The following is a 57,310-nucleotide window of genomic DNA, read 5'->3' as shown; positions in this document are numbered from 1 at the left end:
AAAGCCTTTTAGATTCTAACTTCAAAGATGGTCAATTTATTGATGCTGAAGGAAAAGACGTTATTGTTATTGGAGGCGGAGACACGGGAGCTGACTGTGTAGCTAGTGCTCTTCGTCAAAAATGCCGCAGCGTTGTTCAGTTTGGTAAACATCCTCAGCTTCCTGCTGAGCGTACGGCAGATAATATGTGGCCTGAATATCCACATGTATTTAATCTTGAATATGCTTATGAAGAAGCACAGGCGAAATTTGGGGACGATCCACGTGAATATTCAATTCAAACGAAAAAAATCGTGGCAGATGAGCAAGGTAATCTAAAAGAACTTCATACGGTTCAAATGGAAAAAGTAAAAGGTGAAAATGGACAGTACATCTTTACCGAAATTCCAGGAACAGAAAAAGTATGGCCAGCTCAGCTTGTCTTTATTGCGATTGGGTTTGAAGGTCCAGAGCATCCGGTTCTATCAGCGTTTGGTGTTGAAACGAAAAATCGTCGCGTAGATGCAGCGTATGGAAATTACAAAACAAATGTTGAAGGTGTTTTTGCTGCTGGTGATGCTCGTCGTGGGCAAAGTTTAATCGTATGGGCTATTCATGAAGGTCGTGAAGTAGCTAAACAAGTTGATAGCCATCTAATGGGAGCAACTGTATTACCATAACAAAAAACCGTCACAATTGTGGCGGTTTTTTGTTTATCTAGGATTTGGCACTTCATTTCCTCTACGTAAATTTTCAAATGAAACGGTTAAAATCGTGTTAGTAATTCGAACTTGTGAAACAGGGGAAACGCTGTATAAGTTAAAAAGTTCAAATGTCCAGGGATCACGTTTTTTCAGCTGTCGCGCGGCTTTTTCGACGCGTTCGTTAATAGATCCGCTGTAATTGTTATAGTTATCATCAACAAATCTTACAATGGAACGAAATAAGTATTCTGTTAGTTTGCTATCCATCCCACCTCGTTGAGCATCTCTGTAGATGGACTGATACTGGCGTTTTAAAATTTTCATCACTCTGTCTACATCGCGTGTAGATCTAACTTCTTCTTCTTCATGCAGGATATAAGAAAATAAGTCTTCATTGTATCTATAAGGTTCTAAATAATTTTCATTCGTAGTAGGAACCACTGGATGGTAGTAGCGCGGCATATAGGGGTAAACCCATTGACTGTACATGAGACATTCACACCTTCCTCGTTCATTTTCCATTAGTTTATGCACTAGCGTGCTAGCTGCTGCATGTTTGTTTTAAATAAAATTTAGGGGTTTGATAATAGGACCACCCTCTAAATTCTTGATAAGTCGATACAAAATAAATGTAAATCGGTGTATTTAGCAAGTCTGGATAATGTTGAAAAAACGCTTGGTCTCCGTAAAATATTGCTTCTAAAGCAAGCGGAAGCTCCCGGCGGAAAATGTGATAACGAAGCTGTGCTTGCTCGCGGCTGAACTCACCTCCGCTAACAAAAACTTCGCCTTGAATAACTGCTTGTCGATCTGTTACGTGAAGAGCAGCTAGTACTTCATCACGCATATTTTTATCTATCGCCTTGTTGTTATATGAGCATCCGATGCTTAAAAAAAGCTGACCGGTTGTATCAGAATGAGTAAGAGTATATTTTCTTCCAGAAACCGGATAGGAGGAAGTAGCAGGGGGAATGAGAGTCGTAGAGAGTTTTGAAGAATTAAACGAACTCATAGTCATTTACACTCCTTTTTTTGAATAAATTTCAATATTATACGGCGCTATGGGCTCAGATGTGATAAATGTCTACTTTCTTTCTGCAACAAAGGCGTTTTGATGTACTTTTTGAGAAATGAATGGTAATATTTAACTAAAATTATGCGTGTACAGTCCCCGAAGATTGTCTTCAAAAGCAAATGTGAATGGAGGTTATCACTTGAATATCACAACGTTTGACGGTAAGTATGGAAACTGGTTAACGACTAAAAACCCTCTTCAATTTCAAGCAGCGACTGCCTATGGGAACATTGGGCTGGCTCCTATCTATTGGGGAACAAAAGAAGAAAAAAATGGATGGTATTACATGTATCAGCCTGAAGAAATAACGGGCGTTCAAGTAGAAAGTGAAGTTGATGGTGGTAAATTTCTCATTCGAATTCCTGATGACTGGAATGGAAAGTTAGTTATGTCGGGAGTTCCAGCTACCAGAGATGAGAAATCAACGGATTTACTGTTCAGCGACTATGTGTTGGCAAAAGGGTTTGCGTTTGCTGCTTCTGATAAAGGGACACAGGGAGAAGAAGTGAGAGATGATCCATTTGCTAAAGCAAAAAACGCTCTAGTCAAAGAAGAAGACTCCATTAGAAAATGGCATATTCAATACCGAGAAGTGACAAAAATTGCTCAGAGATTTTTGTTTGAAAATTATCGTCACAAACTCCAGAAAGAAGTGACAGAATATTTTGATATAAAAACGTATGCTTTAGGTATTTCTAATGGGGGTTATGTTGTTCGCTATGCTTTAGAAAACGATGGGAAAAATGGAGAGCCTCAGCTTTTTAATGGAGGGGTTGAATGGGAAGGGGTTATGTGGCGAGCTGATCACGATAACTTGATCACTTCCCTAACACCTGTTGTAAATCATGCCGAAGAAGCACTGTATACGGTAGGTGAATCGCAAAAAGAAGCTTTGCACCGGTTGTATCAAGCAGGGTTGCCAAAAGGATCTGAGTTTTTATGGCCATATCATGACCAGTATTATTGGTTTTTAACGCTTAATATATATAGAGATGAGTTTGACAGTCAAGCACCTGGAAGCATTCCGTGGCAAAAATACTTGACGCTTTTTGAAAACGGAGTTAGAGATCGTTCGTTAGATTCTATTTTTAAAAAGTATGATTATCAAGAAAGACCACAAGATGTTAAGCAAAAAGTTCGTGAAATTGAAAATACAGGTGATATTTCCGTTCCGTTGATAAGCATTACAGGGTCGTTAGATGCTCTTATTTTTCCGGATATTCATGCTTATCCTTATGAACAACTGGTAAAAGATTCTGGTAAGCAGCACCTTCATCGTCACTACGTAATTGAAAATGGAAACCATATTGATAGCTTAGTATGGAATCATCAAATTGATCCAGATCGAAAGCTTCAGCCTCTCCTTCCTTATGTGTATCAAGGATTTGAACTGCTATGTGATTGGGTGGAGAATTTTGAAGAACCTCCGAAAAATAAGAAAATAAGTGTGCCTCTCAAGGAAATGCATGTAAAGGATCTAAAAACAGAGGAAGACGTGCTGCCGTTGACTACAAAGAAAAGCATATCAACAAAAAAATAAATCGTCGAAAACCGTGCCGAAGGCGCGGTTTTTAATTTAGAAAAGCAACATTTGAATAAAAACAGCTTCTATGAATACAAAATATTATAGTGCGATAAGAATGGAATATACGTTATTTGTTATTTATTTTTATCTATTTAAAATAAAAATAATAAAAACATTGAACAAAACCGAACTTTTGTGTTAGATTAATAACTATAATTCGTACATTTATTAAATGGCTACAGTTGAAAGGAGCAAAAAACATCATGACAGCGAAAGTAATTAAAGGAAAAGAAGTAGCGCAAGAACTGCGCGCCGCATTAAAAGAAGAGGTAGCTCAATTAAAAACAAAAGGTATCGTTCCTGGTTTAACCGTAATTTTAGTAGGAGAAAATCCTGCTTCCCAATCATATGTAAAAGCAAAAGCAAAGGCTTGTGAAGAAATCGGTGTTGCGTCTGAAATTATCAAACGTGACGTAACGATTACGGAAGAAGAGCTTTTAAACGAAATCCATCACTTGAATGGAAATCCATCTGTTCATGGTATTCTTATTCAACTTCCATTACCAAAACATATTGATGAAAAAGCAGTATTAAATGCTGTATCTCCTAAAAAAGATGTAGATGGCTTCCACCCAGTAAGCGTAGGGAATATGGTCATTGGCGATGAGTGCTATTTACCATGTACACCACACGGTATCGTTGAGTTAATTAAACGTTCAGGTGAAGAAATTTCAGGTAAACATGCGGTAGTAATTGGACGAAGCAATATTGTTGGTAAACCAGTATCCATGCTGTTACTTCAAGAAAGTGCAACGGTAACAATTGCTCACTCTCGCACAAAAGATTTATCTGCTTTAACAAAACAAGCTGATATTCTTGTGTCAGCTGTAGGACAACCTAGACTTATCAAAGCAGATGATATTAAGCCGGGTGCCATTGTAATTGATGTAGGTAACACAATGGAAAATGGTAAACTCGTTGGTGATGTTGATTACGAAGCGGCTTTAGAAGTTGCAGGTTATATCACACCAGTACCAGGAGGCGTTGGTCCGATGACCATCACAATGCTATTAAAAAATACGGTAGACGCTGCTAAAACAATTAACAACGTAAAATAATAGAAAGTTAAAAATCCCGTGCGTATATGCACGGGATTTTTTTGCTTCAGTAATGGAATGAAAGCTAAAAGAATAGAATGTAACATTCTGTATAGAAAGAGGAGGAAGCGATGGTTACGTTACCTGCAACGGTATATTCTCAACAAATAGTGAAGAAAAAGTTAAACGTTTACTATCCAGCTGTTCATTTGACTAATCCAGCTGTTCAGCACAGCATTAACAGTAAGATCTTGCAGCGTACGAATGAATTAATTCGTCAGCAGGGATATGAAGAAAATCCGGATACAGAAGAAACGGGTTATTATGAGTTGAAAACAAACGAGCGAAATGTGCTCAGCTTAACGCTTGTCAATTTTGCTTATTCCGGGGGAGCGCACGGATTGACCGTGGTAGTTCCGTTAACGTTTAATGTGCTGACTGGAAAAACGTATCAACTAAAAGATTTGTTTAAAAAAGACAGTAATTACGTAAGTGTTCTTTCTAAAATAGTAGGAGCGCAAATAAAAGAGCGCGATATTATGGTTCTTGGAGAATATAAAGGAATTAAACCAGATCAGGATTTTTATATCGCCGATAAATCACTTGTACTATTTTATCAGCTGTATGACCTGGCTCCTTACGCATATGGAATTCCTTACTTTCCAATTTCTATCTATGCTATTCAAGATATTATTGCAGATGAAAGTCCACTTGGACAAATGTTTGGATAAAGTTATAAAAAATTGCGGTGCGGCCGTACGTATCTTTTTAATTCGGCCGCTAACTGCTGACGAAGCGAACGAACGCCAATCGCTTCAGCAATATCTTTTGCTACAGGAAACACTCCGATTTTAGTGATATGAACGCGAAGATAACCCTCGTACAAGCATCCTCGCTCCGCATGCTTGATTTTGGTGCGTACAACAGCTTCTATTTTATCGTTTTCATTTTGCAAAGGGTAAGAATCTGTAATATGAAAACGAAAAGAATATTCCTCCATCACCATCATCCTTTTTTCTATGATATGTACTAGCATACTATACAAATAGTGAATCAGAAAAAATAAATGTGTCAAAAGAACAAAGCGCAAAGTAATCAAGGAAGCAGTTTCTTGCATGTAATGATCATTATTTGTGAACGATAACAGAAAAAGACAAAAAGCTGGAGTTGCGATGATAAAAATAGCATTCAAAGGATTACTTATTATTTTATCTTTATATATTCTGTATGTGGTTATAACGGCGGTGGTTCTCTTTTATGTACCTTTAAAAATAGGAGAGGAAACGACCTCAATTAAACCGGCTAGCTTTTTTGGTCACAGTGAGTCTACGGACCGAGTGAGACTTCTTGAAGATGGTTATGAGGCAGGAAGAGTTCGTATTCAAATGATTCAACAAGCTGAGAAATCGATTGATATTGCTTATTACTCAATAGGAAAAGGAGAGTCAACTGATTTAATTATGGCCGCTCTTTTTAAAGCAGCTGATCGAGGCGTCCATACTCGCGTTCTTTTGGATGGGATAGCTAACGGCTTACGGGGAAACCGAAGGGGCGTGCTCTATGCATTAGCTTCACATCCTAATATTGAAGTGAAGTATTACGAACCGTTTCAATTGTTTAAACCTTGGGCGTGGCAAAATCGTATGCATGACAAAATAATGGTTGTAGACGGACAGCTAGGCATAATAGGGGGACGGAATATAGGGGACAAATATTTGGCTAAAAAGCCTCCTCCACACTTCGTCTATGATCGTGATGTCTTTATTACAAACAGTAAACATAAACAAGATAGCGTCATCACTCAAATGCAAAATTATATAAATGAATTATGGGCTCATCCCTACACTAAAAAAGCTTTTCATCATCTCACACAGTACCAGGTTGATCAGGGGAAGAGGATGAAAGCTTTGCTGCTGCAGCAATATGATAAAGCTAAGCAAGTAGGAGAAACGTTTGCGACCCCCAAGATTAATTGGAATGCTTCCACCGTTTCTACAAAGCGTGTTTCTTTTATTCATAATCCAATTGAACGCTTTAATAAACGACCTTTTATGTGGAAAACGTTTATTAACCTAGCAGAAGAAGCTAACCGCTCTGTTCTTATTCAAAGTCCTTATGTGGTGCCCACCAATGCGATGAGAAAGTATACAGCCATGAAAAAGAAGCCAGACGTTCAATGGACGCTACTCACAAATTCAGTTACATCTACGCCCAATGTGTTGGCTTTTTCCGGATATATTAGTATGCGTGATACGATTATGAAGACAGGTGTAAAGCTTTACGAATACCAAGGACCTTATTCGATCCATGCAAAGTCTGTGATTTATGATCAAAGACTTAGCGCCGTAGGCTCTTTTAATTTAGATTCCCGTTCTACATTTTTGAATAACGAATCAATGGTCATTATCGATAGTCAAAAATTTGCAAAAGAGTTGACGATGGCGATGGAAAACAAAATGGATAAAAGTATTCTTATTGCCAATCACAAGCGCTGGGTTAAACCTCCTGAAATCCAAAAGAAAGAAGAGCCTGTTATGAAGCGTACCTTACTGTATACCCTTGCAAAAGTAACGAGGTTTTTTAAGGAGTTTATTTAAACAACCGGCAGTAGAAAAAAAGTACTCAATGAACATTCATTGAGTACTTTTTGTTACATACTTTATAAATAAGCTCATACAACGATCACATCACGTAAATTATCCTCTTTTATTTATTGGGAGAATTAGGTAGTATAAACATAATAAACAAAAAGGAGGAAGGTACGTGGAAGCCGCTGTTTTAATTAAACCAGATGCAGCTTATAAAAAGGCTTATATGAGCTTTTATCATGAATGGAAAGCAAGCGGAGAAAAAATGATTCCGTGGGTCATTGCTAAAGATCCTGCTTACTTTGAAAAAATGGTTCAAGAGTTATTAGATGCAGAAAAAGGGATCGGATTAAAAAAAGGATTTGTACCCGATTCCACCTACTGGCTAATGCATCACGAAAGAGTAATAGGCGTAGTTAATATCCGCCATGAGCTAAGTGAAATACTTCGAAACAGCGGAGGACATATAGGGTATGGTATTCGGCCAAGTGAAAGACAAAAAGGATATGCCAAGCTGCTACTGAGGTTATCTCTTCAAGAGATTAAAAAGCTGGGAGTTCAACGGGCATTAGTTGTGTGTGATGATTGGAACACTGCTTCTCGTCGAACTATTCTGGCAAACGGTGGTATACAAGACGAGGATTATATAGAAGAGGACGGGGCTATTGTTCAACGCTTTTGGATTCATACGGATAAAATGGCATAAAAAAGAGATGAATTTTTTAATTCACCTCTTTTCTGCTTAGTCATATTGTTTTAAAGCTAACTTCAGCCGCATATAGGTATACATAGCGTATGCCTGTCTTCCTTTTAAACTGTAAGGATTTGCTTTGGAGCAAAGACACTCAAGAAATTGCTCATCACATGAGCGGCATGATCCGTAATCTTCATAGCATAAATCATGGTATTTACAGCAGCAGTCTACATCATTTACAGGACATCCCGGACCACTGCATCCGGGGCCACACCATTTATAGCCGGGGAAGAGGCAGGGCGTGGCTTTCCGTTTATTCGGAACAGACATAATCATACATCCTTTTCAATAGTCTCTTTACATTAAATGCAAAAAAGAGAAAAGAGAAAGGGACAAACACCTTGCAGCAGTAGCCTAATTTTCATGAATTTCTATTTAATCGATAAATGCGTCATTCATCCGCATTAATAGTTTGCCAAATAGCTCCTTTTCTTCACTTGACCATTTTTTTAACATACTATGATAGCGTTCAAGGCGCATTTGCTTATCAGTTTGCAGCATTTGTTTCCCGTGTGTTGTGATGTCAAATAGGCTGACTCGTCCATCCGAAGGATCAGAGGAGCGAGAAATAAGCTTTTTATTTTCTAAAGCAGCAGCCTGTCTAGAAAGAGTTGAAATGTCGAGTTTAAATGCTTCTGCCAGTTCTTTTACACGAGCTGGTCCAAATTCATCTAATTGCCGCAGCAATAAATAAGCTGATCTTTCTAGGTTTCCTATTTTATTTTCGGAATTATCAAGATAGACCGCTCGTCTAATAAAGGTAGTAAGTTCATATTCAATCAATTCAATTGAATTCTTTTCTTGCATTATAATCGCCCCTTACAAAATCATTCATTGACAAAGAAATATATACTTGTATAATACAAATGTATATATAGTTGTATAGTACAAGTAAAAGTAGGTAAAGTAAAGGTGTTTATATAGTTAAATGTTAGACAACATGACAAAATAAAGAGAGGAGGGCAGCTGTTCTTTATTTATAGGACAGTGACCTATAATGAAAGTGATACGAATCATTTTACAAATTGCGATTCTTTATGCTTTTTCTATGATCGGCGAAGCTGTTCACCATATGCTTCATCTACCTATTCCAGGCAGTATTATAGGCTTAATTTTAATGCTCATTTGCTTAACGTGCAAAGTTGTTCCCATCAAAATAATTGAAGACGGAGCAAGTTTCTTGTTATCTTTTTTACCGCTATTATTCATACCAGCTATGGCAGGTGTGATGAATTATCCTTCGCTTCTTTCAAGCAGCGGAGCGGTTTTATTTTTAATTATTGTGCTTAGTACGATTGTTACGATGGCCGCTGCAGGGACTGCCAGCCAACTTTTGGAAAAGAAAGCGAACAAACGAAAGGAGAAACAACAGTGCAAGAATTCTTTATCGCGGTCTTTATAATCGTAGCTACAGTTGCTTTGTATCTAGTCATGGCAAAAGTATACGTGCGGTTCTCCTATCCGATTCTTATTCCTGTTTTAACTACAACCATATTCGTTATTCTTCTTTTGCTTGCTTTTCATGTTTCCTATGATGAGTATATGATTGGAGGCAAATGGATTAATTCACTTCTAGGACCAGCGGTTGTTGCATTAGCGTATCCACTCTATAAACAGCGTGAGATGCTAGTAAAATACAGCGTTCCTATTATTGGAGGGGTATTTGTAGGGTTATTCGCAGGCATGATCAGCGGACTTGTGTTTGCTGAAGTATTTGGCGTTGATCGAAGCCTGATTTTATCCATTATTCCTAAGTCTATTACTACTCCTGTAGCGATTCAGATCGCCACAGGGCTAGGGGGCGTTCCATCGATGACCGTGGTATTTGTTATGATCGCAGGTTTTTCTGGAGTAATCCTTGGACCGCTACTTTTAAAATGGATTCGGATCAAGAGTTCTTTAGGAAAAGGAATTGCATTAGGCAGTGCTTCTCATGCGCTAGGAACTTCTAAAGCATTTGAATACGGTGAGCTAACGGTATCGATGAGTTCAGTATCAATGACGTTAAGCGCTGTATTAGGATCCGTTTTTGGGCCAATTGTTGTCTGGCTATTCCAAGTGTAAGGCGAGATAAAAGAAAGTGAATATAAAAAACGAGGCTGAGACAAAAGTATGTTAGTTAAAGTTGAACACGAACGATCTATTGAAAGGTGATGGATAGTTCGTGTTTTTTTATGCTCATCGTAAACGTAGATTTAATGTATGTACTGGCTTCTAACTGTTGATTTCGTTATGCCCCCATCTCGCTTTTTATATAAAAGCATAAATTTTTTCCGAAGCAAATTTTAAGTTGTGCGGCTCTTACTCTGGTACTATAATAAAAAGAAAGAAAATTCATAAAATAACCGCTTTTTTGTTATTTTTAGGAAGGCTAGTCAATTTTCGGATGGATAAGTAGGCTTAGTCAAGGTTGTATACGCAGTAAAAATAGCAGAAAAGAGGAGCTGAACGTATTTTATGAAAGAGGAGCTCGTGTATATAGGAAAAAAGATTCTTGAACATAAATATAGCTTGTCAGAAAAATTAGCCGAACGTTTAGATGCTACACATACACTAAGTCTAGAGGAATTGAAAGAAAAGAAAATTCTGAAGTGGCGAGTGTCAATTATGGAATACTTTGGGAGATCTCTATTTGAAGAACAGGAGGCTGTACTTAAACTTGTTAAAGAATGGGCACTTGATACGGGTAAATATGCAGTGGAAAAAAATATTCCTTTAGAAAAAGCACTAGGTATCCTTCCAATCTATCGCAGCGTTATTTGGGATGTATTTACAAGAGAACTAGAGGAGCATCAGTTTGCGGCAATTACCATGCTGCATGTCAGTGAACGAATTGATCCACTTTTAGATACGGTAACATGTGTTTTTGGTCAAATTTATGACGAGCATAATCGATATATGATGAATTTAGCTTATACGTCACTAGAAGAACTTTCAGTTCCACTCGTACCTGTCACAAAAGGGATTGCTATTATGCCGATTATTGGAGAAATTGATACCCACCGCTCACAAGTTATTATGGAAACCTGCTTGAAAAAAGGGACAAGCCTTCAATTATCTTATCTTATTTTAGATATTTCAGGTGTCGTGATTATTGATACAATGGTAGCAGACAATCTTTTTAAAATTCATCGATCGCTTAAATTGGTGGGAGTGGAAGCTATTATAACGGGGATACGACCGGAAATTGCCCAAACGGTAGTGAAACTAGGAATTGATTTTAATCAAATTAAAACAGAAGCAAATTTAGAAGCGGCGCTTTTAAAAATTGGGTTTACACGTCCTGAAGAGCATAGCCGCACGCATGTGTCATCGCGGCGCATAAAATGACCGGCCATAAATATGGATTTCAGCATGTAGAAAGTAAGTGCATAGTAAAAAAGCGGATGTTAATCAACATCCGCTTTTTTACTTAATAAATGCGATATGCCATGGCAGCACAAAAGCATAAACGAGGAAGTATACCGCTATTGAATAGATAAAAAACCAGCCGTTTAAATAAAACAAGGGCAAGAATAAATAAGCATAAACTAACGGTAATCGGAAACCACAAACCGTGTGCAGATAAGTCTAAATGCTGAATTGCTTGCTCCAACATTGTTCACCTCAAAAGGAAGAGTTAGTGTTCAAGTTAGCCTGTGTTATGGAAAGTATTCTATACATTTTCTACGCGTTACGCGTGTATTCTTCTCGCAAGATTGAATATAACTTTAAGTCTTGATGAGCTCCTTTAATAAACATGGCTTTTCGAATTGTTCCTTCATAAGACATACCGATTTTTTTCATCACTTTCTCAGAAGCGGCATTTTCAACAAAGCACCTCGCCTGAATGCGCACTAAATCCATTTCTTCAAATCCAAACGCAATTACTTTTTCAGCTGCTTCCGTAACAAATCCCTTATTCCAATATGCTTCAGAAATCGCATAGCCAATTTCCGCAATGCGATGAGTAGGGTTCCAAGTGACAAAGTCAATGGTGCCAATACATTTTTTCAGGGCTTTGATTTCCATAGCCCAAGGAGAAATGGATTGGTTGCTGTACTGCTTTAAAACGAAGGAAACAAACTCTTTTGTATCTTGAAGCTTTCGGTGCTTTTCCCAATTTACATATCTGCTTACCTTTTCATTTGAGGCATATTCAAACATGTCACGCACATCTTTTTTGGTAACTTTCCGCAAGCGGAGTCTTTCTGTTTCTAGTGTGGGTAAATTTCCGTATATATCTTTTACTTGAATCATAAAGTTGTCTCCTTTCTCAGCAAGAAGTGGATGAAGTGTTGATAAGAATGTTTCATAGAAGCTGCAGCATCCAAGAAAGACCCTTTTCATTTCATGTACTTGATTCTTTAATTGTAAAATATTTCATTGCTGAGCGTAAGAGGTCAAATAGCTTTTTAAAAAATAAAAACATTATTTTCACTGTTCATAATCAGTTCACATAAGCTTGTTAGACTAAAGTCAGAAATTACGAAGGAGTGAAATGAAACACATGAACAGTGAAGTGAAAGAAGAACGGACTTCAAACAAAAAAAGAATAGACTTATTTTTAGTTCCAATTGTTTTAATTGCAGCGTTTTTGAACTTATTTAAAATTTGGACAGATGAATACGCCAACGCTTATTACACGGCAGCTGTCAAAAGTATGCTTCAAAGTTTTCATAATTTCTTTTACGCATCTTTTGATCCAGGAGGCTATGTAACCATTGATAAGCCGCCGGTTGTGTTTTGGATTCAGACAATTAGCGCCAAAATATTTGGATTTCACGGGTGGAGCGTCATTTTACCGCAAGCATTAGCAGGCATCGGTTCAGTTCTTTTACTATACGTACTCGTGAAACGTACGTTTGGCGTATGGGCTGGGAGGTTTGCTGCTCTTGCGATGGCTCTGACGCCGATTGTGCCCGCGGTAAGCCGAACAAATAATATTGATAGTATGCTTGTGTTTACATTATTAGTAGCAACGTGGATGTTGTTTCGTGCTGTGCGTACAGCTAAATTTGGCTGGGTGTTAGCGGCTTTTGCGATGATTGGTGTTGCATTTAACATGAAAATGCTTCAAGCATACATGGTTTTACCAGCATTCTATGTTTTCTATGTAGTGGCAACCAAAATTACGTGGAAAAAGAAAATTGCTTTTTTAACAACAGCAACTGCACTGATGCTTGCTGTTTCTGTCTCATGGGCAGTTGTAGTAGATTCAACTTCGGCTGATAAGCGTCCTTATATGGGAAGCAGTCAAACAAATTCAGTTCTAGAGCTTGCTTTTGGATATAACGGTATCAATCGTTTAACTGGAAATACAAGCGTGACGGGAAGCAGTCATAAACAGCCTGCTCAAGCTCAGCAGCAAACAGCAAGCAGTGAAACAAAACAAACGAGTAATTCAAATGCTGAGTCTTCACAAAGCTCAAATCAAAGCAAGAGCAGCTCTTCTCAAAAGATGCAGGCTCCAGATGGAGGAAATCAAAACGGAATGTTCAACACGGGGAACCCTGGTCCATTCCGACTGTTCCAAAAAGGGTTATCAGATCAAATCAGCTGGTTATTGCCATTTGTAATCTTTTCAATCGTGGGTCTATTTGCTGGAGTGAAATTTAAAGGACCTTACACGGCAAAACAAAAAGAAAGTTTATTTTGGTTAGCTTGGCTGCTGCCGGTAGCTGTTTTCTTTAGTATCGCAGGATTTTTCCATCAGTATTATTTAATTATGCTGGCACCTCCAATCGCAGCATTTGCAGGAGCGGGAGCAGTAGCTTTATGGAGTATGTACAAACAGCATAATGGCTGGAAATCATGGCTGCTGCCGAGTGGTATTTTAACAACAGCAGCGCTTCAAGTATATATCATGTCTCCTTATGTCAGCTCAATCGGCGTAGCGCCAATTGCAGGTGTAGGGGCACTGGGCGTCATTCTAGCTCTTGTTTTAGCTATTCGTAAAGAGCGTAAAAATTCTGTAACGAATTATTTAGGAGTAGCAGCAATGGTTGTCTTGCTTGCAATGCCGGCGTACTGGGCGATGACACCAATTATTTATGGTGGAAATAGCATGCTTCCAGCAGCAGGTCCTGATTCTTCAAGCGGTATGGGAGGACCTCCAAGCACAGCTACAAATAGCAAACAGTCTGGCTTTAACGGCATGCAGCCTCCAGGAAGCTCTGACAGCAATTCATCTTCAAACAATCAAATGCAGCCGCCAAGCGGTTCATCGAACGGCGGTCAAATGCAAATGCCGGGCGGTTCGTCCAATAATGGTCAAATGCAGCCGCCAAGCGGATCGTCAAACAGCGGTCAAATGCCAGGAGGCTCGTCCAAAAATAATGGTCAAATGCAAATGCCAAGTAGCTCTTCAAGCAAATTATCATCTTCAAAACGAAAAAGTGGAGGGATGAACGCAGAAGTAAACACAAAGCTACTAAACTATTTAACAAAAAATAATACAGGCGAAAAATATTTATTTGCCACAACGGATTCAACTTCAGCTGCGCCTTACATTATCAAAACGGGCAAGCCAGTCATGGCAATGGGAGGATTTAGCGGTTCAGATCCAATTCTAACGGTGAGTAAATTAAAATCTATGATTAAAAAAGGTGAAGTGAAATATTTCTACCTGTCTGGAATGGGTAAGGGAGGCCAATCTGACGTTATCACGTGGATTAAAGAAAATAGTAAGGAGATCCCTTCTTCCAAATGGCAGTCTACTTCATCAAGTTCTCAGCAAGGACCATCTGGAAACGGAACATTATACGAAATAACGCTTAAATAAGGAGGACATGAACATGAGTTCAATTATTAAATATTCTATTGTTGTTCCTGTCTACAACGAAGAAGAAGTGATTCATGAAACCTATCGCCGTCTAACAGAAGTGATGCGTTCAACGAAAGAAGCTTACGAGCTTCTTTTCGTGAACGACGGCAGTAGAGACCGAACGGCAGAAATTATTAAAGAGTACAGTGAGCAAGACCCAGCGGTTGTTTTATTAGATTTTGCCCGTAACTTTGGTCATCAAATTGCTATTACAGCTGGTATGGATTATGCACGAGGAGAGGCGGTCGTTGTGATTGATGCTGATTTGCAAGACCCGCCCGAATTAATTTTAGAGATGATTGAAAAATGGAAGCAAGGATTTGACGTTGTATACGCTAAGCGTACAAAGCGAAAAGGAGAAACATATTTTAAAAAGCAAACAGCGGCTATGTTTTATCGTTTCTTACGTGCGATGACCGATATTGATATTCCGCTCGATACAGGGGATTTTCGTTTGCTAGATCGTAAAGTGTGCAATCAAATGAATAGCATTCAAGAAAAAAATCGCTTTGTTCGCGGATTAGTAAGCTGGGTTGGCTTTAAGCAAATAGCAGTAGAATATGAGCGAGACGAGCGTTTGGCCGGGGAGTCAAAATATCCTTTGAAAAAGATGCTGAAGCTTTCAATGGATGGCATTACGTCTTTCTCCTATAAACCGCTGAAGCTAGCTAGCTATGCTGGTGTAACGCTATCAGGTGTTGGTTTTATTTATCTTTTAGTGGTGCTGTATTTGAAGTTATTTACAGACAGCACCATCACAGGGTGGTCGTCATTAATTGTCATTCAGCTATTCTTTAGCGGCATCATTTTAATCATTCTTGGTATGATCGGAGAATATATTGGCCGCATCTACGATGAAACAAAAAATCGTCCACTCTATATCGTCCGTGAAAAGTATCAGCTTGAAACACGCAAGGAAGTATCACTTCGTGACTAACAAATGGATACCCTTGATTAAATTTGCGTTAGTAGGAGTGGTAAATACACTGATTGATTTTGCAGTATACGCACTTTTAACAACAATCGGTGTGAACTACATACTAGCGCAGTGGATTTCATACAGTGCGGGCATTTTAAACAGTTATGTCATGAATCGTAAATGGACGTTTGAGAAAAAAGAAAAAAGCAGTAAGCGTGAAGTGATTTCATTCGTGATCGTGAATTTAATCACTTTATCCCTAACATCTTTTCTGTTGACTGTTCTATATAATAAATGGGGTATACCACTGCTAATCAGTAAACTTTTAATTACAATCGTAAGTGTCGGTATCAATTTTATTGGCACCAAATTATTTGTATTTACTACTAAAAAAGAAAGAGGGATTCATATATGACGATAAAAAAAGCAGTTATTCCAGTAGGCGGTTTAGGAACTCGATTTTTGCCAGCGACAAAAGCGCAGCCCAAAGAAATGCTGCCAATTGTCGATAAGCCTGCTGTACAATACATTGTAGAAGAAGCTGTGAAATCAGGTATTGAAAGTATTATTTTTATTACAGGTCGAAATAAAAAATCAATTGAAGACCATTTTGATAAATCAATTGAACTAGAGCAAATGCTTGAAGAAAAGCACAAGTTCGAAATGTTAAAAGAAGTACAAACGATTTCATCAATGGCCAGTATTCACTATATTCGTCAAAAAGAGCCGTTAGGACTTGGTCATGCTATTCTTTGTGCTGAGCAATTTATTGGAGATGAGCCGTTTGCCGTTCTTCTTGGAGACGATATTATGACTTCTGAAGAACCTGCGCTCAAACAGATGATTCAAGCGTATGAAACGACTAATCAATCAGTTATTGGAGTTCAAAAAGTGGATGTGGAAGAAGTATCAAAATACGGCATTATTCAGCCGAGAAATAAATCTGGCAGCATTCATGAAGTGAATGACTTGATTGAAAAACCATCAATAGAACAAGCTCCGTCAACGATTGCCGTTATGGGCCGCTACATTTTAAACCCTTCTATTTTTTCTTATCTAAAAACGATTGAAAGAGGGGTAGGAAATGAATTACAATTAACAGATGCACTGCGCGTCGTATGTGAAAAAGAGCGATTGTTTGCTCTTGAACTTGAAGGGCAGCGCTTTGACATTGGAGATAAGGTAGGCTATATGAAAGCAATGGTAGAAGTGGGGTTAAAGCGTAAAGATTTACGTCAAACGTTTTTATCGTATTTGGAAGGAATTGTAGAAAAAGAACGAGCAAACAACTTCAGCTAATAAGAGTTAATCAGTTTGTTCATATTCAGTTCATATTTGAAGTATAAAATCATTGTATGATCTTATGTGGCTCTCTGTTTGGTATAAACAGAGAGCTTACTGTGCGTAAAAGCTGGACAAACTTAGGAATAGGGAGAGACATGTATGATTCAAATATTAGTTGCAGATGATGATCAACACATTCGAGAGCTGATATCATTATATTTAGAAAATCAAGGATTTAAAATTATAAAAGCAGCAGATGGTGAAGAAGCGTGGGCGAAAATGGAAGAGTTTCGAATTGATCTAGCGGTCGTTGATATCATGATGCCATTTAAAGACGGATGGGAACTAACAAAGGAAATTAAGGAGTATTTTGATATACCGGTTTTGATGGTAACAGCTAGAGGCGAATCGCATGATAAACTAAAAGGATTTGATATTGGAACAGACGACTATGTCGTGAAGCCTTTTGATCCTCAGGAAATGGTTGCTCGTGTAAAGGCCCTTTTACGCAGGTACCGAGTAGAAGCTAACAATGTAATTTATATGGGGAATATAAAATTGGACCGTACCAAATTAGAGATGAGTGCAGGAGAAACAAGCGAACAGCTGCCGTTAAAAGAGTTTGAATTACTGTTCACATTAGTTAGTTCTCCAGGAAAGATTTTTACTCGTGATCAGCTTATTCAATTAATTTGGGGATATGATTATGAAGGTGATGAGCGCACGGTAGACGTTCACATAAAACGTCTGCGAGAGAGGCTTAATCATATGAAAAACGTCGGTATGGAAATCAAAACAATTCGCGGACTAGGCTATAGAGCAGAAGGGTGTTAACGTGAAATCAATTTATGTAAAGCTGGTTCTATCGTTCATCATTACAATTTTATTGAGCGTTGTGATTACCGTTGTTGTCACGACATTTCTTAGCAAGCAGAAGCTCGAAATGCGATTAGGTCAGGATATGGTGAAGATGGGAGAAGATTTTATCGATTTGTACGGAGCAGAAGACTCCGATAAAGCTGCAAGGTTTTTATCTAATTCATCATTCATTCATTTTTCGTTTATTATTATTGATGATCAGCATAAAGAGAAAGTATTAGGACAGCCGGGGCCGCCTATTCCAATTACACCGAAAGAAGTAGATCAAGTATTAGGTGGGAAGCGTTATTCTAATTTAAACGAGGAAAAAGGTGATCGTCCACAGCCAAACGTAGTGGGTCTCCCTTTTAAAGAAAATGGACGGTCGTATGCTCTATTTATTCAGTCTCATCCACAGCGGCAATTTTCAGTTATTCAAGATGTTCAAAATATCCAGCTTATTACGATTTTATTAGTAGGTATTGTATTGTTTGCATATGTTTCAACGATTATTATTAAACCGATTAAGCGTCTCAGTACAGCGATGAAAGTTGTCGGACAAGGCGAATACAATGTGCAAGTCGAGCACGCAGCGAATGATGAAATTGGTCTGTTAACTAAAAACTTTAATCAAATGACTAAAGAATTAAACAAAATAGAAACGATGAGGCAAGAGTTTATTGCTAGCGTTTCCCATGAAATTCAATCACCGCTGACCTCTATTCGCGGTTTTTCAGCGGCACTTAAAGATGATATCGTCAGTGAAGATAAAAAGATACAATATTTAACGATTATCGAAAAAGAAAGTACAAGACTATCTCAGCTTAGTTCCAATTTGTTAAAGCTTGCTTCTCTTGACTCTGAACATCAAACGCTAATGCTGCAGCAATACCGGTTAGATGAACAAATCAGGCATGTGGTCATGGCTTTAGAACCTCAGTGGATAAAAAAGAATATAGAAATTGACCTTGATTTATCCAATGTTCAAATAGAAGCAGATAAAGATTTGTTAGAGCAAGTTTGGCTAAATTTAGTAACAAATGCTGTTAAATATACGCCTGAAAATGGATTTGTGAAAATATCCATTCATCAAAAAAACGAAGAAATAGACGTGAAAATAAAGGATAATGGAATTGGTATTATCGAAGAAGATCAAAAATATATTTTTGAAAGCTTTTATAAAGTAGATAAATCCAGAACGTTAAAAGGAAGCGGCCTCGGTCTAGCTATTACAAAAAAAATTGTGCGACTGCATGAGGGCGCAATACGTGTTGAAAGCAAAAAAGAACAAGGAAGCATCTTTACGGTAACTTTGCCTATCCAAAAAAATAGGAATAAAAAAGACTCGTCTGTGTAAGTTCATGCAGATGAGTCTTTTTTATTAGGTCAAAGATATAAAAAAAATTAATAATATCTATTTATTTTTTTAATCCCTACTTGACATATAGGTAAAGTGTAAATAATATAGATAGTATAAATCTTTTGAAAAAATTGGGATGCTAAAGAAGCTGATCGGTCAACCGAAGGCTCATACTTGTTCGCTACTGGTGTGGGCCTTTTCTGTACATTGGTTGTGGTCATTAAAATCTCAATCTTCAACTGAACATATGGGGAGGATTACGATGTATTTATCTTCTGCACATTATACAAGTACTTATAGATGTTGTTCGCTTTGTTTATTCAACTGCAACTAAAATATAAATTTATCTATGGATAGGAGAATGATAAAATGGCTTCAATTACACAAGAAAAATTAGATTATATTGTTAAATTACTAACTGAAATCAACTATGGGTCTGTACTAATTACTCTTCACGACGGACAAATTACTCAAGTGGACAGCACGGAAAAAAACCGCTTTTTAGCTAAAAGCAAAGTAGCAAGCCACAAATAAGCCTATTTCAATACGTATTTAGAGAAACTGAAGGGCCTGTCTAGATAGCGAACGCTTGACGGCGGGGCAAGCAAGTACTGTATTAAATATAGAAAACGTGCGCATTCGAAGAAGAATTGACTTTCTTTTCGGTTGAAGATTTAGAATTTTTCGAATTAAAATTGAGTTATAGGTTGTATGAGTATGACGATGAAAAGTGTAAAGCTGCTAAAGCAGCAGCTTTATACGTTTTAAAATTATGAAGATCTGACAGTTTCATTCCTGTGCTGATCGGATTACCGAAGGCTTCTGACCTGTGTTAGGAGTCTTTTTTTTATTCTTAAATTAATATAATAGGAGGAGAAAAGATGGAAAATTTATTACGAGCAGCGGTGCGCCAAAGAAAACAATACCTCATTGAAGAGTTACTGAAAAAAGGGATTTATAAAAAAGAAAATCATCATCTTTTTGAACTCACACTCTCTGACTTAGAAAAAGAGTATCAGGCACGCAGTAAGTAAGGAAAATACGTAAAAAGAACTAAAATAAGTGTAAAAAAGATTCAAAACCTAGTTGACTAATGGGTAAAGTGTGTTTATTATAAAAACAAGAATAAATTGTCTTTTCAGAAAGTATCTTCTTTTTATTCTTACGAATAAATTTAATAAGAATAATTTAAGAGCATATACGCTGATCAGACTAACTGAAGGCTGCTTCTCTTTTTTAAGAGATAGCGGCCTTTTTGTATTTTTTTATAAAAAGGGGAGTAAAACATGAAGAAAAAAGCAGTTCAGTTTTTAATGGTGCTGACAGCACTGCTCGTGGTGCTAGCAGGTTGCGGCAATGGAAAATCTACTGAAACAGCAGGGAAAGATAGTTCTGCGAGTAAAAACGATTCAAAAAAACCAGTAGAACTTTTAAACGTTTCATATGATCCTACACGTGAGCTTTATCAGGAGTTCAATAAGAGCTTTGCGTCTTATTGGAAAGATAAAACAGGGCAAGACGTCACTATTCAGCAATCACACGGTGGCTCTGGTAAGCAAGGCCGAGCAGTTATTGACGGTTTAGAAGCGGATGTAGTAACGCTGGCGCTTGCTTACGATATTGATGAAATCGCTCAAACTCGTCAATTATTAAACAAAGACTGGGAGAAAGAATTGGCTCATAATTCTACACCATACACATCAACGATTGTTTTTTTAGTTCGTAAAGGAAATCCAAAAGGAATTAAAGATTGGGATGATTTAACGAAAAAAGGTACATCTGTTATTACGCCAAATCCAAAAACTTCTGGAGGCGCGCGCTGGAATTATTTAGCTGCATGGGCATATGCGAAGGATAAATATAACGGCGATAACAAAAAGATTGAAGACTTCATGAGTAAGCTTTATGGAAATGTCGAAGTGTTAGACTCAGGCGCACGCGGAGCTACCACTACCTTTGTAGAGCGAGGCATTGGAGACGTGTTAATTGCATGGGAAAACGAAGCTTACTTATCGTTAAATGAGCTAGGAAAAGATAAATTTGAAATTGTAACACCGTCATTAAGTATTTTAGCAGAGCCACCTGTTGCTGTAGTAGATAAAGTAGCTAAAAAGAAAGGCACGACAAAGGTAGCAAAAGCATACTTAAAATACCTATATACAGAAAAAGGTCAGGAAATCGCAGCGGAAAACTACTATCGTCCTCGAAATAAAAAAGTATTAGAGAAACACAAAGATCAATTCCCTTCGCTTAACCTAGTCACTATTAAAGATTTTGGCGGCTGGAAAAAAGCTCAAGAAACGCATTTTAATGATGGGGGAACATTCGATCAGATTTATCAGCCAAAGTAATATGATTCATTAAAAAAGTAGAACGAGGAAGATACGAATGGTGATTCGTATCTTCTGTGTACATGTATCTTGAAAGCAGAGAGAGGTGTAAGACGTGAGCGTGTTACAACGACAGAAAAAAAAGAAAAGCATCTTACCTGGATTTGGGCTTTCTTTAGGTTTTACGATGTTTTATGCAAGTATCCTTGTGCTTTTTCCGTTAGCTATGATTTTTTTAAATACGGCATCTATGGGATGGAGCGACTTTATTAAAACTGTTACAGAACCTAGAGTAGTAGCGTCGTATAAATTAAGTTTTGGAGCAGCATTTGCAGCCGGCATCATTAATGTTATTTTTGGAACCATTATTGCGTGGGTATTAGTGAGGTATCATTTTCCTGGAAAGAGGTTTATTGACGGACTTGTGGATTTGCCGTTTGCCTTGCCAACGGCTGTTGCCGGCATTGCCTTGACCACTCTTTACGTTCCGAAAGGATGGATTGGTCAATTATTTACGTTTAAAATCGCATTTACGCCTATCGGAATTATTATCGCTCTTACGTTTATTGGTCTGCCGTTTGTTGTCCGAATGGTGCAGCCAGTATTGCAAAACTTTAATGCAGAGATTGAAGAAGCATCTGCTAGTTTAGGAGCCAGCCGAATGCAAACGTTCAGAAAAGTTATTTTTCCAGAGCTGGTGCCCGCTATTTTAACAGGTTTTTCTCTTTCGTTCGCAAGAGCGCTTGGAGAATACGGGTCCGTTGTTTTTATTGCTGGAAATATGCCGATGAAAACTGAAATTACGCCGCTTATTATTATGACAAAACTCGAGCAGTACGATTATGCGGGAGCTACTGCTATTGCATCAGTCATGCTCGTTGTATCATTTTTTCTGTTATTACTTATTAATATTATTCAATGGTGGACAAATCGTAAATTTATACATAGTTAAGGAGGGATGACATTGGCAGGACATGTTCCAATGCAGCACGCAAAAACGACTGTTGAAATCACTCATTCTAGTTTAAAAGAGCCCAAAGTCGTCCGATGGCTGCTTACATTTATTGCACTGGCTTTTTTAGCTCTATTCTTAGTGCTTCCGCTTATCACGATTTTTATAACAGCCTTTCAAAAAGGGTGGGAAACATATCTCGCTGCGATTACAAATCCAGATGCCCTGGCTGCTATTAAACTAACGTTAATCGTCGTGCTGATTACCGTTCCGTTAAATGCCGTTTTTGGCGTGGTAGCTGCATGGTTAATTACGAAGTTTGATTTTAAAGGAAAGAATATTTTAATTACGCTTATTGATTTACCATTTGCCGTTTCGCCTGTTATTGCTGGATTGATTTTTATTTTATTATTTGGTGCACAAGGGTTGTTCGGAGAATGGCTGTTTAATCACGACATCAAAATTGTCTTTGCTATTCCCGGTATTATATTAGCTACCCTTTTTGTAACGCTTCCGTTTGTTGCCAAAGAATTGATTCCACTCATGCAAGCTCAAGGGTCAGCCGAAGAAGAGGCATCGTTAACGTTAGGAGCCAGCGGTTTCAAAACTTTTTTTCTAGTGACATTACCTAATATTAAATGGGGCTTATTATATGGAATCATTTTATGTAATGCGAGGGCGATTGGAGAGTTTGGAGCTGTTTCCGTTGTGTCGGGGCACATTCGAGGAATGACAAATACGATGCCTCTTCATATTGAAATTCTCTACAATGAATATCAATTTGCAGCAGCGTTTGCGGTAGCATCTTTAATGTCAGTTTTAGCTATATTTACATTAATTATAAAAAACATTATTGAGTGGAAAGCCAAACATATTTAAAAAGGAAGGAGCTTATGAGATGAGTATCCATATTAAGCACGTATCAAAGAACTTTGGTGATTTTAAAGCGCTGGATTCTATTAACATTGATATTCAAACGGGTGAATTAGTAGCTTTGCTCGGTCCGTCCGGTTCTGGAAAAACATCTTTGCTTCGCATCATTGCCGGTCTTGAACATCTTGACCAAGGAGCTATTTTATTTGATGGAAAGGAAATTACGCACGTAAATCCAAAAGAGCGGAATGTAGGGTTTGTTTTTCAACACTATGCTTTGTTCAGGCATATGACTGTGTTTGATAACGTTGCGTATGGTTTAAAAGTACGACCTAAAAAAACAAGACCTTCTAAAATGGACATTAACAAGAAAGTAACCGAGCTGCTGCAGCTTGTGAAACTAGAGCCGCTTGCAAATCGCTATCCTTCTCAATTATCGGGAGGGCAGCGCCAGCGAGTAGCGCTTGCTCGAGCGTTAGCAGTGGAACCGAAAGTACTGCTATTAGATGAACCTTTTGGCGCTTTGGATGCGAAAGTTCGTAAAGATTTACGCAGATGGCTGCGTAAATTGCATAATGACTTTCATATTACGAGTATATTCGTTACGCATGATCAAGAAGAAGCTTTAGATGTAGCTGATCGTATTGTTGTAATGAACAACGGGAAAATTGAGCAGATTGGAAGTCCTGAGGAAGTATATGATCATCCTAACAGTCCATTTGTGTACGATTTTTTAGGAAACGTCAATTTATTTAAGGGTCGCATTCATAAAGGCAGGCTAAAACAAGGAAGCTTTGAAATGGATGTTCCAGAATTTAGCGGAAGAAATGAAGAAGCAGCTGTTGGATATGTGCGACCTCATGATATTCACCTTGAAAAAGTAAAAACAAGCGCAGATGCCGTTTCTGCAACCGTTAGCCATATTCATGTGATAGGACCTATCGTGCAAATTGAATTAAAAAGAGAAGATGCAGAAGAATTTTTAGAAGCTGAATTAAGCAAAGAGCATTATAAAACACTCAGCCTTCAAGTAGGAGAGCAGGTGTATGTAAAGCCTAAGCAGCTAAAAGTATTTATTCCAGAAGATTATTCTATTTGATAAAAAGCGTGAAGGGTATACCTTTGCGCTTTTTATCTATTAATAAATTAGTACCAGATATTAAAAGTAGGTGTTATAATTAAGTATAAACTGATTTGAGGTGGAGAAATGATGCAATCAAAAGCTAGAATCACAGGAATGGGGATATATACACCAAAGCAAAAATTAACGAACGACCATTTAAAAGAAATGGTTGATACAAGTGACGAATGGATTGTACAGCGCACGGGAATGAAAGAACGGCGAATTGCTGGTGAAGGCGAATACACGTCTACGCTTGCCATTCGAGCAGTTGAAAATTTGCTCAACCGATATGCTGTAGAAATAGAAGATGTAGATGCAATTATTGTTTCGACAACAACACCGGATCACTTTTTTCCTAGCGTAGCATGTCAGGTTCAAGATTACTTTCATATTGATCAAGCTGCTGCATTTGATTTAAGTGCCGCATGCGCCGGTTTTACATATGGACTTCACGTGGCGAACGGCTTAGTGACGTCCGGATTGCATAAAAAGATTTTAGTTATTGGTGCTGAAGTCATGTCGAAAATTACAGATTATACGGACCGGGCCACCTGCGTGCTGTTCGGTGACGGAGCGGGAGCTATGCTTGTAGAATACGATGAGCATAATCCAAGTTTCTTAGGATGTCACTACGGAACGGACGGAAGCGGAGGGGTGAATTTATATCGTTCTAATTTATCTGATACTCTTTCAGGAAAAGAAATTAACGCGAGCGGAAATTTAGTTCAAAATGGGCGTGAAGTATACCGCTTTGCTGTCCGAACGATTCCAAAAGGAGTAGAAGCATTGTTAAAGGGTACTTCCATTTCTCTTTCTGATGTAAATTGGTTTATTCCGCACAGTGCAAACCTTCGGATGATTGAAGCTATTTGTGCTAAAACAGGTGTTTCAATGGATAAAACGTTAACGAGTGTACAATACTGCGGAAATACATCTTCAGCTTCTATTCCACTTGCCTTGAACGAAGGAATAATGACAGGAAAAGTACGGGATAATGACCTTCTTATTCTCTATGGGTTTGGAGGAGGATTAACGCATTGCGGTTTGTTAATTAAATGGATGTGTAAAGAAAAAAGCTAAAAGGCATCGCCTTTTAGTTTTTTAGGCTTTTATCGTTAACAAGAATTCGGTAAAATGGAAAAAGAAGTAAAGGGGGTGTGCGCATGAATCACGTTTTATACATTGAAGACAATGAAGAAATTGGATTAATGATTCAAAATGAGCTTAAAAAGCAAAACTATGAAGTTACTTGGTTACAATCAGGAGATATCGCCAGTCAGTTTATTAAACAAACGGATATTGTCATTCTAGATGTAATGCTGCCTGGGTTAGATGGATTTACAGTGGGAAAAAAGCTTAAAAAACTAGCACCTGATGTCCCGATTTTAATGCTTTCAGCTCGTACAGCCCTAGAAGATAAGATCATGGGGCTAGAGTTTGCCGATGACTATGTCACAAAGCCGTTTCATCCAGAAGAGCTGCTTGCAAGGCTCGAAGTATTGTTAAGAAGATTTTCAAGAAAGAAAGAAGAGCTTATTGTAAAACATTTGCATATTTCGATGATAGACTATCGCGTGATGAACAGAGAGACAAGTGAAGAAATTAGTTTAACAGGTAAGCAATTTCATATTTTTACTTATTTCCTTCAGCATTTAAATCAAATTTTAACAAAAGAACAAATTTATGAAGGAGTATGGAAAGAGCGTTATATAGAAGGAGATAAAACATTAATGGTACATATTCGCTATTTACGAGAAAAATTGGAGAAAAATGCAGCTAAGCCTGAAATTATTGAAACAATACGAGGGATTGGGTACAGGGTGAAGCAATGAACGTTACACAGTCTCTTATCACGAAGTATATCTTAATTATGCTTTCAGCTGTACTAATTATACCGGTATCATTCTTTGCAGGCTCATGGCTGATCACCGTCCCTTTTATGCATATTCAAGGATTATTAAATGAAGAGTATAAAGGAAAAAGCTACTACGAACAAATGTGGAATGAAGAAGCCCGAAAGCTAGAAGGAGCAAATGAGAAAACAATTAATCAAAAGCTAAAATTATTAAAAGAAAAATACCCTGAAGCTTCAATGTTCTGGGTAAACGAAGATGGACAAACACAGCTTCCGCTTCCTTATCATGCAGCCCTTCCGAAGCAATGGTCATCGTCTTATACGGCTGAATTTATAAAAAAACGATACGGAAACAATCCGTATACGGTTATTACCTTTATTGGAACAGATAAAAAGCAAGGTTTTATGGTCATTGAAGTGCCAGAAAAAGCCGTTGAGCCTCCTATTCAAAGGCTAGACCCAGCCTACTATAATATTTATTTAGGATTTGTTTTTATTATCGTGCTTTCTTTTATTGTACTTTCTCTGTTCTTTTTTCTTCGAATTCGAAAAAGGCTGCGAGTGTTACAAGCTGCTATGAACAACAAAGGCGAGCGAGGAATTCCTTTACCTGTTGTATCTGAGTCCACGGATGAAATTGGTCAGCTAGAACAATCCTTTAATCAAATGGTTAAACAGCTTCATGAAAGCCGGTATCGAGAGAAGCAAGAAGAACAGCTGCGGCAAGACTTAATTATGAGTCTATCGCATGACTTACGAACACCGCTCACGACTGTTCGAACGCATATTTATCAGCTAAAAAACGAAGAAATGGCCTTGAACATTCAACAATCTCTTGAGGTAATTGATACAAAAGTAGAATTTGTTAGTGATTTAATAGATAATTTATTTTCCTATACGCTGCTGTTAAATGGAAAATATCCATATCGGGAAGAGGAAGTTGATATGGCTCGATTTCTTAGAAAAAGCATTGCGCAATGGTATCCATTATTTGAAGAAGAGAATATGGAAGTGGATATTCAACTGCCTTCTCAGTCCATATATTGGCGCGGAGATGTTCAGTGGTTAGAAAGAATAATAGATAATTTATGTCAAAATGTCATCCGTCATGCCAAAGAAGGTAACTTTATTAGCTTTCGTCTTGTTCAAGAGCATGATTTATCTTCTCTCACCATTTCTGATAAAGGGTCAGGCTTTAAAAAGAATAGCCATACGAAGCAAAACGGTGTAGGTCTAGCGATTGTGGATGCGATGATTAAAGAAATGGAGTTAACGTGGTCAATTCATTCTACAAAACATGGAACGGATATTCAAATTGTGTACAAAGCGAGTGATTAATTCACTCGCTTTTTTAAACGAATTTTAACCTTTCTTTTCCGTCCTCTTAACTTTGGCTGTTTATAGTAAAGGAGAGGTGATAAAAGTGGAAATTGTTAAAACGACTCAGCTGATAAAAGTATTTAAAGGAGCAGAAGCTGTAAATGAAGTGAATTTATCCATTAAAGAAGGAGAAATCTACGGGTTTCTAGGGCCTAATGGAGCAGGGAAGACGACAACAATCCGAATGTTGCTCGGGCTAATGAAGCCAACGAGCGGGGAAATTGAGCTGTTTGGAGAAAGAATAAAAAATCACAGGCAGCATATTCACGCCTTAAAAAAGATAGGTTCACTTGTAGAGAGCCCTTCCTATTATGCGCATTTAACTGCAAGAGAAAATTTAGAGGTACTTCGTAAAATACTAGGTGTATCTAAAAACAGAGTGGATGAAGTACTAAATATTGTAAAATTAACAAAAGAAGCAAATCGCCCAGTCAAAGGCTTTTCTCTTGGAATGAAACAGCGGCTTGGTATTGCTTCTGCACTCCTCGGAAATCCTCGTTTATTAATCTTAGACGAACCAACCAACGGACTGGATCCTGCAGGAATTCAAGAAATTCGTTCATTAATTAAAGAAATGCCAGGGGAAAACGGAGTTACCGTATTGATTTCAAGTCATTTACTCTATGAAATCGACCATTTAGCGACTCAAGTAGGTATTATTACAAAAGGAAAGATGCTATTTAATGGCTCGATTGAATCGCTTCGCAAAAAAGCTAAGCATCAAGTGGCATTTACAACAGGAGAGATAGAAAAGGCTAAAACAATACTATTAGCAAACGGGTTTGTACCTACTATCGATAAACATAGTCTTCTTTTAGATTATATTGATCATGAGCAAGTGGCACATCTTGTTTATCAGCTTGTGCAAGAAAATGTCTCAATCTACCGAGTTGAAGAAAAATCGAAATCATTAGAAGATATCTTTTTAAAGCTGACAAGCGAGGAGAATAGATATGTTCACAAAAATACTGCAGGCTGAGTGTATAAAGTTAAAAAGAAAATGGCTCTGGTTTTTACTATTTTTAGGTCCAGCGGGTGTAATTGGCTTAACTCTAGTTGATTATAGCGTTCGATATGAATATTTAATTCAGCAAAATCCGAATGTGTGGGAAGGTCTTTTGCATGAACTAAACATCACGCTTCCAATAGCTTTTTTACTGGGAGGAACGATTCTTGCTTCAAATGTAGCGCATATTGAATATCATAGAAGCTCATGGAAGCAGCTGCTGAGCTTACCTGTGAGCAGACTGAGTGTTTATACAGCAAAATTTTTAGTAGTTATGTTTATGCTACTTATCGCTTCTGCTGTTCTATTAATCGGTATAATTGGGTTAGGCTGGTGGTTAGGATTTGGTTTTCCGTCTTCTTGGAAAAATCTTTTCGTGTATACCTTTTATCCGTTTTTTTCTGCCATTCCATTTGTAGCTATTCAAATATGGTTATCTATGCTTTTTAAAAATCAAGGCCGCTCTCTTGCACTAGGTATTGTGATGAGTGTGACGATGAGTGGTATGAGAGAATTGCCGAGCTGGTTTTTCTGGCAATGGCCAATGCTAGCGTTTTCTGACTATCGGAATATGTACATAATAGCAGGTGTAATTATCGGTATTTTCCTATATGCTGCAGGCGCCTTGCACTTTATCAAAAAGGATGTGGCCTAAATGTTTTTGCAATTATGTAGGATAGAATCGTTTAAATTGTTTAAAACAAAAGCCTGGACGTACCTTTTTGTGAGTCCTATTCTAATCGCTATTATCCTTTTTGTAGGTGATCAGGCAATGCCAAGCGGGAGAACGAAATGGGCAATGGCAGATGCCTTGATTGCCAATGTTCACGGATTGGTGTTTTATCCGTTAATTGGCGGGTTAGTAACATCCTTCATCTGTCGGTATGAACACGAAGCGGGAGGATGGAAGCAATTATTATCTCTTCCTGTGACAAGGACATCGGTATACGGAGCAAAATTGATTACAGCAGCAGCTTTCATGGGAATTCTTCAAGTGCTTGTATTTGTTGTTTTATTAGGAGTTAGCATGTTAAAAGACTATCCGAGCGCTGTGCCATTAAAGATGATAGCTGGAAATATGCTAGGCGGATGGGTTGCGGTGTTGCCCATTCTTGCGTTTATGCTAGCTGTGTCAATGGCATGTTCTAGCCTTGGAGCATCTTTGACAGTCAACGTCATTTTAACACTACCGAATTTATTCGTTGCTAATTCTGAACGATTTGGCCCCTGGTACCCATGGACTCAGCCAATGTATGGAATGTTAGGTGTAACCGGAAAAGCATCATGGGGGTTGATGCTGACTACACAGAATTTCTTAGTGGTTGTTATAAGCAGCTTTCTGCTTTTTGGAGTAGCAGGTTTACTGTATTTTCAGCGCAAACATATATAATAGAAAAAACCCGCTTTTTTACAGCGGGTTTTTAGCTGGCTTTTGGAATAGTAAAACCTACTCCAAAGACGTCTCGCACATCGTGGACAACCACAAAAGCCTGTTCATCGACTTTATGAATAATGCGCTTTAACTCTAATAGTTCTTGTTTGTTCACAACTACGTACAATACGTCTTTTGCTTCTTTTGTATAGCTTCCATGAGCAGAAAAGACAGTGACGCCTCGCTGCATCTTTTTGTTAACTTGTTCGGCTACTTCAGCTGAACGGTGTGAAATAATAGTGATTGCTTTGCGGGGGTTAAGTCCTTCAATAATATAATCAAGCACCTTTGTTCCGATATAAAGAGAAATAACCGTGTACATCGTCTTTTCTCCACCGATGACAAAATAGGCGCTTGCTACAACTAATAAATCAATTGCTAGCATCGTTTTGCTAATATTCCAGTCTAGATATTGATTAGCTAAGCGGGCGATAACTGCCGAGCCTCCGGAAGTTCCGCCACCTCTAAACACAAGCCCGAGTCCTACACCGGCTAAAATACCAGCAAAAATAGCCCCAAGTAGCGTATCGTCAAGAGGATTTCCCAGTCCTTCAGTTATATGTAGGAATAGAGATGTGAAAATAATACATATAATTGTGTAAGCAATCACACGTTTGTGAAGCAATTTGTATCCGATCAGTACCAGCAAACCGTTTAATATAAAGTTTGTGATACCAGGAGACCAGCCTAGTACATAATAGGTAATCATTGTTACACCGGTTACGCCGCCTTCTGCTAATTCATTTGGAATAGCAAAATAATTAATGGCCAGTGCGAAAATGAGGCTTCCTAGAATAATGAGGATAATTTCTTTTATTTTATTGATCATGAACGTTACCTCCAATCATCAAAAACTCCGAAAACACAGTCATGACAATGTATTATACCAACTCTAGAGGCTGAATTAAAGATGGGATATTATTATTTTTTAAAAAATCAATTTCTGCTATCAACATAAAATCTTTTGACAGTTTTTATGGAGTATGAAAAAATAAATTGTTTGCTTTTATTTTGATTAAAAAGTTTTGCAATGAGAATGTTCGTTCGGTAAAATAGAAGCAAGAGTCAAGGGGGAGAATGAACGTGTATCAAGATGAATTAAAACAGTATGCGAAGTTAGTAATGCCTGAGCATTTAGAGAAAATGAAGAAAATGTACAGTCCCGAGGCGCATAAGCAGTCTTTAGGGTTGAAAAAAGAAAAGATTGAGCATATTGAAAAGGTCATTATGAACAGTTACTCGGAGCATCATCCAGTAACCCTTCACGTCTATGAAGCAGGACATATTCAAAGATATGAACGAGTGACAATCGATAAAGTTTCTCTGCAGTCGAATACGCTGATGGTGACAGGGCCTTGTTATACATATTCGATTCGAGCGGATGCAGTAATTGAAGCAGATGTATGGAAAGATGAAAGCTACTCTAGCTAAGAGTAGCTTTTTTGTTGAATTTGTATCTTTTTTTTAACGCTTGCATACAATACATAAAAGCATATTCTGCGAGTAGTCACTTTTAGCTACTAGGAAATTTTGATTAAAGAAGGGATATTGTATGCAAAATGAAAAAACTCAAGTAAGAGAAATTGAATTAACGCAGTTCATTAAGAAAAGACTCGTTCGTTTTATCTCAAGTTTGGCTATTTCTTCTGCCCTTGCTTCTATATTATATATGCTTCTGTTTTTATTTAAATGATGGGTCACTTTGAGTTGTCCAAAAAGGTGGACAACTTTTTTGATGTATAGGCTCTCATTAAAACAGGACAAGCTAAACATAATTCAGTCAAGAGAAATTAAATCGGTCAAGAAATAGTCAAAAACAGTCATAGCTAATTAGTTGCAAGAAAACCTTTACATATAATGAGAAAAGTAGACAAATTCTTGAATTACCAGCTTATTTCCTTTTGTATAAACTATTATCAAAACAAATGCAAATCTAATTGTTCGTTCAAAAAACTTTATTTTGTAATTAAAAAAATGAATGTTTTTGATTTTTTATGATTGATTTTGAATGTAAACCGTGATAAAGTAAGTACATGAAATAAATGAAAACGCTTTTTTGAAAAAGGAGCTAGAACATGTTAACGCCGGAGAGACATCAACTAATCTTAAAACTTTTAAAAGAGAAAGAACTTGTAAAAGTGCAAGAGTTTATCGAAGTTACAGGCGCTTCGGAATCCACAATTAGAAGAGACTTAAGTCAACTAGAAGAAGAGCAAATGCTCAAACGTGTTCACGGTGGCGCTTCGCTTATTCGCAGTAAACGAATCGAACTGAGCGTTATCGAAAAATCTGCTAAAAATATTCAAGATAAACGAAACATTGCAGAGTATGCGGCTTCCATTATAAATGAAGGTGACTGTATTTTTTTAGATGCAGGAACTACAACGTATGAAATGATTCCTTTTTTGAAGCAAAAAGATGTAGTTGTCGTGACAAATGGTTTAATGCATTTAAACCCGATGCTAGAACAAGGTATCACCCTCTATTTAATTGGAGGATCTGTTAAACATAAAACGGGCGCTTTAATTGGCAATGGAGCTCTTTTAAGTCTTGAGCAGTATCGTTTTGATAAGTGCTTTATGGGAGCGAATGGGATTCATCATCAATATGGATATACAACTCCTGATCCAGAAGAAGCATTGATCAAGCAAACGGCAATGAAGCTTTCTAGAGAATCTTATATTTTATCAGATTCTACTAAGTTTTTTGAAACAAGTTTTGCGAAAATAGCCGATTTACATGAAGCAAAAATTATAACAAATGACGTACCTAGTGATGTACTTATACAGTATGCAAACAAAACAGACATAAAGGTTGTGAAATCATGATTTATACATGTACGTTGAACCCATCCGTTGATTACGTAGTACATGTTTCAGCATTCGAAGAAGGCGGACTTAACCGCACAACGAATGAAGCCAAGTTTCCAGGAGGGAAAGGCATTAACGTCTCTCGCGTTTTAAAGCGATTAGATGTTGATAATAAAGCTCTCGGTTTTGTAGCCGGCTTTACAGGAACCTATATCGAAGACTACTTAAAAGCGGAGAATATTGAAACAGCTTTTACAAGAGTTGATGGAGATACCCGCATTAACGTAAAGTTAAAAACGGAAAAAGAAACAGAAATTAACGGTCAAGGGCCTGCTATTACAGACGAAGCGCTTCAGTCTTTATTGAGTCAAGTAAAGCAAATGACTGAAGGCGATATCTTCGTATTAGCAGGAAGTATACCGAAAACGCTTCCAAGTTCTGTGTATGAAACGTTAACGGAACTAGCAGCAGCGAACGGAGTAAAAGTAGTAGTAGATGCAAGTGGAAAAACCTTGCTAGACGTCGTGTCTCACAAGCCGTTTTTTATCAAACCAAATCATCATGAACTTGCAGAATTGTTTGATGTAGAAGTAAACAGTGCAGAAGATGCGCTAGTATACGGTAAAAAGCTTGTGGAACAAGGAGCGCAAAACGTCGTTGTATCCATGGCAGGCGATGGAGCACTTCTTATTAACGAAAGCGGTGTCTACAGTGCCACAGTCCCTAAAGGAACAGTGAAAAATTCTGTTGGAGCTGGCGATTCACTTGTAGCTGGATTTATTGCTTCTTATGTAAAGCAAGGGGATTTATTAGAAGCCTTTCAAACAGGAGTTGCTTCAGGAAGTGCCACAGCATTCTCACTTGAATTATGTACAGCAGAAGATGTAAAGACGCTTCGTGAACAAGTGTCAATCACAAAGGTAGAGTAGGGGGAACCGAGAATGAGAATTACAGAACTATTAAAAAAAGATACAATCATTCTTGATTTAAAAAGCACGTCAAAAGCTGATGTTATTGATGAGTTAGTTGGAAAATTAGACGAAGCTGGTCGCTTAAGCGACCGAGCTGGCTATAAAGAAGCAATTTTAAATCGTGAATCTCAAAGTACAACGGGAATTGGGGAAGGCATTGCCATTCCGCATGCAAAAACAAGCTCGGTAAAAACACCGGCCATTGCATTTGGACGCTCAACAGAAGGTATTGATTATGAATCATTAGACGGACAGCCTGCACATTTATTCTTCATGATTGCAGCGAGTGAAGGCGCGAATAATGCTCACTTAGAAACATTATCTCGTTTGTCTACGTTATTAATGGACGAATCGTTCCGAAAAACGTTGCTAACAGCATCATCAATTGATGAAGTCATTAAAGCAATTGATGATAAAGAAACTGAAAATGAAGCGCCGGAAGAAGAAGTGGATACAGCTTCAGATCAATTAGTGCTTGCTGTAACGGCTTGTCCAACGGGAATTGCCCACACGTATATGGCAGCGGATAGCCTAAAAGCAAAAGCGAAAGACATGAACGTGACGCTCAAAGTTGAAACGAATGGTTCCAGCGGTGTTAAAAACGCGTTGACGAAGGAAGAAATTGAAAACGCTACCGCTATTATTGTTGCAGCGGACAAGCAAGTAGAAATGGAACGTTTTGCAGGTAAAAAAGTTATTCAAGTTCCAGTAGCTGAAGGAATTCGTAAGCCCGAAGAATTAATTAACCGCGCGTTAAAAGGAGACGCTCCTGTATACAGCGGCGGCGGTGGCAGCAAAGAAGGCGGAGAAAGTAAAGGATCAGAGCGTACAGGGTTTTACAAACACCTAATGAGCGGTGTATCAGCAATGCTTCCGTTTGTTGTAGGGGGCGGGATCTTAATCGCCATTTCATTTATGTTTGGTATTCACTCAGCAGAACCGAAAGATCCAACGTACAATGCGTTTGCAGCGGCGCTAAAAACAATTGGCGGAGATAATGCATTCTTTTTACTAGTACCGGTACTAGCAGGGTTCATTGCAATGAGTATTGCTGATCGTCCTGGTTTAGCTCCTGGTATGGTTGCAGGTCTTTTAGCAGCTTCTGGCGGAGGCGGTTTCTTAGGTGGTTTAATCGCTGGTTTCTTAGCGGGTTATGTAGTAGTGGGATTAAAGAAATTGTTCAGCGTCCTGCCGCAAGCTCTTGATGGAATTAAGCCAGTTCTTCTTTATCCGCTATTTGGGATTTTTATCTCAGGATTGATTATGCTTTATGTTGTAAATGAGCCAGTTAGTGCAATTAACAAAGGGTTAACGCACTGGTTAAGTGGATTTGGCACGGGTAACTTAGTATTATTAGGTATTATCTTAGGCGGTATGATGGCTATTGATATGGGTGGTCCTATTAATAAGGCAGCCTTTACATTTGGTATCGCAATGATTGATGCTGGAAACTATGCTCCACACGCAGCGATTATGGCAGGCGGTATGGTTCCGCCACTAGGTATGGCTATTGCGACAACTTTGTTCAAAAACAAATTTACTCGCCAAGAGCGTGAAACAGGTAAAACGTGTTATGTAATGGGTCTTTCATTTATCACAGAAGGTGCGATTCCATTCGCAGCAGCTGACCCAGGCCGTGTTATTCCCGCATCGGTTATCGGTGCTGCAGTAGCAGGTGCTTTAACAATGATGTTCCACATCGGTTTACCAGCACCACACGGCGGTGTATTCGTTATCGGAATTGTACAAGGAAATCCTCTTTTATATGCACTAGCAATTTTAATTGGTGCCATTGTGACAGCAGTCCTTGTAGGTATATTAAAAAAACCAAAAGCAGAATAACACAAAAAGACTGATTTTACATGATGTAAAATCAGTCTTTTTGTGTTTTTGTGGTAGACATTTGTTCTTTATGAGAGTACAATTACGGTAGTATTCCTTTAATTTTTAGAAAAGTTAGATAGATAAGCTTTTCTACTTGATAAAATATGGTACAATAATCGAATATTAAAAACAAAGTAAGGAAGTGTCTCAAACATGAAGGTTGCGAAGTTTGGCGGGAGTTCAGTTGCAAGCGCAGAGAAATTTAAACAGGTTGCGCATATTGTAACGTCTGATAAAGAGAGAAAGCTGGTAGTTGTATCAGCTCCGGGCAAGCGATACGGAGAAGATACAAAAATGACAGATTTGTTAATCGCACTTTCTGCCAAAATACAGCTTGGAGAAGATTACGTCGATGAGTTTGGGCAAGTAATCGATCGCTATCGTGAAATCGTGGTTGACTTGTCTATGCCAGAAACGATTATTACTGATATTATTGCGAATTTACAATCACTTATTGATTTACATAAAAACGATCCGTTTCGCTTATTAGATTGTCTCAAAGCAAGTGGAGAAGATAATAACGCAAAGGTAATGGCTGCTTATTTAAACCATTTAGGGTTTGAAGCTCATTATGTAAATCCAAAAGAAGCAGGTATTTTTGTTTCTGATGAACCAGGAAGAGCAAGAGTGCTTCCACTGTCTTATGAAAAACTGCCGCAGCTAAGAGAGCGTTCGGGCATTTTGGTGATTCCAGGATTTTTTGGCTACTCTGAAGAAGGGAACATGGTTACGTTCTCGCGCGGTGGGTCAGATATTACAGGTTCAATTGTAGCAGCAGGAGTAAAAGCTGACTTGTATGAAAACTTTACTGACGTAGATGCTATTTACAGCGTAGATCCAAGACTTGTGGAAAAGCCTCATGAAATGAAAGAAGTCACATACAGAGAAATGCGTGAACTATCCTATGCAGGTTTTTCTGTCTTCCATGATGAAGCGCTAGAGCCGGTTTATAAACTAGGCATTCCTGTATGTGTTAAGAATACAAATAATCCTGAAGCAAAAGGTACATTCATTGTAGCTGAGCGCTCTCACGGCGATACGCCAGTAGTTGGAATCGCTGGGGACAAAGGTTTTTGCAATATTCATGTGAGCAAATACTTATTAAACCGTGAAATTGGTTTTGGCAGAAGATTGCTTGAAATTTTAGAAGATGAAGGTATTTCATACGAACATACTCCTTCAGGAATTGATAATATCTCTGTCATCATGCGCGAGCATCAGCTTACGCCAGATGTGGAAAAACGCGTATTTGCTCGAATTGAAAAAGAACTTGAAGTAGATGAAATCTTTATTGAACGTGATCTTGCTATGGTTATGGTAGTAGGAGAGGGAATGAATAGCACAGTAGGAATTGCTGCGAAAGCTACAGAAGCTTTTGCTCGTGCTGAAGTGAATCTTGAAATGATTAACCAAGGTTCTTCTGAGGTAAGCATGATGTTTGGTGTGAAAGCAGACGCTTTAGACCGTGCTGTTCAAGCTCTTTATAATACCTATTTTAACAGCATGTACAGTATTTCTTATTCTAATGTAAAATAAACAAGACGAAAAACCCCGCTTTCTTTTTAGAGAGCGGGGTTTTCTAGTGAAGGCGTATATAAATTGAATTTGTGGACATAAAGGGAAGGAAGAGTGAAGTCAAAGGAGGAAATACAGTGAAGAAAAGACCCTTTTTCATATTCTTTTCCCTTATAGGTATGAGCGTACTTTCAGCATGTCACAATGATGATGCAGCACCCGCGAGAGAAGCTCAAAATAAACAAGGCGTGACAAATGGCGGAACGCCGATGAGCTATGATAATCAAAGTGAAAACACATCTTTTAACTTTTCAAAATTTGATTTAGAAGTAGACTACAAGGGGCTTAATAATGATTATGAAGCCGACTATGAAAATGAAAACGATGAGATAGAAGCCAAAGTGGATGATAATATTAACGATGAGCACTTGAACGGAGACAAAGCGTTTAATAAATTATCTTCAACATTTAAAAAGTTAAATTTTGATCAGCGCACCCCCGATGAAGATGTAAAAAAGGAAGTAATCGATGCGTTTGGCCTGAAAAAAGATTTTCAGTCGTTTGAATTAGAAGTTCGTTTTTCAAACGGAACGGAAAAAGAATACAACTTTAAACAAAAGTAAGACGTTAAAACAAAGTATTTTAGTTGAAGGAAAATCCGAACGATGAATTGAGGTTCTTTATTAAGAATCCAACTCGTTCGGATTTTTTCTTTGGTAAGGTGAACGTATGTCTCAATCTTAGTTTTGATGTCTAAAAAAAGGAAAATAGTGAAAGGATGGTGATAAATAAGCAAAAGGAGGAATCACGGATGCAAAAGTTGATAATGAACGGATGCGTAGTCTTTGTTCTGTTGTTGTTAGGAGCATGCAGCATGGTAAAAGAGCAAAATAACGCTCATGAAAACCACCTGAAAACCGAGGAAGCGAAAGAAACGAGCGAGGTATCGGTAGGACCTGTTAAAGTAGATTTAACGAATACCTCAGGCAAAAAAGTAGGAGAGGCTACGCTGACAGAAGCAAAGAACGGCGTGCAAATTAAATTAACTGCTCAAGGTCTTTCACCCGGGAGACATGGATTTCATATTCATGAAATAGGAAAATGTGAGGTGCCGGATTTCAAAACAGCAGGGGCCCATTTTAATCCTTTTAAACGTGAACACGGCTTTAAAAATACAAAAGGCCCGCATGCGGGTGACTTGCCCAACTTAGAAGTTGCGCCAAATGGAAAAGTAGATACCGAAATTTTTGCTTCTCTTGTGACGTTGCAAGAAGGAAAGCCGAATTCTCTTATAGATATGGATGGGTCGGCATTAGTGATACATGATAAAGTAGACGATTACACAACAGATCCTTCAGGAAACTCAGGAGATCGAATTGTTTGTGGAGTGATTACGAAATAAGCCAAAAAGCTGTGAGATCATTCACAGCTTTTTTATTGCTGTAACGAGCCGCTTCTAAATTGCGGTGAGCTTCTTTTTTTTGCACAATAGAAGAAAGAGTTAAAGAAGGTGAAAACATGCATAAGCAAGTTGTTGTAATAGGTGGAGGAATAGGTGGGTTAACAGCGGGAGCGCTTTTAGCTAAACATGGCTATGAAGTGACGGTTTTAGAAGCTTCTCGAGAGTGGGGAGGCTGTGCCGGGAAATTCCAGCGCCATCTCTATACATTTCCTGTCGGAGCGACGCTTGGAATGGGATTTGAGCGCGGAGGGATACATGAGCGAATCAGCACATACCTGGGCCTAGAAATTGAAAAGATTTCTCTTGAGAAAATCATGAAAGTTCATCTTCCACATCGTACACTAATTTATTATCAAGACCGGTATCAGCATATTTCGTATATTCAAAAACAATTTCCTCATAAAGCGAAGAATATTAGGAGCTTCTATGAAAGTGTTTTTAGAGTTGCAAAAGAAATTCGCAAGCTCATGCGGCCGCTGCCGGTTCTTCCTCCTCTCACAATCGGTGAGTGGAGTAGGCTGGTAAGTTCGTTAAATCTTGGGTCTGTGAAGTTATTACCTTATTTTCATCGATCGTTTAGTCATTTACTAAAAAAACACAGGTTGCTAGACGAAACGGACTTTATTCATTTTATTGATGGTCAATTAATAGACAGCATGCAGACAACGAGTGAGAACTGTTCAATGCTTATCGGATGTCTAGCGTTGGATATTTATCACGAAGGAGCTTTCTATGTGAACGGTGGCTTATACAAAGTCGCAGAAGCCCTGCAAAAATCTATTAAAGCCAACGGAGGAAAAACGACTCTAGGAAGGAAAGTAGTAAAGATAGAGCGTGATAACGACGAGTGGATCGTGCATGATCATAGAGGTAACCGCTACCGCGCTTCAGACGTTGTATGCAACGCGCCAATTCAAAGCTTAAAGTCTTTACTGCATGATGAAGATTACCAACATATCCATAAGAGGGCCAAAGAAAAAAGCAAGCTTCCGCAGTGGGGAACGTTTTCGATGTATGTTGCGATTGATGAAAGAGATCTTCCGCAGAAGGTAGAGTTGTTTCAGCAAGTGCTTCAATCCGAACAAGGCGAGATGACGGAAGGAAATCATTTATTTATTTCCGTGTCTCATCCTGACGATCGTTTTCGTGCGCCTCAAGGCAAGCGTACAATTACAGCATCTACTCACATTGAGCTTAGCAAGTGGAGTAACAAGGAAACCTATGATGTTCAAAAACAAGTTCTTGAGAAAAAAATGATAGCAGGAATTAAAACTATCATTCCTAACATTGAAGAAGCAGAGCATCAAATTTCAGGAGCTCCTAAAGCATGGGAAAGGTTCACTTCTCGCCCAAACGGCGGAGTGGGAGGCTTTCCGCAAACGTTAGATCATGCCTTGTTCAACAGCATTTCGCATCGATCTGGCTTACAAGGGCTGTGGTTATGCGGAGATACAGTGTTTCCGGGAGCGGGGACTATAGGCGTATCGGTAAGCGGCTATCATGCTTTTCAAAGTATAACGTCTCATCAGCATAGGTTACCTTAACGTTTCGTACAGACAAACTACTAGTGCTTATACCATCAAAAAACACCGGCCCTATTATCATAGGGCCGGTGTTTTCAGGAGAGAAACAGCTTCCACCACTTCCGTTTTCGCTTCATATCAGCAGCGGCGGTTTGTCTGAAGGTTTGGACAAAATCACTAAACATTTCTTCGCGTTCAGCTACGCTTTGACGATGAAGCTTACGCTCTTTCTCCATTTCTTTCAAATAATAGACTCGTTCTTCATTCATCGAATCAATTAAATCACGAAGCTCTTCTGTCGTATTAGTTGAAGAATTGTTTAGTTTTTCAACCATAAATTTCACTTGATTCATCGCAACGGTAGAATTGCTTGAGAATCGGTCTAATAAATACTGCATTTCTTTAGAGGATTCATCCGCATTCTCCATGACATCTTTCATGAACAGACGCATATCCTCTGTTTTTTCTTCCGCAATTGTTGAATAATCTTCAATCAAAGAAGTGACTTCATCAAACGATTTTTCGTTAGAACGGATAATTTTTTTAGACATATTTTCTACATCTCTTGCGCTGCGTTCTGAAGACTCAGAGATATATGCCCCGACCGACTCCACCATTTCTACAGTTTGAGTAGCACTTTTTTCAAGCTCTTTTTTTACTTCTCCGACAATTTCTTCCCGAACTTCATTTCGCATTCCTTCTCGCATTTCTTTTAACAAATCAGCTTTAAACGTATCAAGTACTTCAAACACATCTTCATAGCGGCGAACAGCTTCTACTAGTTCCCCTTGAAGCAGCTCTTTTTCATTCACGACAAGGTCGTTTGGTTTTGGTTCTTCAATAGAAGCAGAAATAGCCTGCTTTTCTTCTTCAGTAGCTAATCGTGCTTCAGGTATAGGAGGGGTCTTCTCTTGCTTATTCTCTGAAATGCTTTCCTGCTTTTCAGCAGCTTTTTTCTTTTCTTGCTTCATCTGTTTATTGGAGTGTTCTTGAAAATCGATGACGTTTTCTTTTTTAGCAGTTTTCAACTTTGCTGGTTCCTCTTCTTTTGAAACCGCTGCCTCTGATTCCATCACTAAATGCTCCTGCTCTTCTTGTTCCTTTATCAGCAGCTGAACATATTCTTTGACTTCATCTAACGTACATTGTTCATCAAACAGCTGTTTAATATCATTAAATAATTCAATTTGTTCCTCTGTATAGACACGGGCCCCATCTACTCGTTCAATTGTTAAATAGCTGCCCAATAATTTTTCCCATTGTTTTAACGTTTTCTTTTCTACCTCTAATTGATCACTTACTTTTTTAATTGTATACGTCTCCATCATTTTTTATTTCCTCCCTTATCTATTTTCATCCAACTATGTAATGGATTATTTGTTGTATGTTGTATTCACCATATCTTCACTTGTTTTCCTGCTAGGTGACAAAGGTTGTCAAAACTAGACGACATTAGCCTTCTATGTAAAGAAAACGCATATTTTGTAAAAAAATGTACAGAAATGCGCAAATGGCAAAAATGGAAAACATAAAAGAAAAGGAGAGTATAGAAAACAGTTGACGGGAAAAAATGAATCCTATAAGATAAGTTTAAATGTTTAAGTTCTTGAACATATAAACATAAGGAGTGAACACTATGTCACAGCATTATGCGCTCATCACCGGTGCGTCCGGAGGAATAGGTAAAGAGTTAGCTTATCAATTCGCAAAGGATGGCCATTCTTTAATTTTAGTTGCCAGAAGTGCTGATAAACTAACAGCGATTAGAGAGAATTTAAAATCTACTTATAATATTGACGTGATAACGGTTGTAAAGGATTTATCAAGAGAAGAAGAGATACAGTCACTGTATGAAGAACTTAAAAATAAAGAAATGCACGTTGATTATTTAGTGAACAATGCAGGTTTTGGACTATACGGTAAATTTATTGAAACAGCTTTAGATGAAGAGTTAAACATGATTGACTTAAATATCCGAGCATTAACTCATTTAACAAAATTATTTTTACCCGATATGGTCAAAAGAAATCACGGGAAAATTTTAAACATTGCGTCCGTTGCTGCATTTATGCCGGGTCCGCTTATGACAGTGTATTACGCAACGAAAGCGTACGTATTATCTTTCACAGAGGCCCTTGAAAATGAATTAAGAGGTACCAATGTAACGGTAAGTGCTCTATGCCCGGGTCCAACTAAAACGGGTTTTAGCGATCGGGCCCAGCTGAGCAATTCCAAGCTTTTTCAAAGCGGTGCAATGGATGTAGAAGCAGTTGCTAAAGCGGGCTATAAAAAATTTATGAAAGGTCAGACGGTTATCGTACCAGGAGTACAGTTTCGTCTCGCCACCTTCATCCCGCGCTTTGTACCAAGAAAGTGGCTTTCATCCGTTGTCCGCAGAACACAAGAAATTAAATAAAGGAGAATATTTATGAGTGAAAAAGCAGTGGAGTTATTTCGTGCCAGCATTCCTATTTTTCAGGCTCTAAGTGATTCAGCAAGACAAGATATTATTTTGCTGCTCGCGGAAAAAGAGCCTTTAACCGTTAATGAAATTGCAAACGAGTCTACTTTATCACGACCGGCAATTTCTCATCATTTAAAAATTTTACGTGATCAAAAGCTTGTGCAAATTGAGCAAAAAGGAACGCAGAGATATTATTCATTAGCTTTAAACGAGGCAGTTGAGCTATTAAAAAGCTTGCTTGCTACAGTTGAAGCTGAATGTTTATAGGGAGATGAAAGAGATGAACCACGAGCAATTCTATATCACAGATGAAACGGTCATTGAACATATTGTCTCTACACAAAAGCAGTATTTCTATGCACAAAAGACAAAGAGCATCAGCAGCCGCATTCAAGCGCTGAATAAGCTCAGAGACGCAGTCAAACAAAACGAGCAGAGAATTATGGATGCTTTAAAACAAGACTTGAATAAATCCGAAGTAGAGGCGTACACGTCGGAAATTGGGATTTTACTAGAGGAAATTCGGTTTACGCTTAAGCATTTAGCAAAATGGATGAAGCCTAAAAAAGTAAAAACCGCTTTAACACACGTGGGCTCTAAAGGGAAAATTGTTCCTGAACCGTATGGAGTCGCGTTAATTATTGCTCCGTGGAACTATCCGTTTCAATTAGCGCTGTCTCCTTTAGTAGGAGCGATTGCCGCTGGAAACACGGCGATTATAAAGCCTTCTGAATTAACGCCTAGCGTATCTCGGGTTATACAAGAATTACTAGCTGAGGCTTTTGATCCAGCATTTGTGACCGTGATTGAAGGCGCTGTAGACACGACGAGCCTGCTTTTAAAACAGCCCCTCGATTATATTTTCTTTACGGGAAGTGTAAATGTAGGGAAAATTATTATGCAAGAAGCAGGGAAGCAGCTTATTCCCGTCACGCTGGAGCTAGGAGGAAAAAGTCCGTGCATTGTACATGAAGATGCAAACCTAGATCTTGCAGCGAAGCGAATTATGTTTGGCAAAGGAATGAATGCAGGCCAAACGTGCGTTGCTCCCGATTATTTGCTCGTGCATAAAAAGGTAAAAGCGCAGCTAGTGGAGAAACTTCGCGAAGCGATTTATCAATTTTACGGTAGTAATCCGCTTGAAAGTGAGCGCTACGGCCGTATTGTCAGTGAGCGCCATTTTATTCGGCTAGTTGAGTTTTTAAAAGACGGAAACGCTATAGTTGGAGGCGGGTATAATAAAAGTACGCTCACAATAGAACCTACGGTGTTAAGTGAAGTAAGCTGGACATCAGACGTTATGCAAGAAGAAATTTTTGGGCCTATTCTTCCTATGATTGAATACGAAACGTTAGACGAAGTTATTCATAAAGTTCAAGAAAAAGCTAAGCCGTTAGCTCTTTACTTGTTTACGGAAAGTGCAAATGTACAAAACGTCATAACGGAGCGTCTTTCATTTGGAGGAGGCTGTATAAATGATACGCTTATGCATATCGCTACGCCATATTTACCCTTTGGCGGAGTTGGAGAAAGCGGTACGGGCCAATATCATGGAAAAGACAGCTTTCAGACATTTTCTCATTTTAAAAGCATGCTGTCTCAAACAACCAAGTTTGATTTGTCATTCCGCTATCCTTCAGAGAAACAAAACTTGAAAATGATTAAAAAATTATTGAAATAAAAAGCCTCCTGATAGGAGGCTTTTTCGTTATTTTGAAAGTGAAAGCTGAGAAAGCGGCCATTTTTCTTGTGTATACGCCATTTCCCAAAATAAATACTCCAGCTCACAGCTTTTGATAAAGTGATCTTTCATACGATTACGTTCTTCTTCAGTCGCTTGCTCGGTGAGTTCATCAAGTTTGTTACAAAACCATTGTGTTGTGCCATTCATTTCTTCATTATTATAAAACTGAATCCATTCATAAAAAGGATGAGAAGGAGATGGATTTACTTGTTCTGTAATGCGCTGGCCAATTTCAACGTACGTCCACGGACATGGAAGAAGCACGGCAATGATTTCCGCTAAGCTGCCTGTATGCGCAACGCTTGTCATATGGTTAATGTAGTGGCTGGCCGTTGGTGAAAGAGCCTCAGTGTGGAGGTCTTCATAGCGTACGCCTGCTACTTCACAAAAATTATTATGAGGGTGTACTTCACTATGTAATACCGTAGAAATGCCGGCATTAAAGGCTTCCATTTCGGTACGCGTACGGCATTTTGTTAAAGCAGCGCCGTAAATGCGGACAAATGCTGTTAAGTATTCGTAGTCTTGAGAAACGTAGTGAATAAGCGCTTCTTTTGGCACGTCTCCTTCAGCAATTCCTTTAATAAAAGGGTGGTTAAAAATGGCTTCGTAAATATAGTTTGCTTCTTGTCTTAATTGAGATGAAAATGACATCAAAATCCTCCTTTAATTATGAGGAAGTCACAAACAAGCACATAAAGGAAATAAAAAACACTCCGTTTATAAACGGAGTGGCAAAGGACAGTACAAAACTGAACATTGCCACTTTCCTACGCTGGTATGAGCCAGATCAGGTTCAAAGGGATCAAGAAAACTTGTCTCAGCCGGTCGGCACCCCTAGTGGACTTCCTATTAGTCTATGTTTAACTTACCATATATTCTGAAAAATAGAAAGCGTTACGGAAAATTGTTCCCTAACGGTTTTTATCTCTTAAAGAGGTAGCTTCTTGAAGCTATTTTTAATCATTTTTGTTTAAAAATGCATATTTTTAGGGAAGAAGAGGTATTAATGAAGGGAAGAGCCGTTTTCGTCTCCGAAACATTCCCATATAAATAGAAGAAAGGAGAGAACAAAATGGCAAAATTTCGTTTGTATGCTGTATTAAATACAGTAGGCTTGGCTATTACACTTCTTGTGAATTATTTAGCAAATGCGATTCCAATAGGAGGCAAAACAACGGCAGAGGCTTCTGCGCAAGTTCCTACGTTGTTTACACCAGCCGGTTATGCCTTTGCTATCTGGGGCGTTATTTATTTGTTATTAACCATTTGGGTTATACGCCAATTTTTTGCAAGAGAAGATCAAAAGGAAATATATGCACGTATCGGCATTTGGTTTTTTCTAAACTGTTTGTTAAATAGTGCGTGGATCTTTATTTTCCAAAACGATTACTATAAGTTATCCCTTTTAGTTATGCTCTTTATTTTAGGCACATTAATGATTGTATATTCCATTATTCAGCATTCTCGGATGACGACATGGTTTATGCGTCTGCCGATTTCGCTTTATCTTGGATGGATTTCTGTTGCGACTATTGTTAATGTATTTGTCGTATTTCAAGCAAATGGAATACAGCACTTACTTGGCCTAAATGAGTTAGCATGGACGATTATTATGCTGCTGGTAGGGGCTGCGCTGGGCATTATGTTTACATTAAAAAACCGAGACGCTGTTTATCCGCTTGTTTTTATTTGGGCTTATATTGCCATTGCGGTGAAACAAAGTGGAAATCAGCCAATTGTCATTACTGTTATCATCTCGATTGTTTTATTAGCAATTGCTATTATTGTGGGACTGATTAAACGCTATAGACGTTTTTAAAAAGAAGCTCTAGCTTTTGTAAGCTAGAGCTTTTTATGATGCTCTTTTGATTGTAAAAAAGCAGCTGTAAAAGCAATTAAGCTAATTAAAATACCAAAAGGAACAACAATTGGTACGAATGATAAAATAAATGTCATAAGCGTAACCTCCATGTTGCATCGGTGCATAATGAAAAATTCAACTTTTTAAATTGAAGTTCCGCTATTATAGTATGCTAGGCTTTATGTTTGGAGCCTATATGTTTAGAAATAAACGAAAAAGGCAACATACGTTACATATAGTTTATATAGGAGGAGTTAAAATGGAAACATATTTAGTGGCTTACACAGATAAAGACGATATGGAATATAAACAAGTGACGTGCGAGAGTTATGAAGATGCAGAGCGTACAGTTCTTCGTTTAGAGAGAGAAGGGCATATGCATATTGAAGAAATATCAAATCAAGAAGCCTACCGTGGAGACGAATCATCGTACAGAGAATAATTTTTGAATAGAAACATCAAACTCAAAATGAAGAGGCAGCTGCTTCTTCATTTTTTCTATTCTATATAGATATCGTTTTATAGAAAAAAGTAAAACGGGAATGATTTTCTTCTGCATTTATGTTACAGTACTAATCAGATGAGTTTTGAGTTTAGAAGAGGAGAGAGTAACATTATATGAGTAAAGGAAATCAGTGGTCTTCACGCCTCGGTTTTATTTTAGCATCTGCTGGGGCAGCAATTGGTCTAGGAGCGATATGGAAATTTCCATACGTAACCGGAACCAGTGGCGGTGGAGCATTTTTTGCGTTGTTTATTTTATTTACAATTTTTATTGGATTGCCGCTTCTGTTGGCAGAATTTATCATTGGAAGACATACGGGAAAAGAAGCGATTAGTGCTTATAAAGCAATTGCTCCAAAGTCCGCTTGGGTATGGATTGGCAGGCTGGGAGTACTCAGCTGTGTCGTTTTGCTTTCCTTTTACAGCGTCGTTGGCGGCTGGGTGATTTTATATACGATTATGAGCGTAACCGGTATGCTAAGCGGAAAAGAGTACGGTCCGTTGTTCAATGCCGTCATTAGCCAACCTTATGTGGTATTAGGTGCACAGGCGCTGTTTTTATTAATTACAGTGTTTGTTATTTCAAAAGGCGTACAAAAAGGCATAGAGCGTGCTAATAAATACATGATGCCGTTGTTATTTATCTGTTTTATTATCATTGTGGTTCGCTCTTTAACATTAGACGGAGCTATGGACGGAGTAAAGTTCTTTTTAAAACCGGATTTTTCAGCCATTACAGGGTCATCTGTTCTCTATGCGCTCGGTCAGTCGTTTTTCTCGCTTTGCGTAGGATTATCCTGCATGGTGACATATAGCTCTTATTTAGGGAAAAAAGTAAGCTTGACGCGTTCAGCGGGCACCATTGCTATTTTGAACTTGTTTGTTTCGCTGCTTGCAGGCTTGGCTATTTTTCCAGCTGTTTTTTCATTCGGATTAAAGCCAACCGAAGGACCTGGACTTTTGTTTGTGGTCTTGCCAACAGTATTTGAGAAAATGCCGTTTGGCACCGTCTTTTTAGCACTGTTTTTAATTTTATTTCTATTTGCTACGCTTACGTCTGCTTTTTCACTGCTGGAAATTATCGTAGCTGCTTTAACCAAAGACGATCAGACAAAACGAACTCGCTATGCTTCTTTAGCAGGGATTCTTGTGTTTGTAGTAGGTATCCCATCAGCGCTTTCGTTTGGTGTACTAAAACATGTCTCACTTTTTGGCAGAAGTATATTTGACGTAGCTGACTTTTTTGTGAGCAATTTAATGCTGCCTCTTGGAAGTTTAGCCATTGCGATTTTTGTGACATTTAAAATGAAAAAAGAAGCCGTGTATGAAGAGTTTATTTCAGGAAGTACAAAAGGCGCTAAATTATTCAACGCATGGTTCTTTCTAGTTAAATACGTATTACCTATTATTATTATAGCTGTTCTGTTAAGCTTACTTGTTGCATATTAAAAAAAGCACTCATCTGAGTGCTTTTTTTTGTTTATTTTGCAAAAACGTGATTTCCGATTGTAATCGTAACCTGTTTTTGACGAAGCCATTGATCGCTTGTTTTATCTGGGTTAAAGAAGAATAACGAGCCTTTTCCTTGACCTCTAAACGCTAGTGCTTCATTTACAGCTTTTTTTGCTTCAGCATCCGCTGCTTTATTAATTTCACCGTTTTGTACAGGTGTAAACTGTGTACCTTGATAAATGACATCATGAATAGAGTTTGGGAAAGAATCGCTATCCACGCGGTTTAAAACGACTGTTGCTACAGCCACTTTGCCAGCGTAAGGTTCACCTTTTGCTTCAGCTTGTACAAGGCGAGCTAACAATTCTTTATCGCTTTCGCTAATAGAGTTAGGGATTGTTAATGTTTCATTTGCATTAGTAGAGTCGGTAGATTTGTGATTCGCTTCTTTTAACTGTTTAACCGTAACGCCGTATTCAGCGCCAATCTTGTAAAGAGTCTCTCCGGCTTTTACGCGATGGGTTGTTTCAGCGGCATTTGCCCCGTGACTCATGCCGAACATAGGAACGGCTAGTGCTCCAATAATTGCTAGTTTCTTAAACATAAAGTAAGTACCTCCTGAAATCCTTTTGAACGCCCCTTTTATCACGGATCGGTGCGTGCTGTGCACCGAACTTTATATGTACGTTTCAAAGATTAACAGGTGTCAATACATCTTGTCACTGCTTAAAACATACCAATCTAGGAAGATATTATAATAGTTAACAGATAATTTGAAAAATACGTTGACTGATAATAAAGGAGTGAATTATAATGAACGAGTAAATAGTTAACCGTTTAACTGGAGAGATTTTATGGGAGAAAAGATAACGATTCGTGATGTAGCAAAGCATGCAGGGGTGTCTGCAGCTTCAGTATCTTACGTCTTAAACGGAATTAACAAAGTATCCGATGAAACAAAAGAGCGAATTTTAACAGCGGTAAAAGAATTAAACTACGAACCAAATTTAACCGCCGTTAGTCTTTCGAAACAAAAGTCAAATATGATTGGCGTGATGTTCCCGCTTACAGATGATTCACTTTCTACTATATTTAAAGATAACCATTATTACAGTGAAATGATTAGTGGAATTGAATATGTAATCCGTAAGCATGGTTACGATCTAGTCATATCTGGAGTGAGTAGCCCAGCTGATTGCTTAAAATGGATTCGAACGAGAAATATTGATGGTCTTCTGTTTTTAGGAGCCTTCCCGCATCGATTATATGAAAAAATGAAAGCGTTATCGAATCCGATTGTGTTAGTAGATACATATGAAAAGTGCGAACGTGATTATCATCATATTTCGGTAGACGATGAGTATGGAGGATATCTCGCTACAACACATTTAGTGAGTTTGGGGCATAAAGAAATTGCCTTTGTTGCTCATCACCTCGTCAATAGTCCAGTGGATAAAAAGAGGTATATAGGCTACGAGAAAGCATTAAAAGAAGCGGGCATTACACCATCAAAGACGTTTGTTTTTGAAGTGAACGAAAGCTCATTTGATAACGGTTACAATTTAGGAAACAAGCTGCTGCAAGATCATAAGGATATTCGGGCGGTTTTTGCATCCTCTGATACGCTGGCGCTTGGAATTATGAAAGCACTGCAAGAAAAGGGGAAAAGAATTCCGCAGGACTATTCAATCGTAGGGTTTGACGACATCACGTTTAGCAGCTATGCATCTCCAAGTCTAACAACCATTCGTCAAGATGTATTTAACAAAGGAGTCGTCGCCGCGACGTCTGTTATTCAAGCAATCGAACACCGTTTCAGCACGCTGCAGCATGTAAAATTATCGGTTGAACTTGTTATTCGAGATTCGACTGCTAAGCGCGAGTGAACCACAGTAAGTTAACCGGTTAACCAAAGTTTAGCATTGATAAAAAAAGGGGATATAAGTTAGCATTCACAAAAAAAGGGGATATGAAAATGATTAATGTTACAGTATGGAACGAAAATCGTCATGAACAGAAAAATCCGGTTGTAAGAGAAATTTACTCTGAAGGCATTCACGGTGCCATCGCTTCTTTCTTAGAAGAAGGAGGATTTCGTACGCACACAGCAACATTAGACGAAGTAGAACACGGGTTGACTGAAGAAGTATTAAATCAAACGGATGTTTTAGTATGGTGGGGTCACTTAGCGCATGACGAAGTAAAAGATGACATCGTTGAGAAAGTAAAGCAGCGCGTGCTAGACGGTATGGGGCTTATTGTCTTACACTCAGGTCACTTTTCCAAGATCTTTAAAACGTTAATGGGCACAAGCTGCGACTTAAAATGGCGTGAAGCAGATGAAAAAGAGCGCTTGTGGGTAGTAGAACCGAGCCATCCGATTGTGGAAAGTATTGGTGAATTTATCGAGCTTGAGCGTGAAGAAATGTACGGAGAGCACTTTGATATTCCAGCACCTGATGAACTGATTTTCACGAGCTGGTTTGAAGGCGGAGAAATTTTCAGAAGCGGCTGCACGTACAAACGCGGAAACGGAAAAGTATTTTATTTCAGACCTGGACATGAAACATATCCAACATACCATAACAAAGACATTCAGCGTGTCATTATGAATGCTATTAAATGGGCGAAACCGGCAGAGAGAAAACGTCCTGTTTACGGCAATGCGCAACCGCTTGAATCAATCGCAGTTAAAAACTAATTAATAATGCTTAAGCAAAGGGGATAGGAAAGATGGCAAAAGTAAAAATTGGCGTTATTGGGTGCGGAAGCATTGCGCAACACCGTCACTTACCAGAATATAAGATGAATGAACAAGTAGAATTAGTAGCCGTTTGCGATATAAACACAGAACGTGCAAACAGCGTAGCACAGCAGTACGGTGTAAAAGCGTACGCAAACTATGAAGAACTTTTAGCAAGCGGTACAGTGGAAGCAGTGAGCGTATGTACGCCCAATTATCTTCATGCGCCTATTTCGGTTGCAGCGTTAAACAGCGGAGTTCATGTTCTGTGTGAAAAGCCGATGGCAACATCAGAAGAAGAAGCAAAAGCGATGATTGAAGCAGCAAAAACAAACGGTAAAAAACTAATGATCGGACATAATCAGCGCTTTGTAGCTTCTCATCAAAAAGCTCGTGAACTTATTGAAAAAGGGGAAATCGGTAAAATTTATAGTTTCCGTACGGCTTTTGGCCACGGTGGTCCTGAAGGCTGGAGCGTGGACGGAAAAGAAAGCTGGTTCTTCAAAAAAGACGAAGCGTTTATTGGTGCTATGGGGGATTTAGGCGTTCATAAAACCGATATGCTCCGCTACATATTAAATGAAGAAATTGTAGAAGTCGGTGCATTCGTTGAAAGCAATGCAAAAGACTTTGCAAATGTAGACGACAATGCTGTGTGCGTATTAAAAACGGAAAGCGGGATTATCGGGACGCTTGCGGCAAGCTGGGCTTACAATGGAAAAGAAGATAACTCCACGATTGTTTACGGCGAGAAAGGGATTCTTCGTTTAGAGGACGATCCGACGTATTCATTAGTTGCACAATATGCAACGGGTGAAGTGGTGAACTATGAATTAGGAAAAATCCAGTCGAACGATGAAGGCGGACAAAGTAATTCTCACGTCATTGAACAATTTGTAGATGCAGTTGCAGAAGATAAAGAATCTCCGGTTCCTGGTGAAGAAGGATTAAAATCACTTGCTGTTATTTTAGCAGCTTTAAAATCAAGTCAAACGAAACAAATTACGCGCGTGTAAGAGGTGAAAAACGTGAGAATTGGCATAATCGGAGCAGGAGGGATTGCTGTAAGCAGGCATATCCCGGCATTCAAACAACTGGGTGATGAATGTGTGATTTGGGGGCTTAGCGATATTAATAGTGAAAGAGCCACAGAGGTAGCCAATGAACATAATATCCCTCACGTATTTGTTGATTACAAAGATATGTTTAAAGAAGTGGATGCTGTATGTATTTGTACACCTAATAAATTTCACGCCGAGTTTGCAGTAGAAGCGCTAAAAGCAGGCGTTCACGTTCTATGTGAAAAGCCGATGGCGATGTCTAAAGAGCAAGGTGAAGAAATGCTTGCTGCTGCTAGAGAATCAGGTAAGCAGTTAGCGATTGCGTATCACTACCGATTCATGAAAGAAGCGCAGGCTGCGAAAAAAATGATGACAGAGGTAGGGCGTCCATTAGTTGCACGTGTCAGAGCAATGCGTCGCCGTAAGGTTCCCGGTTGGGGCGTATTTACGAACAAAGATCTTCAAGGAGGAGGCAGCTTAATTGATTACGGTTGCCATTTGCTTGATTTAACGCTTTGGCTAATGGGAAACCCAAAGCATACTGAAGTACTGGGAAGTACATATAATGACCTGAGTAAAACGCCTAACCAATTAAATCAATGGGGAGCATTTGATCATGAAACATTCGGTGTGGATGATCATGTAACGGCCTATATTAAATTTGAAAATGGAGCGTCGCTTCTTTTAGAAACTTCTTGGGCTGCTAATATCGAAGATGATGAAGAGCACGTAAGCATATCAGGGGTAGAGGGCGGTTTAAGCGTGTTTCCGTTTGAACTATACACGTCCAAAAACGGTATGCTCATGAACAGTACGTCACCTTGGATAGATGGAGAAGATGATTACAGCTTAAGTCAGGCTAAAAATTTCGTTGAAGCGTGTAAAGGAAATGCTGAATTAGTAGTAAAGCCACAAGAAGCGCTTCAAGTCTCAGCTATTATTGATGAAATATATCGCACAGGGGGAAATTAAAATGAAACTTGGAGTATTCACGGTCTTATTTGCGGATCTTTCTTTTGAAGAGATGTTAGATAAAGTAAAATCAGCAGGTCTTCATGCTGTTGAAATCGGAACGGGAGGCTATCCGGGAAACAGCCATTGTCCGCTAGATGAGCTGCTTGAAGATGAGGGAAAAAGAGAAGCATATATGAAGCAGATAAAAGACCGCGGACTTACAATCAGCGCATTTAGCTGCCACGGCAATCCTATTTCACCTGAGGCAAGTTTTGCAAAAGAATCTGACGAAACGCTTCGCAAGACCATCCAACTAGCATCATTAGTAGATGTTCCAGTGGTTAACTGCTTTTCTGGAACAGCAGGAGATCACGAAGAAGCGAAGTACCCAAACTGGCCTGTTACTCCTTGGCCTAACGAGTATGGAGACGTATTGAATTGGCAGTGGGAAAATAAGCTTGTTCCTTATTGGAAAGAAATTGGAGAACTAGCGGAGGAGCATAACGTAAAAATTGGTTTAGAACTTCACGGTGGATTTTTAGTTCATACTCCGTATACGCTCCTAAAGCTTCGCGAAAAAACAAGTCCAGCGATTGGCGCTAACCTTGATCCAAGTCATTTATGGTGGCAAGGAATTGATCCGGTAGGAGCTATTAAAATTTTAGCAAAAGAAAATGCGATTCATCATTTCCATGCAAAGGATACGTACTTGGACCAGGATAATATTAACATGTATGGACTGACGGATATGCAGCCATACGGAGAAGTCCAAACGCGTGCATGGACGTTTAGATCCGTAGGATGCGGACATGATGTAAAAGAGTGGTCTGATATGATGAGTGCCCTTCGCACATACGGATACGATTATGTAGTCAGCATTGAGCATGAAGATCCAATCATGTCGATTGAAGAAGGATTTAAACGCGCGGTTACAAACTTACAAAGTGTATTAATTGAAGAAACTCCGTCACAAATGTGGTGGGCGTAAGCAAAAAGAAGCATCTCTTAAAAAGAGGTGCTTCTTTTATTTTCGTTGATAAATTATTTGCCTTTTGTTCACCTGAATTTCGATACAAACGGGTGATTGGTAACCCAAAAGCGCCAAGGGTAATCCTTCGCTTCACCAGAATTATCAATGCCAACGCGAGGTCCGGCGGAAATCGCTGAAGGAGTGAAGCCACGAGCAATGTAAAGAGGAGGGGTGGTTAAATCATGACCGTACAAATCCATTGAAACCCCTAGTGCTTTTGTTAGTTTCCCAGGACCGTTTGTCCAATTTATTTCATTTTCCATACCTCGACGTCTAGTTTTCATCAAATCTTTTCCGCTAAATGGCTCAATAGCTCGAATGAGGACGCCTTCTGGACAATCGATGTCGCTGCTTACAACATTGAGTAAACAATGTGTATGCATTGTATGCGTATAGGCATGACCAGGAGGACCGAACATTACCTCTGTTCTTTTTGTGCGCCGGTTATTAAAGCTATGAGCTGCTCGGTCGAAAGGCCCTTTATAAGCCTCTGTTTCCACAATAAAACCAGATGCAGCTCCTTCTGCCGTTTCGTGAACAAGAAGACATCCTAACAGCGACTGAGCTAGTTCAAGCGTAGGCTGTTGATAAAACGAAAGAGGAAGTGGTTCAATCGCTAAAAGAGAACGCGTCATTTGCTGTAGTCCATCCTTTCAAAGCAAAGTCATTCACGCTGTTATTGCGCATCTTTTATTATGATGTTTTCTTTGTTATTTTGCAAAGGGAGGGATTGATTCATACAGTAATCTTTCTTACCCACGTTCAAGTATTTATCATGATTCAACTTACTCTATGAAATTATTTTAAAGAAGGGTTTCGTTTTGCACGTGTAGGGGGAATATTTTACTACAATACTTCGCTTTTGCTGCTGGTATGATATACACAGTTCATCCATATTTTACATGCTTTTAGTTTTAAAAAATAGTGATCCGTCTTTTCTTTATTTTCGTTCTACACATGAAAGCAAAATAAAAAGATTGAATTGTAGAAAGTTCTTTATAAATGGAAATAAAGAAAAAATATCCTTCAAAGAGTATTTAAGGGATTTTAGAACATATTAAAAATAAAATTTATACACTGTGAGGAATAGCTATGAACATCTACTTTGATACATTAACGAATTTATCAATTAAACATATTTTTGGGCCTGCATCTCAAACAATCACCCATCTCACATATCATTCAAAACAAGTTCACGACGGATCCGTATTTTTTAGTATAAAAGGTGAAAATGAAGATGGACATCAATATATTAAAGAAGCTATAGCTAGAGGAGCCGTAGCAGTCTTTGGGACAAGCATCGAGGAGCTTCGTCTTTTGAGCACTCAGTATTCTCACTGTACGTTTTTAGCTGTTGACGACGTTCGCAAAGTAATGGCGTCTTTTTCTAAAATGTATTTTGATTATACGGATGAAAAAATTGAGACAATTGGCGTTACAGGTACAAATGGCAAAACAACCGTAGCAGCTTACGTAAGGTCGCTTTTAACTCTTTTAAAATTGCCAACAGGATCGATTGGAACGACCGGCATTTGGTCATCAAAGCAGAAGTTAGTTTATAAAAAAAGTACGCCTACAACACCTGAGTCGGTAGACTTGCATAAAATTTTTTATGATTTGTATACAAGAGGTGATGAAGCGGCAGTGATGGAAGTATCTTCGATTGCGATTGATCAGCAACGAGTAGAAAATATTTATTTTGATGTAGCCATTCATACAAACTTATCGGAAGAACATTTAGAGTATCATAAAACGTTTGAGCACTATAAAAAATGCAAGATGAAATTATTTCAACAGGCCAAACATGCCGTTATTAATATAGATGATCAGGACATGGGCAAAGACTTAAGCAGGGTATTTGAAGGACCTAAAGTCACGTATAGTTTATTAAATAACAAGGAGGCAACTCTGCAAGCAACAAACATCACCGTCAAAGAAGGAGGCTCTTTCTTTGATTTACTTTATAAAGGACAGTCATACAAAGTAGCAGTGCCTGTATATGGTGATTACAACATTGCTAACGTGCTAGCGGCCATTGGTACAGCTCTTCACTTTGAATACCACATTGAAGATATTATTAGCGTACTTCCTCAATTGGAAAGTCCAGAAGGGCGATTTCAGGTGATAGAAGGTCCTAATAACCAAAAAGTGATTTTAGACTATGCCCATACGCCTGTTGCCCTTACGCGTTTGGTAGAAGAAGTAAAAAAGATGGAGTATAACCAGCTGATTGTCATGATTGCAGGGATCGGCATTCGAGATTTTAATAAAATGCCTAAAATGGCGCGTACCATTGAAGGAAAAGCAGATGAAATTATCGTAACGGTTGATCACCCAGGTTATCATGATCCTAACGTAATTGTAGATCAAGTGATGACAGGTTTTTCGAATCCGAGCGCAAGCAATATTCACCGCGCCCCTACTCGAACAGAAGGAGTATTAAAGTCGCTTTCTTTAGGAAAGGCGAATGATATTATTTTACTTACAAGCGGCTGTATTAACGGCGCTCAGCTTGTAAAAGGAAATGAAATTCCGCATTCAGATGAAGAAATTATTGCCTCTTATTATGCATCGTTAAGCAATATTTCCTGATATTCTTCTTCATTTATTGAACGAACGTGGAGAAATTGAAACATCATACGAAAGAAGGTCTCTTACTGTTTTTAGAGACCTTCTTTTTGCATCAAAACTATAGGCTGTTTTCGCGCTGTGTTTTTGGTTCTTCAATTTTTACATCATGTTCTTTAGCCAGCTTTTTAATAGCTGCATTGTAATCGCGTATACCTTTTCGTGCTTCATCAAGCATAGCGTTTGCCTCAGCAATAAGGTTGCGGTCCTGCTTTTCCAAAGCACTGACAATTTTAATAAAAGCATTATACTGGGTATTGGCAGCCTTTATATAGCCTTCATGAACCTTTCGAAGATCGTCGGTTTCTACATCGATGTTTTCCAGTTCGTCAACAAATTTACGATAGGTAGGAATGACTTCACTCGTCATCGTATCGTACATAACAGCGTCACTTGTGTAGTTAGCGCCTGTAACGGAATCGTATGCGTCAATCGCCTCTTTTTCAAGCTGAGCCGCTTTCTTTAAATCTTGATTGTTATAATCGATTAAATCATCTTGAACAGGATCACTAAAGCAGGCGGATAATAAAAACAAAAGAGGGACAAGACAAAATAAAACTTTCTTCAACGAATTTCACCTCCGTTTAACAATGTATGAAACATCTGCTTGGCAAAGTCTGTTTTAATAACTGGAGAAAAAGAAGGGAGTGTATAAAAGGATTTTTAAAGGTCGACAGTGAATGTATTCATAAGTTGGTTTGTAGTTGACCACCCTTTAGTAGCAGGAAGGAAGAGAAGATGATTAAAATAAAAAGAGACCACTTAACGAACAATGAAGTTATTGAGCTAGTAAGTTCTCACC

Annotated in this window: 61 protein-coding genes and 1 riboswitch (2 of these 62 only partly in view); of the genes, 49 read left to right on the top strand and 12 right to left on the bottom strand. The window is 38.5% G+C overall.

Annotated features, from left to right (window positions below):
• A protein-coding gene (gltD, locus tag ACH6EI_RS14230) for a glutamate synthase small subunit (RefSeq protein ID WP_108674641.1) crosses the window boundary here: on the top strand, nt 1–659 show its 3' portion. 823 nt of this gene lie to the left of the window's left edge; only the last 659 of its 1,482 coding nucleotides appear in the window; its start codon lies off the left edge, out of view; the stop codon is at nt 657–659.
• 33 nt (nt 660–692) lie between these two features.
• Here the strand turns inward: gltD and ACH6EI_RS14225 are convergent, their stop codons facing one another.
• Nucleotides 693–1,172 carry a hypothetical protein gene (locus ACH6EI_RS14225; protein WP_028413561.1) on the bottom strand — a complete coding sequence of 160 codons (480 nt, stop codon included), beginning with the start codon at nt 1,170–1,172 and terminating at the stop codon, nt 693–695.
• A gap of 52 nt (nt 1,173–1,224) precedes the next feature.
• Nucleotides 1,225–1,695: a staygreen family protein gene (locus tag ACH6EI_RS14220; RefSeq protein ID WP_028413560.1), complete on the bottom strand. Its 471-nt coding sequence runs from the start codon at nt 1,693–1,695 to the stop codon at nt 1,225–1,227.
• A 202-nt stretch (nt 1,696–1,897) separates the two neighbouring features.
• Here ACH6EI_RS14220 and ACH6EI_RS14215 point away from each other — a divergent pair, with 202 nt between their 5' ends.
• The 3 genes from ACH6EI_RS14215 to ACH6EI_RS14205 all read left to right on the top strand — a co-directional run bounded on the left by ACH6EI_RS14215 (nt 1,898) and on the right by ACH6EI_RS14205 (nt 5,111).
• Nucleotides 1,898–3,298 carry a tannase/feruloyl esterase family alpha/beta hydrolase gene (locus ACH6EI_RS14215; RefSeq protein ID WP_098112545.1) on the top strand — a complete coding sequence of 467 codons (1,401 nt, stop codon included), beginning with the start codon at nt 1,898–1,900 and terminating at the stop codon, nt 3,296–3,298.
• A gap of 248 nt (nt 3,299–3,546) precedes the next feature.
• Nucleotides 3,547–4,401 carry a bifunctional methylenetetrahydrofolate dehydrogenase/methenyltetrahydrofolate cyclohydrolase FolD gene (folD, locus tag ACH6EI_RS14210; protein WP_028408722.1) on the top strand — a complete coding sequence of 285 codons (855 nt, stop codon included), beginning with the start codon at nt 3,547–3,549 and terminating at the stop codon, nt 4,399–4,401.
• Nucleotides 4,402–4,511: 110 nt separating this feature from the next.
• A complete protein-coding gene (locus tag ACH6EI_RS14205; protein ID WP_028413558.1) occupies nt 4,512–5,111 on the top strand; it encodes a DUF3298 and DUF4163 domain-containing protein in 600 nt (199 codons plus the stop codon).
• A gap of 2 nt (nt 5,112–5,113) precedes the next feature.
• On the opposite strand, the gene ACH6EI_RS14200 is transcribed toward ACH6EI_RS14205, so the two are convergent.
• A complete protein-coding gene (locus tag ACH6EI_RS14200; RefSeq protein WP_028413557.1) occupies nt 5,114–5,380 on the bottom strand; it encodes a hypothetical protein in 267 nt (88 codons plus the stop codon).
• 172 nt (nt 5,381–5,552) lie between these two features.
• Here ACH6EI_RS14200 and ACH6EI_RS14195 point away from each other — a divergent pair, with 172 nt between their 5' ends.
• Nucleotides 5,553–6,977: a phospholipase D-like domain-containing protein gene (locus ACH6EI_RS14195; RefSeq protein WP_028413556.1), complete on the top strand. Its 1,425-nt coding sequence runs from the start codon at nt 5,553–5,555 to the stop codon at nt 6,975–6,977.
• 217 nt (nt 6,978–7,194) lie between these two features.
• Entirely contained in the window at nt 7,195–7,674 is a 480-nt protein-coding gene (locus ACH6EI_RS14190) for a GNAT family N-acetyltransferase (RefSeq protein WP_048021498.1), read from the top strand.
• Nucleotides 7,675–7,710: 36 nt separating this feature from the next.
• Here the strand turns inward: ACH6EI_RS14190 and ACH6EI_RS14185 are convergent, their stop codons facing one another.
• Together ACH6EI_RS14185 and ACH6EI_RS14180 are read right to left on the bottom strand one after the other, a co-directional pair.
• The gene (locus tag ACH6EI_RS14185) at nt 7,711–7,992 is read right to left on the bottom strand and encodes a hypothetical protein (RefSeq protein WP_080754416.1); all 282 of its coding nucleotides are present in this window, start codon (nt 7,990–7,992) and stop codon (nt 7,711–7,713) included.
• Between the two features lie 105 nt (nt 7,993–8,097).
• On the bottom strand, nt 8,098–8,529 hold the full coding sequence (locus ACH6EI_RS14180) for a MarR family winged helix-turn-helix transcriptional regulator (RefSeq protein WP_048021189.1): 432 nt from the start codon (nt 8,527–8,529) through the stop codon (nt 8,098–8,100).
• Nucleotides 8,530–8,719: 190 nt separating this feature from the next.
• Here ACH6EI_RS14180 and ACH6EI_RS14175 point away from each other — a divergent pair, with 190 nt between their 5' ends.
• The 3 genes from ACH6EI_RS14175 (at nt 8,720) to ACH6EI_RS14165 (ending at nt 11,052) form a co-directional block, all read left to right on the top strand.
• Complete coding sequence (locus tag ACH6EI_RS14175; protein WP_033578834.1) at nt 8,720–9,124, top strand: CidA/LrgA family holin-like protein; 405 nt, start codon at nt 8,720–8,722, stop codon at nt 9,122–9,124.
• Nucleotides 9,094–9,786, top strand: a complete 693-nt coding sequence (locus ACH6EI_RS14170; protein ID WP_028413552.1) for an LrgB family protein — start codon at nt 9,094–9,096, stop codon at nt 9,784–9,786. Before ACH6EI_RS14175 ends, ACH6EI_RS14170 begins: the two co-directional genes overlap by 31 nt.
• 393 nt (nt 9,787–10,179) lie before the next feature.
• Nucleotides 10,180–11,052, top strand: coding sequence for an STAS domain-containing protein (locus ACH6EI_RS14165; RefSeq protein ID WP_028413551.1), 873 nt, complete (start codon nt 10,180–10,182; stop codon nt 11,050–11,052).
• 336 nt (nt 11,053–11,388) lie between these two features.
• On the opposite strand, the gene ACH6EI_RS14160 is transcribed toward ACH6EI_RS14165, so the two are convergent.
• Nucleotides 11,389–11,961: a GNAT family N-acetyltransferase gene (locus ACH6EI_RS14160; RefSeq protein ID WP_014460341.1), complete on the bottom strand. Its 573-nt coding sequence runs from the start codon at nt 11,959–11,961 to the stop codon at nt 11,389–11,391.
• Nucleotides 11,962–12,202: 241 nt separating this feature from the next.
• On the opposite strand from ACH6EI_RS14160, the gene ACH6EI_RS14155 reads away from it, so the two are divergent.
• The 18 genes from ACH6EI_RS14155 to ACH6EI_RS14070 all read left to right on the top strand — a co-directional run bounded on the left by ACH6EI_RS14155 (nt 12,203) and on the right by ACH6EI_RS14070 (nt 29,857).
• The gene (locus ACH6EI_RS14155; RefSeq protein ID WP_051418571.1) at nt 12,203–14,485 is read left to right on the top strand and encodes an ArnT family glycosyltransferase; all 2,283 of its coding nucleotides are present in this window, start codon (nt 12,203–12,205) and stop codon (nt 14,483–14,485) included.
• Nucleotides 14,486–14,498: 13 nt separating this feature from the next.
• Entirely contained in the window at nt 14,499–15,464 is a 966-nt protein-coding gene (locus tag ACH6EI_RS14150; protein ID WP_033578836.1) for a glycosyltransferase family 2 protein, read from the top strand.
• Nucleotides 15,457–15,861, top strand: coding sequence for a GtrA family protein (locus ACH6EI_RS14145; RefSeq protein WP_071275019.1), 405 nt, complete (start codon nt 15,457–15,459; stop codon nt 15,859–15,861). The genes ACH6EI_RS14150 and ACH6EI_RS14145 overlap by 8 nt, the downstream gene beginning before the upstream one ends.
• Nucleotides 15,858–16,745, top strand: coding sequence for a UTP--glucose-1-phosphate uridylyltransferase GalU (gene galU / locus ACH6EI_RS14140; protein WP_028413546.1), 888 nt, complete (start codon nt 15,858–15,860; stop codon nt 16,743–16,745). Before ACH6EI_RS14145 ends, galU begins: the two co-directional genes overlap by 4 nt.
• A gap of 144 nt (nt 16,746–16,889) precedes the next feature.
• Entirely contained in the window at nt 16,890–17,564 is a 675-nt protein-coding gene (locus ACH6EI_RS14135) for a response regulator transcription factor (RefSeq protein ID WP_013056822.1), read from the top strand.
• Nucleotide 17,565: 1 nt separating this feature from the next.
• Nucleotides 17,566–18,945, top strand: coding sequence for a sensor histidine kinase (locus tag ACH6EI_RS14130; protein ID WP_028413545.1), 1,380 nt, complete (start codon nt 17,566–17,568; stop codon nt 18,943–18,945).
• 372 nt (nt 18,946–19,317) lie between these two features.
• The gene (locus tag ACH6EI_RS14125) at nt 19,318–19,482 is read left to right on the top strand and encodes a YezD family protein (RefSeq protein ID WP_013056824.1); all 165 of its coding nucleotides are present in this window, start codon (nt 19,318–19,320) and stop codon (nt 19,480–19,482) included.
• A 347-nt stretch (nt 19,483–19,829) separates the two neighbouring features.
• Nucleotides 19,830–19,982, top strand: coding sequence for a Fur-regulated basic protein FbpA (locus tag ACH6EI_RS14120; RefSeq protein ID WP_013056825.1), 153 nt, complete (start codon nt 19,830–19,832; stop codon nt 19,980–19,982).
• A gap of 252 nt (nt 19,983–20,234) precedes the next feature.
• Nucleotides 20,235–21,299 carry a sulfate ABC transporter substrate-binding protein gene (locus ACH6EI_RS14115; RefSeq protein WP_098112547.1) on the top strand — a complete coding sequence of 355 codons (1,065 nt, stop codon included), beginning with the start codon at nt 20,235–20,237 and terminating at the stop codon, nt 21,297–21,299.
• Nucleotides 21,300–21,393: 94 nt separating this feature from the next.
• Nucleotides 21,394–22,230 (top strand): sulfate ABC transporter permease subunit CysT, encoded by an 837-nt coding sequence (cysT, locus tag ACH6EI_RS14110; protein ID WP_098112548.1) that lies wholly within the window; start codon nt 21,394–21,396, stop codon nt 22,228–22,230.
• 12 nt (nt 22,231–22,242) lie between these two features.
• The gene (gene cysW, locus ACH6EI_RS14105) at nt 22,243–23,109 is read left to right on the top strand and encodes a sulfate ABC transporter permease subunit CysW (RefSeq protein ID WP_108674642.1); all 867 of its coding nucleotides are present in this window, start codon (nt 22,243–22,245) and stop codon (nt 23,107–23,109) included.
• Nucleotides 23,110–23,128: 19 nt separating this feature from the next.
• Nucleotides 23,129–24,202 carry a sulfate/molybdate ABC transporter ATP-binding protein gene (locus ACH6EI_RS14100; RefSeq protein ID WP_028413541.1) on the top strand — a complete coding sequence of 358 codons (1,074 nt, stop codon included), beginning with the start codon at nt 23,129–23,131 and terminating at the stop codon, nt 24,200–24,202.
• Nucleotides 24,203–24,310: 108 nt separating this feature from the next.
• Complete coding sequence (locus tag ACH6EI_RS14095; protein ID WP_034327787.1) at nt 24,311–25,306, top strand: ketoacyl-ACP synthase III; 996 nt, start codon at nt 24,311–24,313, stop codon at nt 25,304–25,306.
• Nucleotides 25,307–25,389: 83 nt separating this feature from the next.
• The gene (locus ACH6EI_RS14090; RefSeq protein WP_028413539.1) at nt 25,390–26,058 is read left to right on the top strand and encodes a response regulator transcription factor; all 669 of its coding nucleotides are present in this window, start codon (nt 25,390–25,392) and stop codon (nt 26,056–26,058) included.
• Nucleotides 26,055–27,419, top strand: a complete 1,365-nt coding sequence (locus ACH6EI_RS14085) for a HAMP domain-containing sensor histidine kinase (RefSeq protein WP_028413538.1) — start codon at nt 26,055–26,057, stop codon at nt 27,417–27,419. Before ACH6EI_RS14090 ends, ACH6EI_RS14085 begins: the two co-directional genes overlap by 4 nt.
• 85 nt (nt 27,420–27,504) lie before the next feature.
• Entirely contained in the window at nt 27,505–28,440 is a 936-nt protein-coding gene (locus ACH6EI_RS14080) for an ABC transporter ATP-binding protein (protein ID WP_028413537.1), read from the top strand.
• Nucleotides 28,415–29,122, top strand: coding sequence for an ABC transporter permease (locus ACH6EI_RS14075; protein WP_028413536.1), 708 nt, complete (start codon nt 28,415–28,417; stop codon nt 29,120–29,122). Before ACH6EI_RS14080 ends, ACH6EI_RS14075 begins: the two co-directional genes overlap by 26 nt.
• A complete protein-coding gene (locus tag ACH6EI_RS14070; RefSeq protein WP_108674643.1) occupies nt 29,123–29,857 on the top strand; it encodes an ABC transporter permease in 735 nt (244 codons plus the stop codon).
• Between the two features lie 31 nt (nt 29,858–29,888).
• Here ACH6EI_RS14070 and ACH6EI_RS14065 read toward each other — a convergent pair whose 3' ends face one another.
• Entirely contained in the window at nt 29,889–30,728 is an 840-nt protein-coding gene (locus ACH6EI_RS14065) for a YitT family protein (RefSeq protein WP_028413534.1), read from the bottom strand.
• A 248-nt stretch (nt 30,729–30,976) separates the two neighbouring features.
• On the opposite strand from ACH6EI_RS14065, the gene ACH6EI_RS14060 reads away from it, so the two are divergent.
• The 9 genes from ACH6EI_RS14060 (at nt 30,977) to ACH6EI_RS14020 (ending at nt 40,085) form a co-directional block, all read left to right on the top strand.
• Nucleotides 30,977–31,330: a YolD-like family protein gene (locus ACH6EI_RS14060; protein WP_028413533.1), complete on the top strand. Its 354-nt coding sequence runs from the start codon at nt 30,977–30,979 to the stop codon at nt 31,328–31,330.
• A gap of 121 nt (nt 31,331–31,451) precedes the next feature.
• A complete protein-coding gene (locus tag ACH6EI_RS14055; protein WP_013056833.1) occupies nt 31,452–31,592 on the top strand; it encodes a hypothetical protein in 141 nt (46 codons plus the stop codon).
• 382 nt (nt 31,593–31,974) lie between these two features.
• Nucleotides 31,975–32,727, top strand: a complete 753-nt coding sequence (locus tag ACH6EI_RS14050) for a DeoR/GlpR family DNA-binding transcription regulator (RefSeq protein WP_028413532.1) — start codon at nt 31,975–31,977, stop codon at nt 32,725–32,727.
• On the top strand, nt 32,724–33,638 hold the full coding sequence (pfkB, locus tag ACH6EI_RS14045) for a 1-phosphofructokinase (protein WP_108674644.1): 915 nt from the start codon (nt 32,724–32,726) through the stop codon (nt 33,636–33,638). The genes ACH6EI_RS14050 and pfkB overlap by 4 nt, the downstream gene beginning before the upstream one ends.
• A 12-nt stretch (nt 33,639–33,650) precedes the next feature.
• On the top strand, nt 33,651–35,522 hold the full coding sequence (locus tag ACH6EI_RS14040; RefSeq protein ID WP_108674645.1) for a PTS fructose transporter subunit IIABC: 1,872 nt from the start codon (nt 33,651–33,653) through the stop codon (nt 35,520–35,522).
• 195 nt (nt 35,523–35,717) lie between these two features.
• Entirely contained in the window at nt 35,718–37,100 is a 1,383-nt protein-coding gene (locus ACH6EI_RS14035; protein ID WP_098999886.1) for an aspartate kinase, read from the top strand.
• A gap of 116 nt (nt 37,101–37,216) precedes the next feature.
• Complete coding sequence (locus ACH6EI_RS14030) at nt 37,217–37,702, top strand: YusW family protein (protein WP_028413528.1); 486 nt, start codon at nt 37,217–37,219, stop codon at nt 37,700–37,702.
• Between the two features lie 188 nt (nt 37,703–37,890).
• Nucleotides 37,891–38,481, top strand: a complete 591-nt coding sequence (locus tag ACH6EI_RS14025) for a superoxide dismutase family protein (protein WP_028413527.1) — start codon at nt 37,891–37,893, stop codon at nt 38,479–38,481.
• Nucleotides 38,482–38,597: 116 nt separating this feature from the next.
• Complete coding sequence (locus ACH6EI_RS14020) at nt 38,598–40,085, top strand: phytoene desaturase family protein (protein ID WP_108674646.1); 1,488 nt, start codon at nt 38,598–38,600, stop codon at nt 40,083–40,085.
• Between the two features lie 74 nt (nt 40,086–40,159).
• Here the strand turns inward: ACH6EI_RS14020 and ACH6EI_RS14015 are convergent, their stop codons facing one another.
• Nucleotides 40,160–41,392, bottom strand: a complete 1,233-nt coding sequence (locus ACH6EI_RS14015) for a helix-turn-helix domain-containing protein (RefSeq protein WP_028413525.1) — start codon at nt 41,390–41,392, stop codon at nt 40,160–40,162.
• Between the two features lie 308 nt (nt 41,393–41,700).
• On the opposite strand from ACH6EI_RS14015, the gene ACH6EI_RS14010 reads away from it, so the two are divergent.
• Genes ACH6EI_RS14010 through ACH6EI_RS14000 form a run of 3 tightly spaced genes read left to right on the top strand, consistent with a single transcriptional unit; the run spans nt 41,701 to nt 44,209 of the window.
• Nucleotides 41,701–42,480 carry an SDR family NAD(P)-dependent oxidoreductase gene (locus ACH6EI_RS14010; protein ID WP_028413524.1) on the top strand — a complete coding sequence of 260 codons (780 nt, stop codon included), beginning with the start codon at nt 41,701–41,703 and terminating at the stop codon, nt 42,478–42,480.
• Nucleotides 42,481–42,492: 12 nt separating this feature from the next.
• Nucleotides 42,493–42,795: an ArsR/SmtB family transcription factor gene (locus ACH6EI_RS14005; RefSeq protein WP_033578848.1), complete on the top strand. Its 303-nt coding sequence runs from the start codon at nt 42,493–42,495 to the stop codon at nt 42,793–42,795.
• Between the two features lie 13 nt (nt 42,796–42,808).
• The gene (locus ACH6EI_RS14000) at nt 42,809–44,209 is read left to right on the top strand and encodes an aldehyde dehydrogenase (RefSeq protein ID WP_108674647.1); all 1,401 of its coding nucleotides are present in this window, start codon (nt 42,809–42,811) and stop codon (nt 44,207–44,209) included.
• 27 nt (nt 44,210–44,236) lie between these two features.
• Here ACH6EI_RS14000 and tenA read toward each other — a convergent pair whose 3' ends face one another.
• Nucleotides 44,237–44,926: a thiaminase II gene (tenA, locus tag ACH6EI_RS13995; RefSeq protein WP_108674648.1), complete on the bottom strand. Its 690-nt coding sequence runs from the start codon at nt 44,924–44,926 to the stop codon at nt 44,237–44,239.
• A 96-nt stretch (nt 44,927–45,022) separates the two neighbouring features.
• A riboswitch (TPP riboswitch) is annotated at nt 45,023–45,121 on the bottom strand.
• Nucleotides 45,122–45,347: 226 nt separating this feature from the next.
• Between tenA and ACH6EI_RS13990 the strand changes: the two genes are divergently transcribed.
• The 3 genes from ACH6EI_RS13990 (at nt 45,348) to ACH6EI_RS13980 (ending at nt 48,089) form a co-directional block, all read left to right on the top strand.
• A complete protein-coding gene (locus tag ACH6EI_RS13990; protein ID WP_028413520.1) occupies nt 45,348–46,094 on the top strand; it encodes a TspO/MBR family protein in 747 nt (248 codons plus the stop codon).
• A 301-nt stretch (nt 46,095–46,395) separates the two neighbouring features.
• Nucleotides 46,396–46,578 (top strand): hypothetical protein, encoded by a 183-nt coding sequence (locus tag ACH6EI_RS13985; protein WP_013056847.1) that lies wholly within the window; start codon nt 46,396–46,398, stop codon nt 46,576–46,578.
• A 176-nt stretch (nt 46,579–46,754) separates the two neighbouring features.
• Nucleotides 46,755–48,089, top strand: coding sequence for a sodium-dependent transporter (locus tag ACH6EI_RS13980; RefSeq protein WP_028413519.1), 1,335 nt, complete (start codon nt 46,755–46,757; stop codon nt 48,087–48,089).
• Nucleotides 48,090–48,120: 31 nt separating this feature from the next.
• On the opposite strand, the gene ACH6EI_RS13975 is transcribed toward ACH6EI_RS13980, so the two are convergent.
• Nucleotides 48,121–48,696 (bottom strand): cell wall hydrolase, encoded by a 576-nt coding sequence (locus tag ACH6EI_RS13975; protein WP_394530673.1) that lies wholly within the window; start codon nt 48,694–48,696, stop codon nt 48,121–48,123.
• Between the two features lie 250 nt (nt 48,697–48,946).
• On the opposite strand from ACH6EI_RS13975, the gene ACH6EI_RS13970 reads away from it, so the two are divergent.
• The 5 genes from ACH6EI_RS13970 (at nt 48,947) to ACH6EI_RS13950 (ending at nt 53,838) form a co-directional block, all read left to right on the top strand.
• Nucleotides 48,947–49,978, top strand: coding sequence for a LacI family DNA-binding transcriptional regulator (locus ACH6EI_RS13970; protein WP_028413518.1), 1,032 nt, complete (start codon nt 48,947–48,949; stop codon nt 49,976–49,978).
• 89 nt (nt 49,979–50,067) lie between these two features.
• On the top strand, nt 50,068–50,793 hold the full coding sequence (locus ACH6EI_RS13965) for a ThuA domain-containing protein (RefSeq protein ID WP_397377481.1): 726 nt from the start codon (nt 50,068–50,070) through the stop codon (nt 50,791–50,793).
• Nucleotides 50,794–50,825: 32 nt separating this feature from the next.
• Entirely contained in the window at nt 50,826–51,851 is a 1,026-nt protein-coding gene (locus ACH6EI_RS13960) for a Gfo/Idh/MocA family protein (protein ID WP_028413516.1), read from the top strand.
• 12 nt (nt 51,852–51,863) lie between these two features.
• Complete coding sequence (locus tag ACH6EI_RS13955) at nt 51,864–52,868, top strand: Gfo/Idh/MocA family protein (protein ID WP_033578852.1); 1,005 nt, start codon at nt 51,864–51,866, stop codon at nt 52,866–52,868.
• A gap of 1 nt (nt 52,869) precedes the next feature.
• Nucleotides 52,870–53,838, top strand: coding sequence for a sugar phosphate isomerase/epimerase family protein (locus ACH6EI_RS13950; RefSeq protein ID WP_028413514.1), 969 nt, complete (start codon nt 52,870–52,872; stop codon nt 53,836–53,838).
• 68 nt (nt 53,839–53,906) lie between these two features.
• Here the strand turns inward: ACH6EI_RS13950 and ACH6EI_RS13945 are convergent, their stop codons facing one another.
• A complete protein-coding gene (locus tag ACH6EI_RS13945; protein ID WP_028413513.1) occupies nt 53,907–54,515 on the bottom strand; it encodes a DNA-3-methyladenine glycosylase in 609 nt (202 codons plus the stop codon).
• 457 nt (nt 54,516–54,972) lie between these two features.
• Here ACH6EI_RS13945 and ACH6EI_RS13940 point away from each other — a divergent pair, with 457 nt between their 5' ends.
• Nucleotides 54,973–56,472: a UDP-N-acetylmuramoyl-L-alanyl-D-glutamate--2,6-diaminopimelate ligase gene (locus tag ACH6EI_RS13940; protein WP_028413512.1), complete on the top strand. Its 1,500-nt coding sequence runs from the start codon at nt 54,973–54,975 to the stop codon at nt 56,470–56,472.
• A 97-nt stretch (nt 56,473–56,569) separates the two neighbouring features.
• Here the strand turns inward: ACH6EI_RS13940 and ACH6EI_RS13935 are convergent, their stop codons facing one another.
• On the bottom strand, nt 56,570–57,076 hold the full coding sequence (locus tag ACH6EI_RS13935) for a hypothetical protein (protein ID WP_013082979.1): 507 nt from the start codon (nt 57,074–57,076) through the stop codon (nt 56,570–56,572).
• Nucleotides 57,077–57,249: 173 nt separating this feature from the next.
• Between ACH6EI_RS13935 and ACH6EI_RS13930 the strand changes: the two genes are divergently transcribed.
• Nucleotides 57,250–57,310: the beginning of a GNAT family N-acetyltransferase gene (locus ACH6EI_RS13930; protein ID WP_223546665.1), read on the top strand. 401 nt of this gene lie beyond the right edge of the window; the window shows 61 of its 462 coding nt (coding positions 1–61); the start codon lies at nt 57,250–57,252; its stop codon lies off the right edge, out of view.

The organism is Priestia sp. JSM ZJ58 (assembly GCF_044383985.1).
GTDB lineage: Bacteria > Bacillota > Bacilli > Bacillales > Bacillaceae_H > Priestia > Priestia zanthoxyli.
Note: the sequence above shows the minus strand (reverse complement) of the source record. Positions and strands in the feature narration are given on the sequence as shown.

Coding starts and splice junctions, on each gene's coding strand:
- ACH6EI_RS14075 (WP_028413536.1), top strand. CDS start 28,415: ATGTTCACAAAAATACTGCAGGCTGAGTGTATAAAGTTAAAAAGAAAA.
- ACH6EI_RS14155 (WP_051418571.1), top strand. CDS start 12,203: ATGAAACACATGAACAGTGAAGTGAAAGAAGAACGGACTTCAAACAAA.
- ACH6EI_RS13960 (WP_028413516.1), top strand. CDS start 50,826: ATGGCAAAAGTAAAAATTGGCGTTATTGGGTGCGGAAGCATTGCGCAA.
- ACH6EI_RS14200 (WP_028413557.1), bottom strand. CDS start 5,380: ATGGAGGAATATTCTTTTCGTTTTCATATTACAGATTCTTACCCTTTG.
- folD (WP_028408722.1), top strand. CDS start 3,547: ATGACAGCGAAAGTAATTAAAGGAAAAGAAGTAGCGCAAGAACTGCGC.
- ACH6EI_RS14220 (WP_028413560.1), bottom strand. CDS start 1,695: ATGAGTTCGTTTAATTCTTCAAAACTCTCTACGACTCTCATTCCCCCT.
- ACH6EI_RS14180 (WP_048021189.1), bottom strand. CDS start 8,529: ATGCAAGAAAAGAATTCAATTGAATTGATTGAATATGAACTTACTACC.
- ACH6EI_RS13985 (WP_013056847.1), top strand. CDS start 46,396: ATGGAAACATATTTAGTGGCTTACACAGATAAAGACGATATGGAATAT.
- ACH6EI_RS14060 (WP_028413533.1), top strand. CDS start 30,977: ATGAACGTGTATCAAGATGAATTAAAACAGTATGCGAAGTTAGTAATG.
- ACH6EI_RS14190 (WP_048021498.1), top strand. CDS start 7,195: ATGAGCTTTTATCATGAATGGAAAGCAAGCGGAGAAAAAATGATTCCG.
- galU (WP_028413546.1), top strand. CDS start 15,858: ATGACGATAAAAAAAGCAGTTATTCCAGTAGGCGGTTTAGGAACTCGA.
- ACH6EI_RS14100 (WP_028413541.1), top strand. CDS start 23,129: ATGAGTATCCATATTAAGCACGTATCAAAGAACTTTGGTGATTTTAAA.
- ACH6EI_RS13965 (WP_397377481.1), top strand. CDS start 50,068: ATGATTAATGTTACAGTATGGAACGAAAATCGTCATGAACAGAAAAAT.
- ACH6EI_RS14025 (WP_028413527.1), top strand. CDS start 37,891: ATGCAAAAGTTGATAATGAACGGATGCGTAGTCTTTGTTCTGTTGTTG.
- ACH6EI_RS14085 (WP_028413538.1), top strand. CDS start 26,055: ATGAACGTTACACAGTCTCTTATCACGAAGTATATCTTAATTATGCTT.
- ACH6EI_RS14035 (WP_098999886.1), top strand. CDS start 35,718: ATGAAGGTTGCGAAGTTTGGCGGGAGTTCAGTTGCAAGCGCAGAGAAA.
- ACH6EI_RS14120 (WP_013056825.1), top strand. CDS start 19,830: ATGGAAAATTTATTACGAGCAGCGGTGCGCCAAAGAAAACAATACCTC.
- ACH6EI_RS14020 (WP_108674646.1), top strand. CDS start 38,598: ATGCATAAGCAAGTTGTTGTAATAGGTGGAGGAATAGGTGGGTTAACA.
- ACH6EI_RS13990 (WP_028413520.1), top strand. CDS start 45,348: ATGGCAAAATTTCGTTTGTATGCTGTATTAAATACAGTAGGCTTGGCT.
- ACH6EI_RS13970 (WP_028413518.1), top strand. CDS start 48,947: ATGGGAGAAAAGATAACGATTCGTGATGTAGCAAAGCATGCAGGGGTG.
- ACH6EI_RS14040 (WP_108674645.1), top strand. CDS start 33,651: ATGAGAATTACAGAACTATTAAAAAAAGATACAATCATTCTTGATTTA.
- ACH6EI_RS14160 (WP_014460341.1), bottom strand. CDS start 11,961: ATGATTCAAGTAAAAGATATATACGGAAATTTACCCACACTAGAAACA.
- ACH6EI_RS14095 (WP_034327787.1), top strand. CDS start 24,311: ATGATGCAATCAAAAGCTAGAATCACAGGAATGGGGATATATACACCA.
- ACH6EI_RS13950 (WP_028413514.1), top strand. CDS start 52,870: ATGAAACTTGGAGTATTCACGGTCTTATTTGCGGATCTTTCTTTTGAA.
- ACH6EI_RS14195 (WP_028413556.1), top strand. CDS start 5,553: ATGATAAAAATAGCATTCAAAGGATTACTTATTATTTTATCTTTATAT.
- ACH6EI_RS14010 (WP_028413524.1), top strand. CDS start 41,701: ATGTCACAGCATTATGCGCTCATCACCGGTGCGTCCGGAGGAATAGGT.
- tenA (WP_108674648.1), bottom strand. CDS start 44,926: ATGTCATTTTCATCTCAATTAAGACAAGAAGCAAACTATATTTACGAA.
- ACH6EI_RS14175 (WP_033578834.1), top strand. CDS start 8,720: ATGAAAGTGATACGAATCATTTTACAAATTGCGATTCTTTATGCTTTT.
- ACH6EI_RS14115 (WP_098112547.1), top strand. CDS start 20,235: ATGAAGAAAAAAGCAGTTCAGTTTTTAATGGTGCTGACAGCACTGCTC.
- ACH6EI_RS13980 (WP_028413519.1), top strand. CDS start 46,755: ATGAGTAAAGGAAATCAGTGGTCTTCACGCCTCGGTTTTATTTTAGCA.
- ACH6EI_RS13945 (WP_028413513.1), bottom strand. CDS start 54,515: ATGACGCGTTCTCTTTTAGCGATTGAACCACTTCCTCTTTCGTTTTAT.
- pfkB (WP_108674644.1), top strand. CDS start 32,724: ATGATTTATACATGTACGTTGAACCCATCCGTTGATTACGTAGTACAT.
- ACH6EI_RS14065 (WP_028413534.1), bottom strand. CDS start 30,728: ATGATCAATAAAATAAAAGAAATTATCCTCATTATTCTAGGAAGCCTC.
- ACH6EI_RS14205 (WP_028413558.1), top strand. CDS start 4,512: ATGGTTACGTTACCTGCAACGGTATATTCTCAACAAATAGTGAAGAAA.
- ACH6EI_RS14125 (WP_013056824.1), top strand. CDS start 19,318: ATGGCTTCAATTACACAAGAAAAATTAGATTATATTGTTAAATTACTA.
- ACH6EI_RS14070 (WP_108674643.1), top strand. CDS start 29,123: ATGTTTTTGCAATTATGTAGGATAGAATCGTTTAAATTGTTTAAAACA.
- ACH6EI_RS13940 (WP_028413512.1), top strand. CDS start 54,973: ATGAACATCTACTTTGATACATTAACGAATTTATCAATTAAACATATT.
- ACH6EI_RS14090 (WP_028413539.1), top strand. CDS start 25,390: ATGAATCACGTTTTATACATTGAAGACAATGAAGAAATTGGATTAATG.
- ACH6EI_RS14055 (WP_013056833.1), top strand. CDS start 31,452: ATGCAAAATGAAAAAACTCAAGTAAGAGAAATTGAATTAACGCAGTTC.
- ACH6EI_RS14150 (WP_033578836.1), top strand. CDS start 14,499: ATGAGTTCAATTATTAAATATTCTATTGTTGTTCCTGTCTACAACGAA.
- ACH6EI_RS13975 (WP_394530673.1), bottom strand. CDS start 48,696: ATGTTTAAGAAACTAGCAATTATTGGAGCACTAGCCGTTCCTATGTTC.
- ACH6EI_RS14005 (WP_033578848.1), top strand. CDS start 42,493: ATGAGTGAAAAAGCAGTGGAGTTATTTCGTGCCAGCATTCCTATTTTT.
- ACH6EI_RS14050 (WP_028413532.1), top strand. CDS start 31,975: ATGTTAACGCCGGAGAGACATCAACTAATCTTAAAACTTTTAAAAGAG.
- ACH6EI_RS14015 (WP_028413525.1), bottom strand. CDS start 41,392: ATGATGGAGACGTATACAATTAAAAAAGTAAGTGATCAATTAGAGGTA.
- ACH6EI_RS14225 (WP_028413561.1), bottom strand. CDS start 1,172: ATGTACAGTCAATGGGTTTACCCCTATATGCCGCGCTACTACCATCCA.
- ACH6EI_RS14165 (WP_028413551.1), top strand. CDS start 10,180: ATGAAAGAGGAGCTCGTGTATATAGGAAAAAAGATTCTTGAACATAAA.
- ACH6EI_RS14135 (WP_013056822.1), top strand. CDS start 16,890: ATGATTCAAATATTAGTTGCAGATGATGATCAACACATTCGAGAGCTG.
- ACH6EI_RS14185 (WP_080754416.1), bottom strand. CDS start 7,992: ATGTCTGTTCCGAATAAACGGAAAGCCACGCCCTGCCTCTTCCCCGGC.
- ACH6EI_RS14000 (WP_108674647.1), top strand. CDS start 42,809: ATGAACCACGAGCAATTCTATATCACAGATGAAACGGTCATTGAACAT.